We start from the raw sequence: 55,294 nt of genomic DNA, 5'->3' as shown, positions 1-55,294 counted from the left end.
GGCGACGATCTGCGCGAACAGGTCCATGTAAGTGTCAGCCTGGAAAAGCACCGTTTCCGGCAGGCTGCCGACCACCACCCACTCACCCAGCGGGATCGGGAAGGTTTCGTCGTAGTTGATGTCCGGATTGGCCGTCAGAAAAGCCTCGGGATCGGCGTAGGCCTGGGCCGCTTCGTCCGCGACCTTGACGATTTCGTCTTCGCCCATGCACCCGGAGCTGATTTTGCTGATGAGTTCGACGAGTGCGGCTTTCATGGGGAGGGTCCTGTAGCGAGGTGAATTTTGAGGGCGCGAAGGATAGCGCATTAATGAGGGAAATGCGGACCTGTGGCGAGGGGGCTTGCCCCCGTTGGGTCGCGAAGCGGCCCCAAAACATTCAATTGGGGTACATCAGAAAGACCGCATTTGCTGACTTTACGGCTGCTCCGCAGCCGAACGGGACGGTGCGGCGATCCGACAAGCCCCCTCGCCACAAAAGCCCCCTCGCCACAGGGTACGGCGTCAGCTCAAGAGCTTTTGCAGTTGCGCAACGGTATCGGAAGCCCCCATGGTCCTGGCAGCCTCCAGCGCGGTGATGCCATTGGCGTCCTTGGCTTTCGGGTCGGCGCCCTTGCTGATCAGGTAATCGACCACTTCGACGCGGTTGAACATCGCCGCCATCATCAGCGCCGTGCGGCCATCGAAGGACGAGCCTTCAACCTGGGCGCCGCCATCGACCAAGGCCTTGATCACCGCCAGGTCGCCCTTGAAGGCGGCACCGGCAATCGGGCTCTGGCCGTTGTCGTTGCGGATCTCCGGGTCGGCCTTGTGCTCCAGCAGGACTTTTACCGTGTCCACATGCCCGTGATACGCGGCCAGCATCAGCAAGGTATCGCCCTTGTGGTTACGCAGGTTCGGCGGCAACCCCTTGGTCAGCAGCGCGGCCATCATCGCCGCATCGCCCTCCCGTGCCTTGTTGAATACCTGTTCGGTAAATTCGGCGGCTTCTTCGGGGGTCATCTGGCGGCTTTTGTCTGACATTGGGCACTCCCTTTTCTGTCATTCGTAAAAGCCGACAGTTTCCCGAGCGCCCCCGGCACTGTCACTTGTTTTTTCTCATGGGCGGCCATAGCCAGATTCAATAGCGGTACTTGCCGCCGTGAATGTCGGACAACAACTGCTCCGTGACCTGTACATAAGTCTGCGTCCCCGGCAGCCAGGCATAGATCGGGTCATCGCCGGTTTTACCCGGGTCGAAGGCCTCGTCCTTGAGTCGGGTCTTCTGATATTTGAACGTCCCGGTGGTTTCCATTTTCACTTTCACCCGCAGGAACAACGGCACTGCATAGGCCGGCATCTGCTCGCGGGCGAAGGCCAGCAGCTCACTGAAGTCCAGAGTTGCCAAGGATTCGGCGGGAGTGATCGCCGCCATCCCGGCCCGGCCATTGGTGTTGCGGATTTCCACGCCATAGGCCACGGCTTCGGAAATAAGCGGGTGTTGCAGGAGGATGTTTTCGACCTCCGTGGTCGAAACGTTTTCGCCCTTCCAGCGGTAGGTGTCGCCCAGGCGGTCGACAAACTGTGCATGCCCAAAGCCGATGTTGCGCAACAGGTCGCCGGTGTTGAAGTAGCGGTCTCCCTTTTCGAACACATCCTCAAGCACGACCTTGGCGGTTTTCTGCGGATCGGTGTAGCCGTCCAGGGGGGCCTTGTCGTCGATTTTTGCCAGCAACAACCCCTGCTCACCCTTGGCGACCTTGCGCACCAGGCCATTGACCTGTCGAATCGGCGCGCCGCTGTCATGGTCGTACGCGACCAACTCCCAGGACATCAGGGAAAAACCGATGGTGTTGTCGAAATTGAGAATGTTGGTGAAACCGATATTGCCGTCGCTGGCGGCGTACAGCTCACAGATGTGATTCACCGCAAAGCGGGTCTTGAACTCGCTCCAGGCGCCGGGGCGCAAGCCGTTGCCGATCATTTTCTTCACATCGTGCCGGCTGTCCTCGGAGCCGGGCGGTTGATCGACTAGGTAGCGGCACAGTTCGCCGACATAACCGATGGTGGTCGCCCGGTACTTGCGCGCATCGTTCCAGAACTGACTGGCGCTGAATTTGCGGCGGATGGCGAACCCGCTGGCCCCACTGACGGCCGAACCCCAGCACACGCAAAGGCCCGTGGCGTGGTACAGCGGCAAGGTGCAATAGACGACATCCTCGGGGCGCATGTCCAGGGCGATCACGCCGAAGCTCGCAGAGCTGCGCATCCAGCGACCGTGCTTGAACACGCCGGCCTTGGGCAGCCCCGTGGTGCCCGAGGTGTAGATATAAAAGCAGGGATCGTCGAAGAAAATCTGCTGGCTGCTGGCCGGGTTGTCGCTGGCGTCGTCGAGGCTGACGGTCATCAGGTTGATGAAACCTTCAGGTGCGATACCGGGTTGGCGAGAGGTGTCCTGATCGGCAACGAACCAGGTTCGCGCAGCCTTGATCGACACCCGCTCACGCACCGCCAGGTACGCCGGGACCAACTCCTCACCGACAATGATCGCCACCGGCGCCACCAGGTTCACACTGTGTACCAGAGTGTCGCGGGTCTGCGAGGTATTGAGCAGCGCACTGATCGCGCCGACCTTGGCCACCGCCAGAATCGTCACCAGCAATTCCGGGCGGTTCTCGATGAAGACCGCCACCACATCACCCTTGCCGATGCCTTGGCCGATCAGGTGATGGGCGATGCGATTGGCCCATTGGTTGACCTCGGAGTAACTGAGCGTTACGTCACCTTGCAACAGCGCCGGGCCATCCGGGTTGCGCAACGTGGCTTGCTCGAAACTCCAGCCCAAACCACACGCCTGGGTCGGGTCCTTGACGTTGGCGGCCTTCATGCCCCTCACCACCCGGGGGATGGCCTTGGCGATGGAAGGCAGCTTGCGGAGCATCATGCTCCAGGTAATCGTGTCGTTCGACGTGCGACTCATGATGCTCCCGTTCGATCTTTTTATTGTCGGGCTGCGATGACTGAACCCGAAAATACGTCAACGGTTCTTGAGCTGTACACGCGGTTTTTGAAATGTTTTGTATCCGCGATCTTGATCTGCGATTGATACAAGGCCAATCGTGAACCCCCGCACACGCAATGGTTCCATCGAATCGCCGAGCGACCTCGCAAAATGCAGGATGCACGATGGCCGTTCATGCAGAATGCACGAAAGCAAAAATCACCACAGATACTAACTTGTTGTTTTATAAGATATTTTACAAACAACCCAGGCTGGCACAATCACTGCAACCCTCTCCGTATGCTTGCCATTCAAGAGCCAACGGAGCTGAAAGAAATGAACCTGATTCAGGAAAAATTTTCGTCCCTGTTCTCCAACTTCGAAGTCACCACCCATGCCCGGCCTGACGGTGGGATCCTGCTGACCCTGAGCGGCGGCGAAGGCAAGGTGTTCAAGCGCTCGATTTCCTATCAGCAATTGCACAATGGCGACCAACTGACGTGGGTCATCAGTGCGATTCGCCGCGACCTCGCCGAACAAGCCAGTGAACTGCCGCAGATTTCCATGCTGCAGAGCCAGCAACGGTTTGCCCTGCCGACCTATCACTCGCTGTAAACAGTTGTGGGAAAAACACTGTGGGAGCGAGCTTGCTCGCGATAGCGGAGTGTCAGTCAACATCAATGTTGGATGACATATCGCTATCGCGAGCAAGCTCGCTCCCACAGGTTTTGCGGCGTTTAGAAATTGGCGGGATTTATCCGCGCAAAGCTGTCCACAGTGACATGCCCCGCCAGTTCCCCACCCTCGCGGGCCAGCCCGCAAGTGGCCATCCCCGCCGTGCGCGCTGCGTCGAGTTCTTCGACGATGTCCGACAGAAACAGAATCTGCCCCGCCTCAAGGTTGATCGCCTGGGTGATGTTGGCGTAGGACTGCGCCTCGCGCTTGGGGCCCGAAGTGGTATCGAAATAGCCGCTGAACAGTGGCGTCAGATCCCCCGCCTCTGAGCAGCCGAAGATCAACCGCTGGGCCTGGATCGAACCGGACGAATAAACAAACAGTTGAAAGCCGTCCCGATGCCAGCGCTTGAGCGCTTCAACGGCGTCCGGGTACACATGTCCCTTCAACTGCCCGGCCTGATAGCCCTGCTCCCAGACCATGCCCTGCAATGCTTTCAGCGGCGTGGCCTTGCGGTCTTCAGCGATCCAGCCCAACAGGATCTCGACGACCCGCTCGACGTCGGCGTCCGGTTCGTTGCTGTCGCGGCGCACGGCAGCCAGTTGCTCCGCCACATCGGCGCGTTCGGCATGCTGACGGACAAACGCCGGCAAGTGTTTGGCGGCATAGGGGAACAGCACGTCGAACACAAAACTCACCGCGCTGGTGGTGCCTTCGATGTCGGTGAGAATCGCTTTGATCGGCATCGACTCAGTCCTCCAGGCGCGGGAATCGGCTGGCGATGTCTTCGCCGGTGAAATTGGCCACCCAACCTTCCGGGTTGTTGAACAGACGGATCGCGACGAAGTGCGGATGCTCGCCCATGTCGAACCAGTGTTTGGTTCCGGCCGGTACCGAGATCAGGTCGTTTTTCTCGCACAGCACCGCGTAGACGTAATCGTCGATGTGCAGGGTAAACAGGCCACGGCCGGCAACGAAAAATCGTACTTCATCTTCGCCATGGCGATGTTCGTCGAGGAACTTGGCACGCAGTTCGGCTTTTTGCGGGTGATCGCTGTTGAGGCTGATCACGTCGACGGTAACGTAACCGCGCTCGGTCATCAGCTTGTCGATTTGCTCCCGGTAGGCGGCAATCACTTCGTCCTGAGTGGCGCCCGGCTGGATCTTCGCCGCAGCTTGCCAGCGGTCGAAGCGTACGCCCTGCTCGGCCAGGGTCGAGGCGATGTCTTCGAAATGGGTCAGCACCTTGTTGGGAATTTCAGGGCTGGAGACGTGATAGACGGACAGGCTGCTCATCAGGGCAACTCCTTAACGGTTCATGCTTTAAAGAGCGAGCGCATCTTCAACTCGCACTCGAACAAAAATTCAAAGGCCTCGATCTGCCGCAGGGCATCGCTCATGCGCGCGCCCCAGGTGTACAGGCCATGGCCACGGATCAGGTAGCCGACGCAATCGGGATGGGCGTCGAGCCAAGGCTGCACCTTGGCGGCCAGTCGCGCAATGTCCTGGTCGTTGTCGAAAATCGGCACCCGCACCCGGGATTCGTGGGTCGTCACACCGCTGAAGGCCTTTTGCAGTTCGTAGTCTTCGAACTCGATGAAGTCTTGCGGCGTCAGGCGCGACAGCACGGTGGCGTTCACGGAATGGGTGTGCAACACGGCACCGATCTCCGGGCGCCAGCTGTAGAGCTGGGTGTGCAACAGGGTTTCGGCGGACGGTTTCTTGCCCGGTTCCAGGCTGTTGCCGGACAGGTCGGTGGCCAACACGTCGTCCATGCCCAGTTGCCCCTTGTGCTTGCCGGACACGGTCAGCAAGGCTTCGCTCGGCGACAGGCGGGTCGAGTAATTACTGCTGGTGGCCGGCGACCAGCCGCGGCCATACAGAAAACGCCCGGCGTCGATGATTTCCTGGGCGAGTTGTTCACGGGTAAGGCTCATGGCCTGTCCTCTTGCATACGTGTGGCAATGATAACGGCAGCCGCGACGGCTGCGAGACTGGCAATACTAAATGTCCATGCCGCGCCGAGGGCATTCCAGCTGTAGCCGGAATACAACGCGCCCAACGCACCGCCAGTGCCGGCCAATGCGGCGTACAGCGCCTGGCCCTGGCCTTGCTGGCGCGCACCGAAGCTACGTTGCACGAATGAAATGGCAGCGGCGTGAAAGCTGCCGAACGTCGCCGCGTGCAGGATCTGGGCAAACAACAGTACCCAAAGAAACTCTGCCAGCGAACCCAGCAACAGCCAACGCAACGCCGCCAGCAGAAAGCTGGCCATCAGCACCCGGCGCAGTGAAAAGCGCGCGAAGATCCGGCTCATGGCCAAAAACATCAGGACTTCGGCGACCACGCCGACCGCCCAGAGCATGCCGATCACACCCCGGCTGTAACCCAGGCGCTCAAGGTGCAGGGTCAAGAACGTGTAATACGGTCCGTGGCTCATCTGCATCAGCGCCACGCAGCCGTAAAACGCCAAAACACCGGGGTTGCGCAGTTGCTTGAGGAATCCCTCCCCCGCCACCCGGTTGCCCGGGGCCGGTTGGGCATTGGGCACCCACAGACTGCTGAGCACGATGCCCACCATGATCAGCACCAGCGCCGCCGGATAGATGTCCAGACTCAGCCATTCAAACAAACGGCCCAGCGCGACCACGGTGATGATGAAACCGATCGAGCCCCACAGGCGAATCTGGCTGTAGCGCGAGGTCTGGCTCTGCAAATGCGCCAGGGTGATGACTTCGAACTGTGGCAACACCGCGTGCCAGAAGAACGCATGCAAGGCCATGACCATCGCCAGCCAGGCGTAGGTCTTGCTGACGAAAATCAGCGAAAAGGTCAGCAGCGTGCACATCGCGCCGAAGCGCACGATGGCCAGTCGCCGACCGGTGTAGTCGCCCAGCCAGCCCCAGATGTTCGGCGCCACACAGCGCATCAGCATCGGGATCGCCACCAGCTCGCCGATCCGCGCTGCGCTGAACCCCAGGTGATCGAAGTACAGCGCCAGAAACGGCGCTGTCGAACCGAGCAAGGCGAAATAGAACAGATAGAAACTGGAGAGCCGCCAGTACGGGAGCGCCGCAGTCGCCATCAGACGGCTGCGACCATGATGTCAGCCATTTACAGCTGACCCAGCACCGGCGTGCTCACACGCACGTCGGCGTTTTGCCCACGATGGCGCAGCAGGTGATCCATCAGCACGATAGCCATCATCGCCTCGGCAATCGGCGTAGCGCGGATGCCCACGCACGGGTCGTGACGACCCTTGGTGATCACTTCCACCGGGTTGCCATGGATGTCGATGGAACGGCCCGGCGTTGTGATGCTCGATGTCGGCTTCAGCGCCAGGTGCGCAACGATGGGTTGACCGGAGGAAATACCGCCGAGAATGCCGCCCGCGTTGTTGCTGAGGAAACCTTCCGGGGTCATTTCATCGCGATGCTCGGTGCCACGCTGGGCGACGCTGGCAAAACCGGCGCCGATTTCCACGCCCTTGACCGCGTTGATGCTCATCAGCGCATGGGCCAGCTCCGCGTCGAGGCGGTCGAAGATCGGCTCGCCCAGGCCCGGCATCACGCCTTCGGCGACCACGGTGATTTTCGCACCGACCGAATCCTGGTCGCGACGCAACTGGTCCATATAGGCCTCCAGCTCAGGCACTTTGTCCGGGTCCGGGCTGAAGAAGGCGTTCTGCTCGACCGAATCCCAGGTCTTGAACGGGATTTCAATCGGCCCCAACTGGCTCATGTAGCCGCGAATGACGATGCCCTGGCTGGCCAGGTATTTTTTTGCAATCGCACCGGCCGCGACGCGCATCGCGGTTTCACGGGCCGAGCTGCGACCGCCGCCGCGATAATCGCGCTCGCCGTACTTGTGGTGGTAGGTGTAATCGGCGTGGGCCGGGCGGAACAGGTCCTTGATCGCCGAGTAGTCCTTGGACTTCTGGTCGGTGTTGCGGATCAACAGGCCGATGGCGCAACCGGTGGTGCGGCCTTCGAACACGCCAGAGAGGATTTCGACTTCGTCGGCTTCCTGGCGCTGGGTGGTGTGGCGGCTGGTGCCGGGCTTGCGGCGGTCCAGGTCACGCTGCAGATCCTCCAGGGATATCTCCAGCCCCGGCGGGCAGCCATCGACAATGGCGACCAACGCCGGGCCATGGCTTTCGCCCGCGGTGGTGACAGTGAACAGCTTGCCGTAGGTATTGCCGGACATGCAGGACGCTCCGTGAAATGAACCTGAATACGTAATGCGCGCCAGTATACGCAGGCTACCCAAGTAGTTCATCCTCGAACCTTATGGGTGCCCGTGAGTCCAACCGGCATCTTCTTGATAATGGCGCGATGATGCTGCGAGTTCTAGCCTTGAGCCTTACCCTGATTTCCGGCTTCGCCCAGGCGACTGTCCTGCAACGACCGATCACATTGGATACGGGCACCGGCGAGCTTTTCGGCTCGCTGTTGCTGCCAAAATCCGACAATCGAGTGCCGGTTGTCCTGATCATTTCAGGCTCCGGCCCTACGGATCGTGACGGAAACAACGCCGACGGCGGGCGCAATGACAGCCTCAAGCGCCTGGCCTGGGTGCTGGCCAAACACAACATCGCCAGCGTGCGTTACGACAAGCGTGGCGTGGCCGCGAGCCTGGCGGCGACCCCGGATGAACGCAATCTGACGGTGGAAGCTTATGTGGCCGATGCCCAAGCCTGGGGCCGGAAACTCAAGACCGATCCGCGTTTTGGCCAGTTGATCGTGCTGGGTCACAGCGAAGGCGCCCTGATCGCCAGCCTCGCTGCACCGGATATCGATGCCGACGCGGTGATTTCTGTCTCCGGCAGCGCAAGACCGGTGGATCAGGTCATTCGCGAGCAACTGGGCAATCGCCTGCCTCAACCGCTGATGCTGCGCAGCAATCAATTGCTCGACAGCCTCAAGGCCGGAAAAACCGACGACAATGTGCCGCCACCCTTGCAGGTGATTTTCCGTCCGAGCGTGCAGCCTTACCTGATTTCCCTGTTCCGCCAGGACCCGGCCGCGGCATTTGCGAAGTTGAAGATGCCAGCACTGATCATCCAGGGCAGCAACGACATCCAGGTCGGCGTCAATGACGCAAGGCTGCTCAAGGCTGCCAAACCGGACGCCGAACTGGCGCTGATCGAGGGCATGAACCACGTCATGCGCATCGTGCCCAACGACGTCAAACGCCAACTGGCCTCCTATAAGGACCCGCAGCTGCCCCTGGCGGCGGAACTGGGTACGCGAATCCTCGGTTTTATTGACGGACTTCGCGCCAGTTAACCTCCAGTCTTGAAAAAAACGGCCGATAAGCCTTTGTCGCCAACACATTGGTTGGCGACAAGCTGAGCTTGGACAGGATCTCGCCGTTATGACTGACACCCAGACTTCACCCGACACCAGCGCTGAAAAAGACGCACCGCCAGCGGTCGAGCTGCCCTGGGCGGACGTCCACGTCGAGCACCACAAGATGCTCCGTCTGGCGCCGCTGCAGACTGACCGCAACACAGGAGGACGCCCATTGCGCTTTGTCGAGTTCGGCTATGCCGAACGCAATGACAAGACGCACAGCCTGATGCGCATGAGCATCACCCTGCCCGGCCAGCGCGTACGCAAGGAACAGAATCATCTGGACGTGTGGGTCGATCACGCCGAAAAACGCGTGCATTTCGGACCGGAAAGCGGACTGCAGATTGAACCGCTGAACCGTGGCATTGGTCGCTACATGGCGGCCCAGGGCATCAATTGGGCGAAAAAGCGCTGGCCGACCTACACCGTCGACGGCTTTGACCTGAACAACAAGGATGCACTGAACGAAGACACCCGCCTGCGCCGCGATCATTTTTTGCGCGTGCACGGTTTCGACGTGGTGTATGCCGATGCCCAGCATTTGAAAGGCAGCGTCAAGCCGGTCAAGGTCGGCGACCTCTCTGGCGACTGGAACAACGAAAAACTGCAGGTCGTGGAAATCCTCGAGGCGGCGCAGATGCTCCAGCAAGCCGAACAGAACCTGGCCGAGCAGGAAGTCAAACTCAAGAAACACGAAGAAAAAGTCAGCAAGTACAAACGCGAAGACGCCGGGCTGCGATTCACCATCACCTGCCTGGTGGCGTTTGCGGTGTTTCAGGCGGGGTTGTTGATCTGGATTGCCACGCATCGTTGAAGGCTTGAGACCGCGGCGCATTCATTGTAGGGGCGAGCTTGCTCGCGATGGACGTTAACGATGACGCGTGTATTCCGAATAAACACGTCGCCCTTACGTCCATCGCGAGCGAGCTCGCTCCTACAAGGTCAGACGCGAGAAGCGAACAACGCCTGATGCTCACGACACTGCTGCGCGCTGAGCATGAACACACCATGGCCGCCACGCTCGAACTCCAGCCAGGCGAAGTCGACTTCCGGGTACAACGCCTCGACGTGCACCTGGCTGTTGCCCACTTCGACAATCAGCAAGCCCTTCTCGGTCAGGTGATCCGCCGCCTCGGCAAGCATGCGCCGCACCAGATTCAAACCATCATCACCGCAGGCCAGGCCCAGTTCCGGTTCGTGCTGGTACTCGTCCGGCATGTCGGCGAAATCTTCCGCATCGACGTAGGGCGGGTTCGACACGATCAGGTCGAAACGTTGACCCGGCAAGCCCTCGAAACCGTCGCCCTGCACCGTGTACACACGCTCATCGACACCATGGCGCTCGATGTTCTGATTGGCCACTTCCAGCGCTTCGAACGACAGGTCCCCCAACACCACCTCGGCATGCTGGAACTCGTAGGCGCAGGCGATGCCGATGCAACCGGAACCGGTGCACAGGTCGAGAATCCGCGCCGGCTCGGTAGCCAGCCACGGGGTAAAACGGTTTTCGATCAACTCGCCGATGGGGGAGCGCGGGATCAGCACACGCTCATCGACGATGAACGACATGCCACAGAACCAGGCCTCGCCCAGCAGATACGCGGTAGGCACCCGATCTTCGATGCGGCGCTTGAGCAAAAGCTGCAGGTGAACCACTTCGTCTTCTTCCAGATTGCAGTCGAGGTAGCTGTCGGATATTTCCCATGGCAGGTGCAACGCGCCCAACACCAATTGCCGGGCTTCGTCCCAGGCGTTGTCAGTGCCATGGCCGAAAAAAAGATCCTCCCCATGGAAGCGGCTGACGGCCCAACGGATATGGTCACGCAGGGTACGAAGGCGGGAAGTGATCACGACGGCAAACTCCAGAAAAATCGACGGGGGATTCTACCAGTCAAACGACTTCACGACGACGCGGGAAAGTACCGATTCAAATGTAGGAGTTATCCATTTTTTCGCTAGGCTATTGAACAAAACGTGACTATTGACAAGGCTACAGGCCAGCAACGACGGCACCTACGATCGTAGCGATTCACAGAACCGCTCAGCCAGAGGACAATGGCGCAAAAGCCCCACTCCAAGGAGCCCCAGAATGTCTGTTCCAAAAACGATGTTTCAACTCAGCGGCCGCGGTTATGCAGCGGCCAATCTGAGCCATGCCACCCTGGTCATCATCGATGCCCAGAAAGAATACCTCAGCGGTCCCCTGGCCCTGAGCGGCATGGATGAAGCTGTCGCGAACATCAAGCAATTGCTCGCCGCTGCCCGCGCCGCCGGCCGGCCGATCGTGCATGTCCGCCACCTCGGCACCCTCGGCGGGCTGTTCAACCCACAGGGCGTAGGTGGTGAGTTCATTCCGGGCCTGGAGCCACAGAGCGATGAAACCGTCATCGGCAAATTGTTGCCAAGCGCTTTTCACGGCACCGAACTGGCACAACGCCTGGAAGACCTCGGCGCCCTTGACCTGATCGTCTGCGGCTTCATGAGCCACTCTAGCGTCAGCACCACGGTGCGTGCCGCCAAGAACCTGGGCTTCCGCTGCACCCTGGTGGAAGACGCCTGCGCCACCCGCGACCTGCCTTACAAGGGCGGCGTACTCAGTGCCGCACACGTCCATCAGACGGAAATGGCGATCATGGGCGACAACTTCGCCACCCTCGCGCTGACCCGTGAACTGATCTGATCGACGCTCAATGAGCGGCCTGGAACGCCGCTCATCCGCAAAAGCCTCCCATTTGCCGTAATTGTCTTAGCCTCAGGAACATCCCGGTCAACTCCCGGTCGAAGGGCCGATACCCATTGAGGAAGGTCGGAATGAAGTTATCCGATGGTTTTGACGCTCGCCGCTTGCGGCCCAAAGGCCAAAGCAACTGGCGTTTTCGAATCGGCGCGACGTTCGCGGCGTTGCTGGCGATGTGCGGCGTGTTGCTCGCCATGGCCGGTGCCGCCAGCCTGCTCGGCCACGCACCCGCCCTGGGTGAATTGAACACAAGCCGCACCGGTGCTGCCGTGATCCTGGCCATCGGCCTGTTCGTGCTGTACCTCGGTGTTTGGCTATGGCGCCGTTGCCGTCGTCGCTCGCGGCAGTCGCGGGAGCTGGCCATGTCCCCGCACCTGATGAAAAAACACGACTGAGCCTGGCATCGCGCGCGTTTTTGTCGCGCCCGATTCGCTTCGAGTTGGGTAAACTGGCCGCCCTTCGCGGAGGCTGACATGCAAGACGACGATTTTTCCCTGTTCAAAAGCGCGATCCAAGGCGTCAAGCCGATCAAGCACGATCGCGCCGAAACCGGCAAACCCAAGGCTGACCGCGCGCAGATTGCCAAACTGCGTCAAGCGGCCACCGTGCGCACCGAATCCACCACCGTCGACGGGCTGTCCGATCAGTTCGTCATCGACGTCGGCCCAGAGGACGAGCTGATGTGGGCCCGCGATGGCGTGCAGGAAAGCCAGATGCGCAAGCTCAAGGTCGGGCAGATTCCTTTCGAAGGCAGCCTCGACCTGCACGGCATGAGCGTGGAAAAGGCCAGGGAAACCCTCTGGGCATTTTTGGCTGAAGCCACCAAATTCGAAATCCGCTGCGTGCGCGTCACCCATGGCAAGGCTGTTCGCCTGGACGGCAAGCGGCCGATGATCAAAAGCCACGTCAACACCTGGCTGCGCCAGCATCCACAGGTACTCGGCTTCACCTCGTGCCAGGCGAAACATGGTGGTGCCGGCGCGGTTTATGTGATGCTCAAACGCACCATGATGGAAGGTCGTGACGAGTAAAGCTGACGCGTCACGCTTGCAGCGTCGTGTCCGTCACCGTACCCTTGCCCTTTGCGTAAAATCCCACAGGTAGTTTCATGTCCCTGGAACAGAATTACACGGCGATCCTCGGCCAGCTCGGCGAGGACGTTTCCCGCGAAGGCCTGCTCGACACGCCAAAACGTGCCGCCAAAGCCATGCAGTACCTCTGCCGCGGCTATGAACAGACACTGGAAGAGGTCACCAACGGTGCCCTGTTCAGCTCCGACAACAGCGAAATGGTGCTGGTCAAGGACATCGAGTTGTACTCGTTGTGCGAACACCACTTGCTGCCGTTCATCGGCAAGGCTCACGTCGCCTACATCCCGAGCGGCAAGGTCCTGGGCCTGTCGAAAGTCGCGCGGATCGTCGACATGTACGCCCGCCGCCTGCAGATCCAGGAAAACCTCAGCCGCCAGATCGCCGATGCGGTCCAGCAGGTCACCGGCGCCCTGGGCGTTGCGGTGGTGATCGAGGCCAAGCACATGTGCATGATGATGCGCGGCGTGGAAAAGCAGAATTCGACGATGATCACCTCGGTGATGCTCGGTGAGTTCCGCGAGAACGCCGCCACCCGCAGCGAATTCCTCAGCCTCATCAAGTAATTTGCGGCACGAAGAAAACCGGCGTTCATCGCCGGTTTTTTTTCGCCCGCAAAAAATCAGGTAAGCTGCGCGCCCTTATTCGTTTGCACCGTGAGGCTTTCAACGTGTTCGTAAAAGCGCTTCGTGTCGGCCTTGGCCAACTGATCATCTTCATCGACTTCATCACCCGCCCAGGCAAGAAGCAGCGCCCGGCGGAAGTTCAGGCACAGGTCAATTCGGCTGCCAAGGGCCTGACGCTGTATCAATTCCACGCCTGCCCGTTCTGCGTGAAGACTCGCCGTACCCTGCGCCGCCTGAATGTGCCGGTGGCCCTTCGCGACGCGAAGAACAACGAACAGGATCGCCAGACCTTGCTGGAGCAAGGCGGCAAGATCAAGGTGCCGTGCCTGCGCATTGAAGAGAATGGCCAGACCACCTGGATGTACGAGTCCAAGGTGATCATTGATTATCTGGACAAGCGTTTTGCGGCAGCCTGAAAAATTTGGGCGGGGCTGATGCCCCATCGCGAGCAAGCTCGCTCCCACAGTGGACTTGTGGTGTACACAAAACCTGTGGGAGCGAGCTTGCTCGCGATGAGGCCGGCACAGGCACCATAAATTTCAGACAAAAATAAACCGGCCCATTGGCCGGTTTATTTGTTTCTAGGCTGCTTTTGCGGCCTGGGCAGCACGCACCACCGCCGCCAACCGCTTGAGCCCCTCATCCAGCCGCGCCGGATCAATGTGGCTGAAGTTCAATCGCAGATACCCCGGATGGTTGTCCGGCTCGGGGAAGAACGGCTCCCCCGGCATGAACGCCACGTCGTTGGCCAGCGCGGCATTCAGCAAGGTGCGGGTGTCGTGCGGTTGCTTGAGTTTCAACCAGAAGAACAGCCCGCCCTGCGGCACGTTCCAGTCCGCCAGATCGGAGAAGTGCGTTTCCAGCGCAGCCTGAAACGCATCCCGACGCCCCCGATAAAAATCGCGCAACTCACTACGGTGTTGCTGATATTTCTCGGTGCCGATCCATTGCAGCGCCTGCCACTGGCCGACCCGATTGGTGTGCAAATCCGCCGACTGCTTGAGTTTCAACAGATGTGGAAACAGGTCCGGGCTGGCGATCAAGTAGCCGACACGCAAACCCGGCAACAGGGTTTTCGACACGGTCCCGGTATAGATCCAGCTGGCCTTCTTCAAGCGACTGACAATCGGCGTGGCGCTGCCACCGTCGAAGGTCAGCTCGCGATAAGGCTCGTCCTCAATCAGCGTCACGCCAAACTCATCGAGCAATGCCGCCACCGCGTTGCGTTTGGCTTCGCTGTAACGCACCGCCGATGGATTCTGGAAGGTCGGGATCAGGTAGATGAAAGCCGGGCGGTGTTGTTCCAGGCGAGCGCGTAGCGCCGTCAAGTTCGGTCCGTCAGCCTCCAGCGGCACGGTCAGGCAGTCGGCGCCGAACAGCTGGAAAATCTGCAATGCCGCCAGATAAGTCGGCGCTTCGAGCAGGATTTCGGTGCCCTTGTCGATATACAGCTTGGCGGCCAGGTCGAGGGTCTGCTGTGAGCCGCTGACCACCAGTACCTGACTTGCCTCACATGGCACTCCCAGCGCTCGCGCCTCGGCGGCCAGCGCTTCGCGCAGCGCCGGTTCGCCCTCGCTCATGCCGTATTGGCCCATGGAAACCGGCATCTCGGCCCACTCGACCTTCGGCAACATGGTTTCGGCCGGCAAGCCGCCGGCAAACGACATCACCTGCGGACGTTGGGCCGCAGCGAGGATTTCACGGATCAAAGAACTTTTAAGGCGTGAGACACGTTCGGAAAAAGCCATGGGGATCACCGGTAGCGAGGCATGTGAAAAATGAGTCAAACTTATTGACCGAAATTACGCCTCCACGAACGGATACGTCAATATGCTTGACCTTAAAAACCCGCTTTCCCAGCAGCAAGCCATGGAAGCGTTTTTCTTCGGCTACCAGGCCTTCACCGCCAAGGCCGATGAAATGCTCGAACGTCGCGGCCTGAGTCGGGTGCATCAGCGCATCGTGTTTTTCATCGCCCGCTATCCGAACCTCAGCGTCAAGGAGTTGCTGGCCTTGCTCGGGGTGAGCAAGCAGGCGTTGAACATGCCGTTGCGTCAGTTGGTCGAGATGCATCTGGTGAACAGCGTCGCGTCCGAGACTGACAAGCGTAAGCGGCTGCTGGAACTGACCGATGACGGCGCTCGTTTCGAACAGTCGTTGCGCTGTGAGCAGGTGAAATTGCTGGAGCGGGTGTTTGCCGAGGCTGGGGAGACGGCGGTGAATGGCTGGCTGGCGGTGAATCTGGCGCTTGGGGAGAATCAACAAAAAACCTGAGCCCGAAAGTCCTTCGCGAGCAGGCTCGCTCCTACAGGGGTATGCGATCAACTGTGGGAGCGAGCTTGCCCGCGATGGCATCGGAACAGGCGATATATCCCTATTGCCAAACTTTTCGTCTACAAAATCAAAAACATTATTTGCATTCTTTGTATACAAAAGCATAATCCACTTCGTGCGAGTTCCTGACCAAGAGGTCAACAAATTCGCAAGTACCTCAAAGGGCCGCTGCCACCCCTCTCGGATCCGGCCCTGGAAATAACAATAAAACTCTTGAGGAGTACTCGCTGTGGAAAGCCGCAAATCCGAAGCATCGACGCTGGAAATCTCGCCGCCATTACGCAATGGCTTGCTGGAACGTCTGTTCAAACTCAGCTTGCACGGCACCACGGTGAAGACCGAGCTGATTGCCGGTCTGACAACCTTCATCACCATGGCTTACATCATTTTCGTCAACCCCAACATCATGGCCGACGCCGGGATTGATCACGGGGCGGCGTTCGTCGCCACCTGTATCGCCGCGGCACTCGGTTGCCTGTTGATGGGCCTGTACGCCAACTGGCCGGTCGGCCTGGCACCAGGCATGGGGCTGAACGCCTTCTTCACCTACACCGTGGTCGGTACCATGGGCTACAACTGGGAAACCGCCCTCGGCGCGGTGTTTGTGTCCGGTGTGTTGTTCATGATCCTGACCTTCTCGCGGATCCGCGAATGGCTGCTCAACAGCATCCCGGTCAGCCTGCGCTTCGCCATGGGCGCCGGCGTGGGTCTGTTCCTGGGGCTGATCGGCCTGAAAACCGCAGGTATCGTCGTCGATAGCCCGGCGACCCTGATCAAGCTCGGCTCCCTGCGCGAACCCGGTCCGCTGCTCGCCGCCGTGTGCTTCCTGATGATCGCCATCCTCAGCTATCACAAGGTGTTCGGCGCGATCCTCATCAGCATCATCACCGTGACCCTCGCCGGTTGGGGCCTTGGGCTGGTGCACTACGAGGGCATCATGTCCGCCCCACCGAGCCTGGCTCCGACCTGGATGGCCATGAACGTTGTAGGTGTATTCAACATCAGCATGGTCAGCGTGGTCCTGGCCTTCCTCTTCGTGCACATGTTCGACACCGCAGGCACCCTGATGGGCGTTGCCCAGCGTGCCAACCTGGTGGGCGCTGATGGCAGGATTGAAAACCTCTCCCGCGCCATGAAAGCCGACAGTGCTTCCAGCGTATTCGGTGCGGTAGTCGGCGTTCCTCCGGTCACCAGCTACGTGGAAAGTGCTGCCGGTGTTGCAGCGGGTGGTCGGACTGGTCTTACCGCAGTGACCGTAGGTGTGCTATTTATTGCAGCCATGTTCTTCGCACCGCTGGCCGGGATGATTCCTGCCTATGCAACCGCGGGCGCGCTGATTTATGTAGCGATGCTGATGATGGGCGGCATGGCCCACATCGAATGGGACGAAGCCACCGACAGCATTCCGGCAATTGTCACCGCCATCATGATGCCGCTGACTTTCTCGGTCGCCGACGGCATCGCACTGGGCTTCATCACCTACGTGGCGATGAAGGCCGGTACCGGCAAGTACAAGGAAATTTCGGTGAGCCTGTGGGTGCTCTGCGCGATCTTCATCGCCAAGTTCATCTTCTTGTAAACCACACGCGGTACACGCTTGAAAACAGCCTCACCCCGTCGGGTGGGGCTTTTGTGCAAATGGAGGAAAGTGATGAGTCTGGAAACCTGGCTGCTGTTCAGCGGCGCTGCGCTGATAGTGATCCTGATCCCGGGGCCGCTGTCGTTGCTGATGATCAGCAACAGTCTGAATTACGGCCTGCGCCGCTCTTACCCGGCCTTTCTCGGCGGCGTGTCGGCATCGATCTGCCTGCTGAGTGCTTCGGCGCTGGGTCTGGGGGCGTTGTTGCTGGCGTCGGAACAGCTGTTCAGTGCCCTGAAGATTCTTGGCGCCCTCTACCTGTTCTACCTCGCCTGGCAGAGCTGGCAGCAATCGCGCCTGCCTTCCCATGGCGCTGAAGTGCCACAGGCCGCGCCGGTGCCACGCTTTCGCGCACTGTTCGGGCGTGCGTTCATGCTGGGCGCAAGCAACCCGAAAGATATCCTGTTCTTCGCCGCTTTCCTGCCGCAGTTCTTGAGTGCCGAACAGCCGTTCCTGCCACAACTGCTGGTGATGATCGTGACCTGGACCGTGCTCGACCTGCTGTGCAAATTGGCCTACGGCCTCGGCGCCCATGGTGCGGCACGGTATCTGCGCAGCGGCAAGGGACAGAGCTGGTTCAACAGGATCAGTGCGGGGTTGTTCAGTGGCGCGGGGGCTGCATCGTTGTTGAGCCGATAACAGTTGTAGGAGCGAGCTTGCTCGCGATGGACGTTAACGATGACGCGGGCCATCTGAATGCCCGCGTTGTCTGGGCCTCCATCGCGAGCAATCGAGCGTCGACCGGCTGCTCCTACAGAAGACGAAAAAAAGCCCGCAGTGTGAGCGGGCGAAAGACCAAAGAAGCTATATGCGCAGTCGCTTCCAGGTTGCAGCAGCTGCCTGGGGGATCAGCTGCCGCGGTAGGTGGAGTAGCTGTAAGGCGAAATCAACAACGGCACATGGTAGTGATCCTGCTCGGCGGAGATGCCAAAACGCAGCACCACGACATCCAGGAATGCAGGCTCCGGCAGCTGAACGCCACGGGCGCGGTAGTAATCGCCGGCATGAAACTGAACCTGATAGACCCCGGTGCGGTAGTCATCGCCTTGCAGCAGCGGTGCATCGACACGGCCATCGCTGTTGGTTATCGCGCTGGCGACCAATTCCAGGTGCGATCCTTCAACGCGGTACAACTCGACCTTGATCGAGCTGCCCGGGCAACCGTGTGCTGCGTCCAAAACGTGTGTAGTCAAACGTCCCATTGATTCTGCGCGCCTGCCTGCGTGGAGCAGTCAGACTTCGCGCCTCCCGAAGTCAGTTGAAAAGGAGACCGCACCGATTCGGAGCACGAAAAGCTGCGGCGAGCGACTGATTAAGACACTTTTCAAAAAAATTGTACACAATAAAAACGACATTTTTCGCATGACACCCGCCATCTGCATGTTTACCGCCGATTTCCCGCCAAACCGCACCGCCTATGAACCCTTCAATCAATAATTGACCAGTCAGGCAGATTTCTTGCAGGCTCACGCCAATAGCAGTAAAAGATGACAGTCGGTGAAAAATGCGAAAAATCAGGCTTACAAAGTGAATATAAAGTTGTATACAATCAGCCCATCGCTGTGACGCAAGCCCGCCATCCCATTTTCAGCTGCGTCACACCAACCGTCATCATCGAATAAGAAGGAAGCCTGCAGTGAGCGCTGACTACCCACGCGACCTGGTCGGTTACGGCAGTAACCCTCCTCACCCCCACTGGCCGGGCAATGCCCGTATTGCCCTGTCGTTCGTACTCAATTACGAAGAAGGCGGCGAGCGCAACATCCTGCACGGCGACAAAGAATCCGAAGCGTTCCTCTCGGAAATGGTTTCAGCCCAGCCGCTGCAAGGCGCGCGCAACATGAGCATGGAATCCCTCTACGAGTATGGCAGCCGTGCCGGCGTGTGGCGGATCCTGAAGCTGTTCAAGGAATTCGACATTCCACTGACCATCTTCGCCGTGGCCATGGCCGCCCAGCGTCACCCGGACGTGATCCGCGCCATGGTCGATGCCGGCCACGAGATCTGCAGCCATGGCTATCGCTGGATCGACTACCAGTACATGGACGAAGCCCAGGAACGCGAGCACATGCTCGAAGCGATCCGCATCCTTACCGAAATCACAGGCACTCGCCCGTTGGGCTGGTACACCGGCCGCACGGGTCCGAACACCCGTCGCCTGGTGATGGAGGAAGGTGGTTTCCTCTACGACTGCGACACCTACGACGACGACCTGCCCTACTGGGAACCGAACAACCCGACCGGCAAGCCGCACCTGGTGATCCCGTATACCCTGGACACCAACGACATGCGCTTCACCCAGGTCCAGGGTTTCAACAAGGGCGACGACTTCTTCGAATACCTGAAAGATGCGTTCGACGTGCTCTACGCCGAAGGCGCCGAGGCTCCGAAGATGCTGTCGATCGGCCTGCACTGCCGCCTGATCGGCCGTCCGGCGCGTCTGGCTTCACTCAAGCGCTTTATCGAATACGCTAAAAGTCATGAACAGGTGTGGTTCAGCCGTCGCGTCGACATCGCGCGTCACTGGCAAGAAACCCACCCGTACACAGGGGCTGCCAAATGAGCACCTTTCAAACCGTCAAACCTTCGGCCCTGAGCCGCGACGCCTTCGTCGCCGCTTTCGCCGACATCTACGAACATTCGCCATGGGTGGCCGAGAAGGCCTACGACCTGGGCCAGGATGCCTCGATCGATGAGATCGAAACCCTGCACCAGCGCATGAGCGACATCCTGTTGAGCGCCGATCACACCAGTCAGCTGGCATTGATCAACGCTCACCCGGACCTGGCCGGCAAAGCCGCCGTCCAGGGCCAACTTACCGAAGCCAGCACCAATGAACAGGCTGGCGCCGGTATTCACCAATGCACGGCCGAAGAGTTTTCTCGCTTCACCGAGCTGAACGACGCCTACAAAGCCAAGTTCAAGTTTCCCTTCATCATGGCGGTAAAAGGCAGCAACCGGCATCAGATCCTCGCAGCGTTCGAAACGCGCATCCACAACCCGGTCGACACCGAGTTCAAGTGCGCGCTGGCGGAGATCAACAAGATCGCCCTGTTCCGATTACTGACCCTATAGCAAGCCTGGCCCCAGCGGATTCAAGAACGCCGAAACCGCCCGGGGCCTGGCAAGTATCCCAAGCCACTTATTTAAAGGCAGACAAGAAGAATGAAAGCTTACGCCGTACCTTTCGAGAAGTTCGTCAACCTGGCCGATGCCCGCCTGGGCACCAAAATCATCTCGGTCACCGATGACTGGTTCGCAGACGCCAACCGTCTGTTTCAACCGACCCCGGCCGTATGGAAGGAGGGCGTGTTCGATGACAACGGCAAGTGGATGGACGGCTGGGAATCGCGCCGCAAGCGCTTCGAAGGCTTCGACAGCGCAGTGATCCGCCTGGGCGTACCGGGTTCGATCAAGGGCGTCGACATCGACACTTCATTCTTCACCGGCAACTTCCCGCCATCGGCGTCCCTGGAAGCCTGCTTCCTGACCGAAGGCGAGCCGAACGAAAACACCCAGTGGGTTGAAGTGCTGTCGGCCGTCGAGCTGCAAGGCAACAGCCACCACTACCACGAAATCAATAACGACCAGGCCTTCAGCCACCTGCGCTTCAACATCTACCCGGATGGCGGTGTGGCCCGTCTGCGCGTGTACGGCGTGCCGTTCCGTGACTGGTCGGCTACCGGCGACAACGAGCAAGTCGACCTGGCCGCCGCCCTTAACGGTGGTCGCGCCCTCGCCTGCTCCGATGAACACTTCGGTCGCATGAGCAACATCCTCAACCCGGGCCGTGGCATCAACATGGGCGATGGCTGGGAAACCGCGCGTCGTCGTACCCCGGGCAATGACTGGGTCATCGTCGCGCTGGGTCATGCCGGCGAAGTCGAAAAAGTCATCGTCGACACCCTGCACTTCAAGGGCAACTACCCGGACAGCTGCTCGATCCAGGGCGCGTTCGTGAAGGGCGGTACCGACAGCCAGATCGAAACCCAGTCGCTGTTCTGGCGCGAACTGCTGCCAAGCCAGAAGCTGGAAATGCACGCCGAGCACACCTTCGCCGAGCAGATCAAGGCACTGGGCCCGATCACCCACATCCGCCTGAACGTGTTCCCGGATGGTGGTGTGAGCCGCCTGCGCGTTTTGGGCAAGGTCGCTAAATAAGCGGTGGGACCAATCGCGAGCAAGCTCGCTCCCACAGGTTTTGTGAACGCCACAGTCCACTGTGGGAGCGAGCTTGCTCGCGATGGCGATAGAACTAACAACACAGAATTCGGATAAGAACAGCATGCGCACACTGACGATTGAACCGCTGACCAAAGAAGCCTTCGCCCCTTTCGGTGACGTGATCGAAACCGACGGCAGCGATCACTTCATGATCAACAACGGTTCGACCATGCGCTTCCATAAACTGGCTGTGGTCGAAACCGCCACGCCAGAGGACAACGCGATCATCAGCATCTTCCGCGCCGATGCGCAGGACATGCCGCTGACCGTCAGCATGCTGGAGCGCCATCCGCTGGGCAGCCAGGCTTTCATTCCGCTGCTCGGCAACCCCTTTCTGATCGTGGTCGCGCCACTTGGCGATGAACCTGTATCAGGCTTGGTCCGCGCCTTCGTCACCAACGGCAGGCAGGGCATTAATTACCATCGCGGCGTCTGGCACCACCCGGTGCTGACGATCGAAAAGCGGGATGACTTCCTGGTGGTTGATCGCAGTGGCACAGGCAATAACTGCGATGAGCATTTTTTCAAAGAGGATGAGCGTTTGATCCTCGCCCCCCACCAATAAGAGAAGGTCTGATCACTCGACAACAGAGTGACAGGCGAGAGGTAAAGACTGTGGAAGCACATCTGTTGGAATGGCTGAACCTGAGCGTGCGCTGGGTTCACATGATTACTGGCGTGGCCTGGATCGGTGCGTCGTTCTACTTCGTCTGGCTGGAAAACAACCTCAATCGGGTCAATCCGAAAAGCGGTCTGGCCGGTGATTTGTGGGCGATCCACGGCGGCGGTATCTATCACCTGGAAAAATACAAACTGGCTCCACCGACCATGCCGGACAACCTGCACTGGTTCAAATGGGAAGCCTACTTCACCTGGATGTCGGGTATCGCGCTGCTGTGCGTGGTGTTCTACTCCAACCCGACGCTCTACCTGCTGGCTCCGGGCAGCACCCTGAGCGGTCCTGAAGGCGTGGCCATCGGCCTCGGCTCGCTATTCATCGGTTGGTTCATCTACTCCTTCCTGTGCGACTCGGCCCTGGGCAAACGCCCTGCCCTGTTGGGTTTCATCCTGTTCGTCCTGATCATCGGCGCAGCCTACGGCTTCAGCAAAGTGTTCAGCGGTCGGGGTGCGTACCTTCACGTCGGCGCGATCATCGGCACCATCATGGTCGGCAACGTGTTCCGCATCATCATGCCGGCACAGCGCGCACTGGTTGCGGCGATTGCCGAGAACCGCACGCCGGATCCGGCGCTGCCGGCCAAAGGCCTGTTGCGTTCGCGTCACAACAACTACTTCACCTTGCCGGTGCTGTTCATCATGATCAGCAACCACTTCCCGAGCACCTACGGCAGCCAGTACAACTGGTTGATCCTGGCCGGGATCGCGGTACTGGCGGTGTTGGTACGTCACTACTTCAACACCCGTCACGACAGCCACAAGTTTGCCTGGACCCTGCCAGTGGCAGCGGTGGGCATGATCTGCCTGGCTTATGTGTCTGGTCCGAAGCCGATGTCCAGCGCCCCAGAAGTGGCCAACGCTCCAGCGAAAATCGAATACCAGCCGCTGCCGGAAACCGCAGTGGGCGGTGGTTTGAAACCTGCTGAAGCCAAACCCGCAGAAGCACCTGCTGCCGCTCCGGCTCAGGCATCCAATGCCGGCCCGGGTTTCGACAAGGTGCACAGCGTGATTCAGGAACGTTGCACGGTCTGCCACTCGGCCAAACCAACCAGCCCGTTGTTCAGCGCAGCCCCGGCCGGGGTGATGCTGGACACTCCCGAGCAAATCCGCCAGAACGCACCGCGGATTCAGGCGCAAGCCGTCACCAGCCAGATCATGCCACTGGGCAACATCACGCAGATGACCCAGCAGGAACGTGACCTGATCGGTGCCTGGATTGTGCAGGGAGCCCAGACCAATTAATCGCTAAAAGCATCGCGGGCAAGCTCGCTCCCACAGGTTTTGCATGGCCTGTGTGGGAGCTGGTTTGCCTGCGATTGGCCGCAATGCGGTCCACCTGATTCGAATACAGCTGCCAGCAGCACTGCAGCTGTAAATCACAAGAATAAAAAGATCCGAGGTGTTGCATGTCCGAGCTATCCGAAGCGCGCATCCCCGACGCACCCGCCATTCAGCGTTTGCCCCTCTTGCAACTGATCCTGGTCGGTTTGCAACATGTTCTGCTGATGTACGGTGGTGCCATCGCGGTACCGCTGATCATCGGACAGGCCGCTGGCCTGAGTCGTGAAGAAATCGCCTTCCTGATCAACGCCGACCTGCTGGTGGCGGGTATCGCCACCATCGTCCAGTCCCTCGGCATCGGCCCCATGGGCATTCGCATGCCGGTGATGATGGGCGCCAGTTTCGCCGCCGTCGGCAGCATGGTCGCCATGGCCGGCATGCCCGGTATCGGCCTGCAAGGGATCTTCGGCGCGACCATCGCCGCCGGGTTCTTCGGCATGATCATCGCCCCGTTCATGTCCAAAGTCGTACGCTTCTTCCCGCCGCTGGTGACCGGCACAGTCATCACCTCGATCGGTTTGTCGCTGTTCCCCGTGGCTGTGAACTGGGCCGGCGGCGGTGCCAGCGCCACTCAATTCGGTTCGCCGATTTACCTGACCATTGCCGCGCTGGTGCTGGGTACCATTTTGCTGGTGCATCGCTTCATGCGCGGTTTCTGGGTCAATATTTCCGTGCTGATCGGCATGTGCCTGGGCTATGTGCTCTGCGGCCTGCTCGGCATGGTCGACCTCAGTGGCATGGCTCAGGCTCCATGGCTGCAATTCGTCACTCCGCTGCACTTCGGCATGCCCAAATTCGAACTCGCGCCGATCCTCTCGATGTGCCTGGTGGTAGTGATCATCTTCGTCGAGTCCACCGGGATGTTTCTTGCGCTGGGCAAGATCACCGGTCAGGAAGTCTGTCCACGGATGCTGCGTCGAGGCTTGTTGTGCGATGCCGGCGCTTCGTTCTTCGCCGGCTTCTTCAACACCTTCACCCACTCCTCCTTCGCCCAGAATATCGGCCTGGTACAGATGACCGGCGTGCGTTGCCGTTCGGTGACCATCGTTGCCGGCGGGTTGCTGATCGTCTTGAGCCTGCTGCCCAAAGCCGCGTTTTTGGTGGCGTCGATTCCTCCGGCAGTACTGGGCGGCGCAGCGATTGCGATGTTCGGCATGGTCGCCGCCACCGGAATCAAGATTCTCCAGGAGGCCGACATCGGTGACCGTCGCAACCAGTTGCTGGTGGCGGTGAGCATCGGCATGGGCCTGATCCCGGTTGTACGCCCGGAGTTTTTCGCCCACCTGCCCGTGTGGATGAGCCCGAGCACCCACAGCGGCATCGCCATGGCCACCCTCAGCGCGCTGACGCTGAACCTGCTGTTCAACATCCTTGGTGGCGCCGAACGCGCGGCCATCAACGACTGCCACGCTCACACGCATTAACCCGGAAACACACGCCCCCTGTAGGAGCGAGCCTGCTCGCGATGAACCCGAGAACACCGCGTTTATCCAGATAACACGCGTAATCGTTGACGACCATCGCGAGCAGGCTCGCTCCTACAGGGTAAGGGTTTCCTGCGCCTTAAAATAAAAACAAGAGGGAGCAACAGATGATTCGGACACAAACCAACCTGCTGTTGGGTGCTGGCCTGCTGGCCGCGAGTCAGGCCATGGCCGGCGATCTACTGCTGTGGCAGACCAACAGCCTGAGCTATCTGTATGGCAAGAACTTCGCGATCAACCCGGCGATCCAGCAGACGATAACCTTCGAACACGCCGACCGCTGGAAGTACGGCGACAACTTCATGTTTATCGACAGCACCTACTACAACGGCGAGAAAGACCGAAACAAAGGCGTTCATGCCTATTACGGCGAGTTCAGCCCACGCCTCTCCTTCGGCAAGATCCTCGACCGCCGTTTCGAATTCGGCCCGATCAAGGACGTGCTGCTGGCCATGACCTACGAGAACGGCGAAGACGACACCGAGGCCTACCTGATCGGTCCCGGTTTCGACCTGGCGGTACCGGGTTTCAACTTTTTTACCCTGAACTTCTATTACCGCCAGACCGAAGGCTCGCGCCCTGGCGATGATGTCTGGCAAATCAGCCCGGCCTGGTCCTACACCCTGCCACTGGGCAACTCGAACCTGTTGATCGACGGCTACATCGACTGGGTGGTGGATAACGACCAGAACGCCCGCGGCACCTATCACGCCAACCTGCACTTCAACCCGCAGATCAAATACGACCTGGGCAAAGCCCTGGGCTGGCGCGAGAAACAGGTGTATGTCGGCACCGAATACAGCTACTGGAAAGACAAATACGGCGTCCAGGACAGCTCCCGTTTCAACACCAATGAAAACACCGCCAGCCTGCTGGTAAAGGTGCACTTCTGATGCTGCTCCGCAACCGTGCCCAAAACCTGCCGTCGGTGCGCCGTTGCGGAGCACTTGAGACCTGGCCGAGGAGTCAGTATTCTCCGCGGCCGCCCGAATCCGGTTTAAAAAAAAGCCCGGATGTAAAACCTGACCAGAAAGCCAACTTATCCCGGCTCTGGCAGGCACCAAGGCACTCCAAAACCCCTCTCAATCGACCGCTCTTGAGCCGTCGAACGGGAGTTTTTTTGCTTTTTGAAAGCCTTGGCTCAGCTCTTGCTAACAGCATTAAAGCTGACCGAATGGATGATTTTTTACCGCTACAGAAAAAGGCGCCACACCAGAGCGCCGACCTTAAAAAAATAACGTGGAACCACCTACTTTTTGGGAGCAACCGAATGAAACGTACGTGTACTAGCCTGATGCTGGCGGGATCGATGCTGGCCGGGGGCCAGGCCATGGCCGGCGATTTGCTGCAGTGGCAAAACAACAGCCTGACCTATCTGTATGGCAAGGACTTCCAGGTCAACCCGCGCATCCAGCAGACGGTGACCTTCGAACACGCCGATGCCTGGAAGTACGGCGACAACTTCTTCTTCATCGACAAAATCTTCTACAACGGCAAGGAAGACCATTTCGCGGGTGAAAACACTCACTACGGCGAATTCCAGCCACGCCTGTCGTTCGGCAAGATCTTTGACCAGAAGCTGGAGTTCGGCCCGATCAAGGACGTGCTGCTGGCCATGACGTATGAGTTCGGCGAAGACGACACCGAGTCGTACCTGGTCGGTCCTGGTTTCGACCTGGCCATTCCTGGTTTCGATTACTTCCAGTTGAACTTCTATAATCGTCACACCGAGGGTGGCCGTCCGGGTGACGATGTCTGGCAGATCACTCCGGTCTGGTCCTACACCATTCCGGTGGGTGGCTCGGACGTCCTGATCGACGGCTTCATGGACTGGGTGGTAGACAACGACGTCAACAGCAAAGGCGAGTACCACGCCAACCTGCACTTCAACCCGCAGGTCAAATACGACCTGGGCAAGGCGTTGAATCTGGGTGCCAAGCAGCTGTACGTCGGTGTCGAGTATGACTACTGGAAAAACAAATACGGTATCGAAGACAGCGAGGGCTTCAAGACCGATCAGAGCGTGACCAGCTTCCTGGTCAAGGTTCACTTCTGATCTGAACACCTCCTGTAGGAGCGAGCCCGCTCGCGATGGTCGTGAACGATAACGCTGGGGTCCTGATACCCCGCGGTGTCCTTTCGTCCATCGCGAGCGGGCTCGCTCCTACATCTCAAGCCGAAACCAAAGACTCCCCAATTCCAAGAAACCGGCACAACTCCCCGCGCTTGGCCAACGCATCCCGCCGCCCCAGTTCAATCAACTCGCTGCAATACCCCGCCTCGAACAGCAGGTAGCTCAAAACCCCCGCCCCGCTGGTCTTGGTCGCCCCCGGCCCGCGCAGAAACAGGCGCAATGCCGCCGGCAATTCCTGGCGATGACGCGCGGCAATCTCATCGATCGGCTGGCTCGGTGAAATCACCAACACGTCCACCGGCGCCACGCCCAAAGCGCGGGTGGGTGTACCGTCGGGCATCAGGTGACTGAACTGGTTCAGGCGCTGCAACAGTTCGATGTCGCTTTCCAGGCTGTCAATGAACGTACTGTTGAGCATGTGCCCGCCGATCTGCGCCAGTGACGGCTGCTGACCGGTGTAGCTACGCAACAAGGGTTGTCGCGGGTCAATCCCGCGGGGGTTGCCACTGACGCCCACCACCAGCACCCGACTGGCACCCAGATGCAACGCCGGACTGATCGGCGCCGACTGACGCACCGCGCCATCCCCGAAATACTCTTCGCCGATTTTCACCGGGGCGAACAGCAGCGGAATGGCCGAACTGGCGAGCAGGTGTTCAACGGATAAACGGGTGGGAACACCGATACGCCGATGGCGCAACCAGGCATCGATCTTGCCGCCGCCCTCATAGAAGGTGACGGCCTGGCCGGACTCATAGCCGAACGCGGTGACCGCCACCGCATGCAATTGCTTCTGTGCGATCGCTTCGGCGATGCCACCCATATGCAGCTTGTCGTTGAGCAAATCCCGCAGCGGAGAACTGTTGAGCAGCGCCACCGGAACCTGGGCACCGATGCCGAGCAAACTGTGGCTGACAAAGCGGCTGGCCTGGCGGATCACCCCGGGCCAGTCGCTGCGCAACACCAGATGACTGCGAAAGCCCTGCCAGAATGCCGTCAGGCGTTCGATGGCGTTACGAAAGTCCATCGCCCCGCTGGCGAGGCTGACGGCGTTGATCGCGCCCGCCGAGGTGCCGACGATCACCGGGAACGGATTGCGGGCCCCCGGCGGCAGCAATTCGGCAATCGCCGCCAGCACCCCGACCTGATAGGCCGCCCGAGCCCCGCCACCGGAAAGAATCAACCCTGTAACCGGTTCGCCTGGACTCATGCACAACTCTCCATGGTGCTTGATGGGATTTCGTTGTTTCAACCTGTTCCCTTGCTCGCGATGGTTGTGAAAACGCCGCGGGGGTGTCAGGTGCCCCGCGTTATCGTTGGCCACCATCGCGAGCGAGCTCGCTCCTACACGCGTTTGGCGTACAGCTTGGGCTCGCCCGGTGGGCGGCTCTTGAAGCGGCGATGGGCCCACAGGTATTGCTCGGGATGCTCGCGCAGAACGCTTTCGATCCATTGGTTGATGCGCAGGCAGTCGGCCTCCTCGGTTTCGCCGGGGAAGCCTTCGAGCGGCGCATGGATCACCAGGCGATATCCGCTGCCGTCCGCCAGACGTTCCTGGGTGAACGGCACCACCAGCGCCTTGCCCAGTCGCGCAAACTTGCTCGTGGCGGTGACGGTCGCGGCCTGAATGCCGAACAGCGGCACGAAAATGCTTTGCTTGGCGCCGTAGTCCTGATCCGGTGCGTACCAGATCGCCCGGCCCGAGCGCAGCAGTTTGAGCATGCCGCGCACGTCTTCGCGTTCCACCGCCAGCGAATCGAGGTTGTGCCGCTCGCGGCCCTGGCGCTGGATGTAGTCGAACAGCGGATTCTTGTGCTCGCGGTACATGCCGTCGATGGTGTGCTGTTGACCGAGCAACGCTGCGCCGATTTCCAGCGTCGTGAAGTGCAGGGCCATCAGGATCACGCCCTTGCCCTCACGCTGAGCCTGCTGCAAATGCTCCAGCCCTTCGATATGAGCAAGATTTGCCAGGCGCTTGCGCGACCACCACCAGCTCATCGCCATCTCAAAGAACGCGATGCCGGTGGAGGCGAAGTTTTCCTTGAGCAGGCGTTTGCGTTCGGCGGCGATTTTTTCAGGAAAACACAGTTCCAGATTGCGCTTGGCAATGCGCCGTCTGTCGCCGGCCACGCGATACATCAATGCGCCCAGTGCGCGACCGATCCACAGCAGTGCCGGGTACGGCAGCTGGACGATCAGCCACAACAGCCCCAGGCCACACCACAGTGGCCAGAAACGTGGAGATAGAAATGCTTTTCGAAAACGCGGGCGGTCCATTAATGCTTCCGGAATGACAATGGCCGCGCATTCTACATCGTTCGACCCGGCTTGCGGCCCGCGGGCGTTCTCGTTATAAGTCTCGGCACTTTTAGTGACAAGTCGTTGTATGCCGACCATGAGCCAAACCGAACCGCTAGACCAAGATCCCGTGTTCCAGTTGAAGGGCAGCATGCTGGCCATTACGGTGCTGGAACTGGCCCGTAACGACCTCGAAAGCCTTGATCGGCAACTGGCCGCCAAGGTCGCCCAGGCGCCCAACTTCTTCAGCAACGCGCCACTGGTACTGGCCCTGGACAAACTCCCGGCCAACGGAGGCGCGGTCGATCTGCCAGGGCTCATGCGCGTCTGCCGCCAGCATGGCCTGCGTACCCTGGCGATCCGCGCCAGCCGCATCGAAGACATTGCCGCCGCCATCGCGGTCGACCTGCCGGTACTGCCACCGTCCGGTGCCCGGGAGCGTCCACTGGACCTGACCGAAGGCGAACCGAAGAAAAAACCGGAAAAACCGCCCGAGCCGACCATCAAGCCGACGAAAATCATCACCTCGCCGGTACGCGGTGGCCAGCAGATTTATGCCCAGGGCAGCGATCTGGTGGTGATCTCCTCGGTAAGCCCGGGAGCGGAACTTCTCGCCGATGGCAACATCCATGTATACGGCCCGATGCGTGGTCGCGTGTTGGCCGGCGTCAAGGGCGACACCAAGGCGCGGATTTTCTGTCAGCAAATGAGTGCTGAACTGATTTCCATCGCCGGGCATTACAAGGTTTCCGAAGATCTGCGCCGCGACCCGCTATGGGGTTCGGGTGTGCAGGTCAGCCTGTCCGGCGACGTGTTGAACATCATTCGGCTTTAACGGATACTGCCGCATTTTCCAAGCATCTCTAAAACGTAGCGAAAACGGCTCAAACGAAGTAGGAAAAAGGCCGAAAGCAGTGTTTACCGGGGGTAAACGCCGCTCAAAACCGGATTCCAGCCAAGGCTGTCCGACTGCAGTAGTTTTTCAGGAGATGTTTTTCAGGGACTGAAAAGTCCTTTTTCCTTAGGGGTGAAACACCTTGGCCAAGATTCTCGTGGTTACATCCGGCAAGGGTGGTGTGGGTAAGACCACCACCAGCGCCGCTATCGGTACCGGCCTCGCTCTGCGCGGCCACAAAACAGTGATCGTCGACTTCGACGTGGGCTTGCGCAACCTCGACCTGATCATGGGTTGCGAGCGCCGCGTGGTGTATGACTTCGTCAACGTGGTCAACGGCGAAGCCAACCTGCAACAGGCTCTGATCAAAGACAAGCGCCTGGAAAACCTCTACGTGCTGGCCGCCAGCCAGACCCGCGACAAAGACGCGCTGACCGTCGAAGGCGTGGAAAAGGTCCTGATGCAACTCAAGGAAGACTTTGAGTTCGTGGTCTGCGACTCCCCGGCAGGCATCGAGAAAGGCGCCCACCTGGCCATGTACTTCGCCGATGAAGCGATCGTCGTGACCAACCCGGAAGTCTCCTCGGTACGTGACTCCGACCGCATGCTCGGCCTGCTGGCCAGCAAGTCCCGTCGTGCCGAACGCGGCGAAGACCCGATCAAGGAACACCTGCTGATTACCCGTTATCACCCGGAACGTGTGAGCAAAGGCGAAATGCTCGGCGTAGAAGACGTCAAGGACATCCTTTCGGTGACCCTACTCGGCGTGATCCCTGAATCCCAGGCGGTGCTCAAGGCATCCAACCAGGGTGTTCCGGTGATTCTCGACGACCAGAGCGATGCCGGCCAGGCCTACAGCGATACCGTTGACCGCCTGCTGGGCAAGACCGTGGATCATCGATTCCTTGATGTACAGAAGAAGGGATTCTTCGAGCGCCTGTTTGGAGGCAACTAAGCAATGAACCTTTTTGACTTCTTTCGTGCCAACAAAAAGCAAAGCACCGCGTCGGTAGCGAAAGAGCGTCTACAGATCATCGTGGCGCACGAACGCGGCCAACGCAGTACCCCGGACTACCTGCCAGCCTTGCAGAAGGAACTGGTCGAGGTGATCCGCAAGTACGTCAATATCGGGTCCGATGACGTGCACGTCGCACTGGAAAGCCAGGGCAGTTGCTCGATTCTGGAACTCAATATCACCCTGCCAGATCGCTGAGTCGATCCGGCTGGAGCCACGGCGGCTCAGGCCCCTTGCGCGACTGCAAGGGACCTGAGCCGCCGTTGGCGTTTGTTACGAGGCTGTTTTAATGCCGCTGTCCAACATCCACATCATCCATCAGGATGCCGCCGTACTGGTGGTGAACAAACCGACCCTGTTGCTTTCTGTCCCTGGCCGGGCCGATGACAACAAGGACTGCCTGATTACCCGCCTGCAGGAAAACGGCTACCCGGAAGCGCGAATTGTCCATCGCCTGGACTGGGAGACTTCCGGCATCATCCTGCTGGCCCGCGACCCGGACACCCATCGCGAACTGTCCCGGCAATTTCACGACCGCGAAACCGAAAAGGCCTACACCGCCCTGTGCTGGGGTCAGCCGGAACTGGACAGCGGCAGCATCGACCTGCCCTTGCGCTACGACCCACCGACCAAGCCGCGCCACGTGGTCGACCATGAATTCGGCAAACACGCGCTGACCTTCTGGCGAGTGCTGGAGCGTTGCGACGACTGGTGCCGCGTTGAGCTGACACCGATCACCGGCCGCTCCCACCAGTTGCGCGTGCACATGCTCTCGATTGGTCATCCGCTGCTGGGTGACGGGCTCTATGCCCATGAGCAGGCGCTGGCGGCCTGGCCGCGCCTGTGTCTGCACGCGAGCATGCTCAGCTTCACCCATCCGCAAAGTGGCGAACGCCTGCGCTTCGAGTGCCCGGCACCGTTCTGAACGCAACGCACTCCCCCCTGTAGGAGCGAGCTTGCTCGCGATGGTCGTCAACGATAACGCGGGAAGCCTGGCGCCCCGCGGCGTTCTTGGGATCATCGCGAGCAAGCTCGCTCCTACAGGGGGGGGCGCCACTCCACCCGCACGCCACCGCCAATTCCCTGACCAATACGTTAAACTGGCGCCACTGCTGTCTGGAGCTACTTTATGCGCGAAGAGTTGAACCAAGGCCTGATCGATTTCCTCAAGGCCTCCCCTACCCCGTTCCATGCCACCGCCAGCCTTGTTCAGCGTCTGGAAGCGGCGGGCTACCAACGCCTCGACGAGCGCGAGCCGTGGAATACCGAAGCCAACGGTCGCTACTACGTCACCCGCAACGACTCTTCGATTGTCGCGATCAAGATGGGCCGCCATTCGCCGCTGCACGGCGGCATTCGCCTGGTCGGCGCCCACACCGACAGCCCGTGCCTGCGTGTCAAACCGCAACCGGAACTGCAACGCCAGGGCTTCTGGCAACTGGGCGTTGAAGTCTATGGCGGCGCGCTGCTGGCGCCGTGGTTCGACCGCGACCTCTCCCTGGCGGGCCGCGTAACCTTCCGTCGTGATGGCAAGGTCGAGAGCCAGTTGATCGACTTCAAGGCACCGGTCGCGATCATTCCGAACCTGGCGATTCACCTCAACCGTGAAGCCAACATGGGTTGGGCAATCAACGCCCAGACCGAACTGCCGCCGATCCTCGCGCAATTTGCCGGTGACGAGCGCGTGGACTTCCGCGCGGTGCTCACCGACCAGCTCGCCCGCGAACACGGCCTGAATGCCGACGTGGTGCTCGATTACGAGTTGAGTTTCTACGACACCCAAAGCGCTGCGGTCATTGGCCTGCATGGCGACTTCATCGCCGGCGCGCGCCTGGACAACCTGCTGTCGTGCTACGCCGGCCTGCAAGCGCTGTTGACGGCCGACACCGACGAAACCTGCGTGCTGGTCTGCAACGACCACGAAGAAGTCGGTTCCTGCTCGGCCTGCGGTGCCGACGGCCCGATGCTTGAGCAGACCTTGCGTCGCTTGCTGCCTGAAGGTGATGAATTCGTACGCACCATTCAGAAATCCCTGCTGGTTTCGGCTGACAACGCCCACGGCGTGCATCCGAACTACGCCGACAAGCACGATGCCAACCACGGCCCGAAACTCAACGCCGGCCCGGTGATCAAGGTCAACAGCAATCAGCGCTACGCCACCAACAGCGAAACCGCCGGGTTCTTCCGTCACCTGTGCATGGCTGAAGAAGTGCCGGTGCAAAGCTTCGTAGTGCGCAGCGACATGGGCTGTGGTTCGACCATCGGCCCGATCACCGCCAGCCACCTGGGCGTGCGCACCGTGGATATCGGCTTGCCGACGTTCGCCATGCACTCGATCCGCGAACTGTGCGGCAGCCATGACCTGGCGCACCTGGTCAAGGTGCTGAACGCGTTCTACGCCTGCCGCGAATTGCCGTAAACCCCGCAATACCCTGTAGGAGCGAGCCTGCTCGCGATGGACGTGAACGATTACGCGTGTTTTCTGGATAAACACGGCGCCCTGAAGTTCATCGCGAGCAAGCTCGCTCCTACAGACAACACGGTGCAAAAAAGCCGCCTAGACTTCCAGTATCCCTTCGACAAGGCCGTCTCCATGATTTCGATGTCTACCTTTCACGCCATGCTGATTCCGATTCTTGCCGGGATGCTCCTGCTGGCCGTCGGCTTCAACTTTCGCGATAAGAATGCCGGTGTGTTTGCCATGTGGATCGGCATGCTGACCATTCTCGCGACCGTTGTTCTCAAAATCCTCGCCAAACTCAACGAATAATTCCTCGCCCTTGGCTCGCATTGATTTTGACGGGCTCGTACACTCGGTCGATCCGCTCCCTGCGAGGTTGACCGCCTAGTGTTCGCTCGTCTTTTTTCCCTCCCGTGTATTGTCCTTGTCTGCCTGATGACGCTGCTGTCAGTGGCGCCTGCCCAGGCGGCCGGCCTGCCGGGCCTGCTCAACAATCAGGCCAAGGCGCAGCCCGAAGCACAGGAACCGCTGGGGCAATCTCTGGACGAAGTGATCAAGTCACTGGAGAACGACCAGCAACGCTCCAAGCTGCTGGCCGACCTGAAAAAGCTCCGCGACACCACCAAACAGGCCCAGCCGATTACCGAAGAAGGCGTACTGGGTCTGATTGGCGGAACCCTGGCCAATTTCGAGAAGAAATTTTCCGGCGTCGACAGTCCGCTCACGCTCTGGTCCAGTGAATTCGATCAGGCCAGGGAAGAACTGGTGGCGCTGGCGCTGCCGGCCAATGAATGGCTGCCCATGCTGTTCGCCTTTGCCATGATCCTGATGATCTGGAGCCTGCTGGCCGCCGCCCTGATCTGGATCAGCCACCGCGTGCGGATGCGTTTCGGCCTGACCGAAGAACTGCCGCAGCATCCCAGGGCCCTGGACATGTTGCGTTTTGCGCTGCGCAAACTCGGGCCATGGCTGATCGCCCTGGTGATCACGGTCTACATGAGCTACGCCCTGCCCTCGTCCCTGGGCAAAAGCCTGGCGATGGTGCTGGCCTATGCACTGGTGGTCGGCACCTGCTTCTCGGCCATCTGCGTGATTGCCTTTTCCCTGCTCGACGGCCCACACCGCCACCGCGCCTTGTACATCCTGCGGCACCAGGCGTTTCGGCCGCTATGGCTGATCGGCAGCTTCGCCGCGTTTGGCGAAGCGCTGAGCGATCCGCAACTGGTCAACAGCCTCGGCAGCCATCTGGCCCATACCGCCGCGACTGCCGCCAACGTCCTGGCCGCGCTCTCCACGGGGCGCTTCATTCTGCGTTTCCGCCGGCCGATCGCCCACCTGATCCGCAACCAGCCGCTGTCCCGGCGCCTGACCCGCCGCGCCCTCAACGACACCCTGTCGATTCTCGGCACCTTCTGGTACGTGCCGGCGCTGGTGCTGGTGGCCATTTCCCTGTTCGCGACGTTCATTTCCGCCGGCGACACCAGCACCGCCCTGCGCCAGTCGCTGATCTGCACCGTTTTGCTGGTGTTGTGCATGGTCATCAACGGCCTGGTACGCCGCCACGCCCTCAAACCGCAGCGCGGCATCCGGCGCTACGCGGTGTATTCGGAACGGCTGAAAAACTTCTTCTACACCATCGTTCACCTGTTGGTGTGGCTAGCCTTTATCGAACTCGGCCTGCGGGTCTGGGGCATGTCGTTAATCCGCTTTACCGAAGGCGACGGCCATGAAGTCAGCGTCAAACTGTTCAGCCTCGCCGGCACGCTGCTGTTTGCCTGGCTGATCTGGATTCTCAGCGATACCGCCGTGCATCACGCGCTGACCCGCTCGCGCAAAGGCCTGGCCAATGCCCGCGCACAGACGATGATGCCGCTGATCCGCAATGTGTTGTTCATAGCGATTTTCATCATCGCGCTGATCGTTGCCCTGGCGAACATGGGCATGAACGTCACGCCCCTGCTGGCTGGTGCCGGTGTGATCGGTCTGGCCATCGGTTTTGGTGCGCAGTCGCTGGTAGCCGACCTGATTACCGGGTTGTTCATCATCATCGAAGACTCCCTGGCCATTGACGACTACGTGGATGTCGGCGGCCACCTCGGCACGGTCGAAGGCCTGACCATCCGTACCGTGCGTCTGCGGGACATCGACGGCATCGTCCACACCATTCCGTTCAGCGAAATCAAAAGCATCAAGAACTACTCCCGGGAATTCGGCTACGCGATCTTCCGGGTAGCGGTGCCGGCCAACATGGACATCGACAACGCAATCAAACTGATGCGCGAAGTCGGCCAGAAAATGCGCACCGACCCGCTGCAGCGGCGCAATATCTGGTCGCCGCTGGAGTTCCAGGGGGTGGAAAGTTTCGAGTCGGGCAACGCGATCCTTCGCGCCCGGTTCAAGACGGCGCCGATCAAGCAGTGGGAGGTTTCGCGGGCGTTCAACCTGTCGCTCAAGCGGCACATGGATGAAGCCGGACTGGATCTGGCGACACCGCGGATGAGTGTGCACATAATGACGCCGGGCGTAGCGCAAGAATAATCATGAAAAGGCAGCTTCAAATTATCCAAAGCTGCCTTGAACTGAAAAAATTCACGACTTGATCAAACTATAGAACCTGACTCAAGCAGCTGGTACTCCGACACTTCCTATAGTCAGTTCAATCGATGCAGGTTTTGCCGAGTACGGTTTTTTTTCAGGGTACTCAATCCAACTGTCGTCACCTGTTGGAACTAAATATTTGGTTGTACCTCTGATTGAATCCACCTTTATTTTTTGCGCTGCTATCAAGAAGTTATAGAGCGTATCCGCATCTTCAAAACCATCATCACCTCCAAACTGCAGAACCGGGGCGCCACAGGCCGTAACCAGATTAACCATTTTACTCCCCTGACTGGCGCCGCCCCACACCGAACCAGAAGCACTATCAAATAGTTGAAACATGGCCGGATCAGCGTTAAGCGTTAGAAACCCCTTTTCATTACAACCAATCCAACCATTCTGTTCGCCAGCCACCTGAATTTTGCAAAAAGGCCCCGTATAAATAAAATAAAACTGCGCTGGCTCCCCATTATTCCATCGAGTCCCAACTGTTCCATTTTCCAGCACCATGATCGGACGACCTGAAACCCTCAAAGTAGCACCAAATATTGAAAGCATAATAATTCCTTATAAAATTTAACTCCATAAGCTGCCTTAAAAGCAGCCATATCAACCTACACAAATAACCACTAAACAAGCCAACTAAATCACGCACCATTAATTTCAAAGTTTAACAACACCAAACACTCCCCAAACAAATAACAATCAACCAACATCGTCCATCTCACACCAATACACCGATGTTCACCCTAAAAAATATCAAACTACATCAACTCCAACATGAATCGCATCATGCCGCCAGAACTCCAGGTCGCAGTCGATCAAGCGTTCATGCTGGTCATAGTTAACCCGGGCAATCTGCAAGCCCGGGCTACCCACCGACACCTTCAACGCCGCCGCCGCATCCACCGACAACGCCGTAGGTACAATCTCGAAGCGCACCCGCCCGTAGTGCAAATCGTAATGCCGCGCATACAACTCGGTAATCGACTGATTCAGATCGAACTCAAGAATCCCCGGGAAATACTGTGGGTTCAGATAGTGCTCCACATACAACACCAGTCGCCCGTCAATCCGCCGTGAACGGCAGATCTGAATCACGCTCGACAGCGCCGGCAATTGCAGCCAGGCACACACCGCCGCCGACGCCGGCTGCAATCGCGCCGAAATCACCTCGGTCGACGGCACCCGCCCCTGGGCGCTGACCATCGCGTGAAAGTGGCTACGCTGCATGAGGTTGTAGGCCAGGCGTGGCGGCGAGACGAACCAGCCGCGACGCTCCTCGCGATAAATCTGCCCCTGGGACTCCAACTGCAACAACGCTTCACGCAAAGTGATCCGTGTGGTGCCAAACAATTCACTGAGCTTGCGCTCGGCCGGCAATTTGCTGCCGGGGGTCAACAGTCCATGGTCGATCTGCTCCTGAAGCACCTGGCCGATGGCTGTTACCGCTTTTGTTGCCTCTTCACGCATCAACGTTTCCTTTCTGGACTAGACCAGCACCATTTCAGGGCAGAACCGCAGTGTAAACCGGCTCATTCAATAGTCTGCAAGCGTAGGCAGCGCAGATGAACCAGATGTGACAAAGCCGCCCAACGGTCGCCATTCCCTGCCTTCAACAACTTGCAATTCATCGGCCAAGTCCCTTGTCTTCCGGGGCCTTGACCATGGTCTACGCTTAGCAGGCCAGTCGCGATACCGATGAACAAAAAGTCATTCCGGGCGACGAACGACATCAAAGTGTCATCCAGCCTCCTTAAATTGGCTCAGGTATTGCTGACCTAGACCAACAAACCGTAATCGCAGCGTTGAACACGACCCAAGGAGCTTCGGAATGAAAAAGCTTTTCCTGGCATCACTGTTAGGCTCGACCATCGCAATGTGCACCGCCGCCATCGCGGCCGATGATCTGAAAACCCTGGAAGCCGCTGCGAAAGCGGAAGGCGCCGTCAACAGCGTTGGCATGCCCAATGACTGGGCCAACTGGGCCGGCACCTGGAAAGACCTGAGCGACAAGTACGGCCTCAAGCACATCGACACCGACATGAGCTCGGCCCAGGAGATCGCCAAGTTCGCCGCGGAGAAAGACAACGCCAGCGCCGACATCGGCGACGTCGGTGCAGCGTTCGGCCCGATCGCGGTCAAGCAAGGCGTGGTCCAGCCTTACAAGCCTTCGACCTGGGATCAGATTCCGGCCTGGGCCAAGGACAAAGATGGCAACTGGGCACTGGCCTACACCGGCACCATCGCTTTCATCGTCAACAAGAAGTTGCTGCATGGCTCCGAGGCGCCAACCAAATGGGCTGACCTCAAGGGCGGTAAATACAAGGTCTCCATCGGCGACGTGAGCACCGCGGCCCAGGCAGCCAACGGCGTATTGGCCGCGGCACTGGCCAACGGTGGCGACGAGAAAAACCTCAAGCCTGCCCTGGATCTGTTCGCCGACATCGCCAAGCAAGGTCGCCTGTCGATGTCCAACCCGACGATTGCCACCATGGAAAAAGGCGAAATCGAAGTCGGCGTGGTCTGGGACTTCAACGGCCTGAGCTACAAGGCCAAGATGGCCAACCCGGATGACTACGTGGTGCTGATCCCGTCCGACGGCTCGGTGATCTCCGGCTACACCACCATCATCAACAAATACGCGAAAAACCCGAATGCGGCCAAGCTGACCCGCGAATACATCTTCAGTGACGCCGGCCAGATCAACCTGGCCAAGGGCAACGCCCGTCCGATCCGTGCCGAACACCTGACCCTGCCAGCCGAGGTGCAGGCCAAGCTGCTGCCTAACGAGCAGTACAAGAAGGTCACGCCGATCAAGGACGCGGACGCCTGGGAGAAGACTTCCAAGGCCCTTCCTCAGAAGTGGCAGGAAGAAGTCATCATCAATATGCAGTAAGCGGGTAGCCCACCAACGGGAGGCCTGATGGAGATCCCTGTGGGAGCGAGCTTGCTCGCGATAGCGACCTGACATTCAGCATTGATGTTGAATGGAAGTCCCTCATCGCGAGCAAGCTCGCTCCCACTAGGGATTGGTTGCGTACTTGAATCATCTGTTTCACGGAGTCATCGCCCCTATGAAGCACAACGTCATCCTTGTCGTGCTCGACGGCCTCAACTACGAGGTCGCCCGCCACGCCATGGGGCACCTGCAGGCCTACGTCGGCGCAGGACGCGCGGCACTCTACAAACTGCAGTGCGAGTTGCCGGCCCTGTCCCGCCCCCTGTACGAATGCATCCTGACCGGCGTCGCGCCCATCGACAGCGGCATCGTCCACAACAACGTCTCGCGCCTGTCCAACCAGCGCAGCATCTATCACTACGCCACTGACGCAGGTCTTGTCACCGCGGCGGCGGCCTATCACTGGGTCAGCGAGCTGTACAACCGTTCGCCCTTCGTGGCGGCCCGGGATCGTCACACCGATGACCCGCAACTGCCGATCCAGCATGGGCATTTTTACTGGAACGATCACTACCCGGATTCGCACCTGTTCGCCGATGCCGAAAACCTGCGCCTGCGCCATGCACCGAATTTTCTGCTGATCCACCCGATGAACATCGACGACGCCGGGCACAAGCACGGCCTCGACACCCCACAGTACCGCAACAGTGCCCGCTCGGCCGACATCATCCTGGCCGACTACCTGCAAGGCTGGCTCGATGCCGGTTACCAAGTGCTGGTCACCGCCGACCACGGCATGAACAACGACCGCTCCCACAATGGGCTGCTTGCCGAAGAACGCGAAGTACCGCTGTTCGTCCTCGGCGACGCTTTCAGTTTCGATTCGGGCGCTGCGCCCGAACAGACTGACATTTGCGGCACCGTCTGCGAACTGCTGGGCGTGCCTCACGACAAGCCGGTGTGCCGGGAGCTTCTGAAGTGAATTCCATGACTCGCGGCAAATGGCTCGCGGCCTTGTGCCTGGTGCCATTTGCGCTGTTCTTCATCGTGTTCGAAATCGCACCGCTGACCTGGGTGATGATCAACAGCCTGCAATCGGAAGAGTTCGGCTGGGGCCTGGCCAACTTCACCAAGATCTTCAATTCGAAGTTCTACTTGCAGGCGATCCAGTACAGTCTCGAGATCAGTTTCTGGTCCAGCTTGTTCGGCATCATCATCGCGGTACTCGGCGCCTATTCCCTGCGCCGGGTGGACTCGAAACTGCGCAACTTCGTCAACGCCTTTGCCAACATGACCAGTAACTTCGCCGGCGTGCCCCTGGCCTTCGCGTTCATCATTCTGCTCGGCTTCAACGGCAGCTTCACCATCCTGCTCAAGCAGGCCGGGATCATTCAGGACTTCAACCTGTACTCGAAAACCGGGCTGATCCTTCTCTACACCTATTTCCAGATTCCTCTTGGCGTGCTGCTGCTCTATCCGGCCTTCGATGCCCTGCGTGAAGACTGGCGCGAGTCCGCTGCGCTGCTCGGCGCCGACGGTTGGCAGTACTGGCGCCACATCGGCTTGCCTGTTTTGACGCCGGCACTGCTGGGCACCTTCGTGATCCTGCTGGCAAACGCCCTCGGTGCCTACGCCACGGTGTACGCCCTGACCACCGGCAACTTCAACGTGCTGCCGATCCGCATCGCGGCGATGGTGTCCGGTGACATTTCCCTGGACCCGAACCTGGCCAGCGCCCTGGCCGTGGTGCTTGTGGCCTTGATGACCCTGGTGACCATCGTGCATCAGTTGCTGTTGAAGAGGAGCTACCATGTCTCGCGCTGAACTGGGGCCCGCCGGTGTCTACCACCGCGTCGTGGTGTATCTGCTGTTTGCCATCCTGCTGTTGCCGCTGCTCGGCACGCTGATCTATTCGATCTCCAGCAGTTGGTCGGCGACCATTCTGCCCAGTGGCTTCACCCTCAAGTGGTACATCCAGCTGTGGAGCGATCCGCGCTTCCTGGATGCGTTCGGGCAGTCGCTGCTGGTCTGCGTCGGTTCGCTGATTCTTTCGGTAGTGCTGATTCTGCCGTTGCTGTTCGTGGTGCATTACCACTTCCCGAAACTCGACGCACTGATGAACATCCTGATCCTGCTGCCCTTCGCCGTGCCGCCGGTGGTGTCGTCGGTGGGGCTGTTGCAGCTTTATGGTTCCGGACCATTCGCCATGGTCGGCACGCCGTGGATCCTGATCGGTTGCTACTTCACCGTGGCGCTGCCGTTCATGTACCGGGCGATCACCAACAACCTGCAGGCGATCAACCTGCGCGACCTGATGGATGCCGCCCAGTTGCTCGGCGCCAGCACCTTTCAAGCCGCCTTCCTGGTGGTGCTGCCGAACTTGCGCAAGGGCCTGATGGTGGCGTTGCTGCTGTCGTTCTCGTTCCTGTTCGGTGAGTTCGTGTTCGCCAACATCCTTGTCGGTACCCGCTACGAAACCCTGCAGGTCTACCTCAACAACATGCGCAACAGCAGCGGTCATTTCACCAGTGCGCTGGTGATTTCCTACTTCTTCTTTGTGCTGGTTCTGACCTGGATCGCCAATATCTTGAACAGGGACAAAAGCGAATGAGCTATGTCAGCGTCCAACATCTTCAGAAAAGCTTCGCCGGCACCACGGTGTTCAGCGACATCAATTGCGAAATCCAGAAAGGTGAATTCGTCACCCTGCTCGGTCCGTCCGGTTGCGGCAAATCCACCCTGCTGCGCTGCATCGCCGGCCTGACTTCGGTGGATGGCGGCAAAATCCTGCTCGATGGGGCCGATATCGTGCCGGTGAGCCCGCAGAAACGCGGGATCGGCATGGTGTTCCAAAGCTATGCGCTGTTCCCCAACATGACCGTGGAGCAAAACGTCGCCTTCGGCCTGCGCATGCAAAAGGTCAATGCCGATGACAGCCGCAAACGCGTCGCAGAAGTGCTCAAACTGGTGGAACTCAATGACTTTGCCGCGCGTTACCCGCACCAACTGTCGGGCGGTCAGTGCCAGCGCGTGGCCCTCGCCCGCTCCCTGGTGACCCGGCCACGCCTGTTGTTGCTGGATGAACCGTTGTCGGCCCTGGACGCGCGGATTCGCAAACACCTGCGCGAACAGATCCGTCAGATCCAGCGCGAACTGGGCTTGACCACGATTTTCGTCACACACGATCAGGAAGAAGCCCTGACCATGTCTGACCGGATTTTCCTGATGAATCAGGGAAAGATAGTACAAAGTGGCGACGCCGAAACCCTCTACACTGCGCCAGTCGATGTGTTCGCCGCCGGGTTCATCGGCAACTACAACCTGCTGGACGCCGACAGCGCCTCGAAGCTGTTGCAGCGACCGATCAACAAGCGCATTGCCATTCGCCCGGAAGCCATCGAACTGAGCCTCGACGGTGAACTGGACGCGCAAGTGCGCAGCCACAGCCTGCTGGGCAACGTGATTCGCTACCGGGTCGAAGCCCGGGGCGTGGAATTGGTGGTGGATGTGCTGAACCGCTCGGCGGCCGACCTGCATCCCGATGGTCAGCGCCTGGCGCTTTCCATCGATCCGACGGCCCTGTGTGAGGTAGCCTGATGCCTTTGCTGACGCTGAAGAGAGAACTGCACTGATGGCCCTGGCAATTTTTGATCTGGACGAAACCCTGATCCACGGCGACTGCGCCTCACTGTGGAGCGAGCAAATGGTCCGCCTCGGCTGGGTCGATGGCGAGTCGTTCCTGCGTCGCGACAAGGAATTGATGGATGCCTACGGCAGGGGCCATCTGGCCATGGAGGACTACATGGCCTTCAGCCTGGAACCGTTGATTGGTCGTACGCCTGAAGAAGTCGCGCACCTGGTTGGTCCGTGGGTAGAGGACTTCATCGAGCCGATCATTTTCAGCGATGCCACCAAAGCCATCGCCGCGCACCGCAAGGCCGGCGACCGGATCCTGGTGATCTCGGCCTCGGGCACGCACCTGGTCGGCCCCATCGCCGAGCGCCTGGGCATCGACGAGATTCTGGGCATCGAACTGGAAGTGGCCCATGGCGTCTACACCGGCCACACCGTTGGCACCTTGACCTACCGCGAAGGCAAGATCACCCGCTTGCTGGAGTGGCTGGATGCAGAGGAGGAAAACCTCGAAGGCGCGAGTTTCTATTCCGACTCCCGCAATGACCTGCCGCTGTTGCTGAAGGTGGATTTCCCCCACGTGGTCAACCCGGATCCGGTGTTGCGCGAGCAGGCTGAAAAGGCTGGCTGGCCGATCCATATCTGGAAGTAACCCGGATCCCCTGTGGGAGCGAGCTTGCTCGCGATAGCAGTGTGTCAGTCAACGTTAATGCCGACAGACAGACCGCCATCGCGAGCAAGCTCGCTCCCACAGTTTTTTGTGTTGTCAGGTGAGGCTTTCGTCAATCACCAGAACCACCTTCCCCGCCACGGTATTACTCGCCAACTCGGCAAACGCCGCCTCGGCATCCTTGATCGGGAATGTCCTGGCCAGTTGCGAGCTCAAGCGCCCTTCAGCAAACAACGGCCACACATGCTGGCCCAAATCACTGAACAGATCGGCCTTGAACTGATCGTCGCGACTGCGCAAAGTCGAACCCAGCAACTGCACACGCTTGGCCAGCACCTGGGCCAGATCCAGCTTGGCCTCGCGGCCGCCCATCAGACCGATCAACACCCAGCGGCCATCCTGCGCCAGCAGCTTGAGGTTCAGGGCCGCGTAATTGCCGCCCACCGGATCGAGAATCACATCGAACGGCCCCAGATCCCGCAGGCTCTCCAGATCGCCATTACGCACCACGCCGCCCTGGGCGCCCAGCGCTTCGCAGTACGCCAATCGCTCTGCGGAGCCGACGCTGACCCAGCACGGGTTACCGAAAGCTTTGCACAGCTGAATGGCAGCTGAACCGATTCCACTTGCCCCGGCATGCAGAAGAACTTTCTGACCCGGTTTGAGCGCGGCCAGTTGAAACAAATTCAACCAGACTGTTGCATAAACTTCGGGCAATGCAGCCGCTTCGAACAGTGACATTCCATCGGGAACCGGCAGCACATGCCGCCCGTCGACAACCACCTCTTCGGCCATCCCGCCCCCGGCCAGCAAGGCGCAAACCCGATCGCCAACCTGCCAGGAGGACCCGGCGCCCACCTCGCTGATGACCCCCGAGCACTCTAGACCGAGCACTTGACTGGCCCCTGGCGGGGGCGGGTAAAGGCCGGCCTTCTGCAACAAATCGGCACGATTGAGGCCCGCTGCCGCCACTCGTATACGAACTTGTCCTACATCGCATGCAGGACTCGGCTCATCTACCCATACCACTTGACCGTCAACGCCTTGCAATGCTTTCACAGTGCCTCCATAGTGAGTCTGGACTGAGCCCGAAGCTATAGCGTCGGGTTTTTTGCATTATGCGACCGGCTCCCAAAGAACCGGCGACTTCAAAGACGGCCTAATATGCGTTATCAATTGTCCCCGCGTCGAATCAGCATGAAGCATCTGTTCCCCAGCACTGCCCTCGCTTTATTCATCGGTATCGGCTTGCTGCCGATGTCGAGCAATACATTCGCAGCCAATAGCTGGGACAAGCTTCAACCCGATCGTGACGAAGTGATCGCCAGTCTGAACGTCGTGGAGTTGCTCAAGCGCCACCACTACAGCAAGCCGCCGCTCGATGACGCACGCTCGGTAATCATCTACGACAGCTACCTCAAGCTGCTGGATCCGTCGCGCAGCTACTTCATGGCCAGCGACATTGCCGAATTCGACAAGTGGAAGACGCAGTTCGACGATTTCCTCAAGAGCGGCGACCTGAACGCCGGGTTCACCATCTACAAGCGCTACCTGGACCGCGTCAAAGCGCGTCTGGACTTCGCTATTGCCGAGCTGAACAAAGGCGTCGACAAGATCGACTTCACCACCAGGGAAACCTTGCTGATCGACCGCAAGGACGCCCCTTGGCTCAAATCCACCGCAGAACTCGACGACCTGTGGCGCAAACGCGTCAAGGACGAAGTCCTGCGTCAGAAGATCGCCGGCAAGGATTCCAAGCAGATCCAGGAAACCCTGACCAAGCGCTACAAGAACCAGTTGGCGCGCCTGGACCAGACCCGCGCGGAAGACATCTTCCAGGCGTACATCAACACCTTCGCCATGTCCTACGACCCGCACACCAACTATCTGTCGCCGGATAACGCGGAGAACTTCGACATCAACATGAGCCTGTCCCTCGAGGGCATCGGTGCCGTGTTGCAAAGCGATAACGACCAGGTGAAAGTCGTGCGCCTGGTGCCGGCAGGTCCGGCGGACAAGACCAAACAGGTTGCACCGGCCGACAAGATCATCGGCGTTGCCCAGGGCAACAAGGAAATGGTCGACGTCGTGGGCTGGCGCCTGGACGAAGTGGTCAAGCTGATCCGTGGTCCGAAGGGCACCGTGGTGCGCCTGGAAGTTATCCCGGCCAGCAATGCGCCGAACGACCAGACCACCAAGATCGTGCCGATCACCCGTGAAGCGGTGAAACTCGAAGATCAGGCCGTGAAGAAGTCGGTCCTGAATCTGAAGCAGGACGGCAAGGACTACAAGCTCGGCGTCATCGAGATCCCGGCGTTCTATCTGGACTTCAAGGCCTTCCGTGCCGGCGATCCGGATTACAAGAGCACCACCCGCGACGTCAAGAAACTGCTGACCGAATTGCAGAAAGAGAAAGTCGACGGCGTGGTCATCGACCTGCGCAACAACGGCGGCGGTTCCTTGCAAGAGGCCACCGAGCTGACCAGCCTGTTCATCGACAAAGGCCCGACCGTGCTCGTGCGTAACGCCGATGGCCGGGTCGATGTCCTGGAGGATGAAAATCCGGGCGCGTTCTACAAAGGCCCGATGGCGTTGCTCGTCAACCGCCTGTCCGCCTCGGCTTCGGAGATTTTTGCCGGCGCCATGCAGGACTACCACCGCGCGCTGATCATCGGCGGCCAGACCTTCGGCAAAGGCACCGTGCAGACCATTCAGCCGCTCAACCATGGCGAACTGAAACTGACCCTGGCCAAGTTCTACCGGGTTTCCGGGCAGAGCACCCAGCATCAGGGCGTCTTGCCGGACATCGATTACCCGTCGATCATCGACACCAAGGAAATCGGTGAAAGTGCCCTGCCGGAAGCCATGCCATGGGACACCATCAAGGCGGCGATCAAGCCTGCGGTCGACCCGTTCAAGCCGTACATTTCGCAGCTCCAGTCCGAGCATGACGTGCGTACGGCCAAAGATGCGGAGTTCGTGTTCATCCGTGACAAGCTGGCCCTGGCGCAGAAACTGATGGCCGAGAAAACCGTCAGCCTCAATGAAGTCGAGCGTCGTGCCCAGCACGCCGACATCGAAGCCAAACAGCTGGCCATGGAAAACATCCGTCGCAAGGCCAAGGGCGAAGAGCCGCTCAAAGAGCTGAAGAAAGAAGACGAGGACGCCATCGCGGCCGAGGATGACAAGACCAAACCGGAAGACGACGCCTACCTCAGCGAAACAGGGCGGATTCTGCTGGACTACCTGAAACTCAACACGGCAGTGGCCAAGCACTGAGTTTGTACAAACAACTGATGGCAATTTAATGCTGACGCCCCTGTAGCGTCATCAAACAGTCATCATTCTGTCGTGAAATAAAGGACCGGGCGTGCTCTTTTTACCAAGGGCACGCCCGGTCCTTTTTTATTGACAGAGATCGCCATGACCACAACCGAACAGCTGAGTGCCTTGAGCTCGATCCTGAGTCAAAGCGGTCTACACAGTCTGTTCCAACCGATCATCAGCCTCTCTGAACGACGCATCCTCGGTTACGAAGCCCTCAGTCGTGGCCCCTCCAACAGCCCTCTGCACTCCCCTGTCGCCCTGTTCGCCGTCGCCCGCCAGGCCGGACGCCTGAGCGAACTGGAAATTGCCTGCCGCAAAAGCGCTTGCCGACGCTTCAATGAGCAACAACTGCCTGGCCTGCTGTTCCTTAACGTGTCCCCGGAGTCCCTGCTCGAAGCGGCCCATCAACCGGGGCGCACCCTGCAATTGCTGCAGGATTTCGGCATTGCGCCAAGCCAGGTGGTCATCGAGCTCACGGAACAGACGCCGACGGATGATTTCCAGCTGCTGCAAACCGCCCTGCATCACTATCGGGCGATGGGGTTTTCGATTGCGCTGGATGATCTGGGGGCGGGCTATTCGAGTTTGCGCTTGTGGTCCGAGCTACGGCCGGATTACGTGAAAATCGACCGGCATTTCATTGATGGCATCCATCAGGATGCGCTCAAGCGCGAGTTCGTCGGCTCGATCCTGCAAATCGCCAAGGCCTCGCGGGCGCAAGTCATCGCCGAAGGTATCGAGCTCCCCGAAGAACTCACGGTGCTGACCGAAATGGGCGTGGACCTGGTGCAGGGCTATCTGCTCTGCCGCCCCCAGGAACACCCGCCACGGGATGCCCGGGCATTGATGCCCCGACAGGACAGCACCGCCGTTGCACTGAGCGAAGACGGCAGCGACCTCAGCGCCCTGCTCAACGAGCTGCCCGCGGTAAACCGCGACACGCCGACCGCCACGGTGCTCGAAGCCTTTCGCCGCCAGGCCAACCTGAACTCGCTGGCAGTCCTGGATGAACAGGGTCAACCCTGCGGCATTGTCCATCGTCATTCGCTCTCCGACGCCCTGCTCAAGCCCTTTGCCACTGACCTGTTCGCCCGCAAGCCCATCAGCCGCCTGATGAACGATGACTTCCTCGCCGTCGAGCTGAGCCAGTCACTGCAACAAGTCAGCCGCCTGATCACCAGCCGTGCCCGCCAGCGCATCGAAGAAGATTTCATCATTACCCTCAACGGCGGTTACCTGGGGTTGGGCCGGGTGATCGACGTGCTCAAGCTGATCACGGAACTGAAGATCCAGCAGGCCCGCTACGCCAACCCGTTGACCTTGCTTCCGGGCAACGTGCCGATTCAGCAATGCCTGACGCGACTGCTGCAACAGCGAAGGGAATCGGTGATCTGCTACGTGGACATTGATAGCTTCAAACCTTTCAACGACATCTACGGCTATGGCCGCGGCGACGAAGTCCTGCTGTGCCTGGCGCAATGCCTGAACGATCGCGTCGACCCGTCCCGCGACTTTGTCGGCCATATCGGCGGCGATGATTTCCTGCTGGTGCTAGGCCCGGAAGACTGGCGCAAACGTTTGAACCAGTTGCTCGACGACTTCCAGAGCCAGTGCCGGCGCTTCTACCGCAGCGAGCACCTGGAAGCCGGTTGCTTCATCGCACCCAATCGCCAGGGGCAACGCCAGGAGTTTGCGTTGTTGTCGCTGTCGATCGGCGTGGTGCATTTGCATCCACAGGCCTGTGGACAACTCGATGCGAGCCAGTTGGCCGAGATGGCATCACAGGCCAAGCACCATGCGAAGAATGTGCAGGGCTATAGCGTGCATGTGATTGATAGCCGGGTGGTTTTGACTGTTGCAGAGGTGCTCGTTTCCGGGCATCGATAAGGGCGCCTTCCGGCTTCACTCCCATCAACGAGGCGCCGAGGAAGACTTCAGCTCTTCGAGCTTGATCGGCGCCAATGGATGCCCGGCCTTCGCCGCCATCTCCCAGAATCGCGCCGCTTCGACCGGATCCGGAGCCTTGCTCGCCGTCCCGGCCAGTGTGATCACGCCCACCTGATACGCCGCCTTGCCATCGCCCGCCAACGCCGCCAGGCGCAACAAACGCACGCCCTCCTCACGAGCACCGAGGCCGACGCCTCGAAACGCCAGGATGTGCCCATAGAAGCTCTGGGCGCCGACATTGCCCAGGTTGGCCATGCGTGCGAACTGGCCTTCGAGCCAGCGCCAGCCACGTGGCTGACGGACAAACCATGACCAGTGAAACAATCGGCGCGCGAGCCAGTAACCAGCCCGCGCCTTGAGTTGTAAAAACACTCAGGCCTCGGCCGATTCCGGGTATTCGTACTCGAACACCCGCACCACTTCCGAAGCATGCCAGGACGCGGCGGCAACGCCGTCAGACGGCCCGGAAAAACGCCCGAGACGCTCGACACATTCAAAAAATCCAGTGCGCGGCAAGCGGCTGGCGCCCTGACTGATCACCAGTGAACTGCGCAATGGCTGCTCCGCCCTGGCGTCCAAGGCCGCCAGATGCTCAAGGGCCGCCGTCAGGGTCTGCATGGCCGGGGTCGGCAGCTGCAAACGCTCCAGCAATGCCCGATACGTCAACAGATGGCGCTGGCGACGCGCCTGATCCAGTTCGCCGAGCAATCCGTCCCAATGTTGACGACTGATGCGTACGCTCACGATTCATCCCTCCACCCTGGCACCGTCAATTCCCAGGCCAGGCTACGGCGAATCGCGGCGTCGGGCAGACGCTCGCCACTTTCGATCATGGCCAGGTAAGACGGGCTGATGCCTACCGTGCGGGCCAACGCCTCGATGGCGATGCCCTTCCCCTCGCGCAAACTGCGTAGTTGATCCAGACCCGGAAGTATCGCGTCTGGTGTCGCCGCCTGAGGCTTCGTGGCTTGAGGCGACGCTTGCTCTTTGATGCCCGCTGCTTTCAATAACGCCTGATACTGAGCCCATGGCAGAACCGCATATTCGGGCTCGCCTTCGCGTGTAATTATCTGAATATCCATCACTACCCCGTAGGACAACAACACTTAGCGAGTCGGCACTTTTCCCTAGAAGTGTAATCCTAACAGCGGCCAAGGTCGCGGGGGGCATCAATCTATGAACTCATCAAAATCGAATCAGTGTTTTTTCGGGCCTTGAAGTTGAAGTTGCTCGGGGGTATCAGGCAGACGCTCAACCACCGCGAGCTTCTCCGGCACCTGCCGTTTGCGCCAGGCACGGAAGGCATTGAGCTCGTCGTCGAGCACTTTCATCAGCCATGCCAGTACCGCGATGTCATCGAGCATGCCAAACACTGGAATGAAATCCAGGATCGCATCCACCGGACTGAGGAAATACATCAGGCCCGCGACAACCGATACCAGCGCCTTGGGGCTGATGGCGCGATACTCACCACGCCAATAGGCCAGGCAGAGTGCCTGCAACAGCTTCAAGTCGTCCTTGATCTTGCCCAATCGATTACCCTGGCTTGCGCCTTTACTGGCGACCGCGAACAACAGGGTTGGCAATCGACCGCGTGCCAGCAGACGTCCGGCCAGTGGCAGGAAACGAGCGAAACTCCAGGGCGTTTTCATCATTCCTCCCGTTGAAATGTTATCCACACAAATTGTGGATAACCTTGTGAACAGAGCTGCTTTTCATCGCTGTAAGCCCCGTTTTACAAGGCCCGCGTTCAGATCGGGCGTTTTTTACTCATCAAAAAAAACCCATAATTTCATTGACTTGGCGGCCTTGTGCGTCTACCGCCAACACTACTATGCCTAAGACTCCAGCCTAGAGCGTCTGTTCGTTTTGTTTACCCGTGCCGAACGCCAGATGCAACAACGCCCCGCATGAGCGAGGCGTTGTTATCGAAGCAGGCGCTGGTTACTTGGCAGCGGCGTCTTCTTTTCCCGGATCCTTGATGGCCAGGAGTTCCAGGTCGAATACCAGCACCGAGTTGGCTGGAATCGCCGGGCTTGGGCTTTGAGCGCCGTAAGCCAGGTCAGCAGGGATGTACAGCTTGTACTTCTCGCCAACGTGCATCAGTTGCAGGCCTTCGACCCAACCCGGGATCACACCGCTGACCGGCAGATCAATCGGGCTGCCGCGCTCGACGGAGCTGTCGAATACGGTGCCATTGGTCAGCTTGCCGGTGTAGTGAACGGTCACTACGTCAGTCGGCTTTGGCTGAGCACCATCGGCTTTCTGCACGACTTCGTACTGCAAGCCCGAAGCGGTGGTGGTCACGCCAGCTTTCTTGGCGTTGTCTTCGAGGAATTTCTTGCCGGCAGCCGCCGACTCTTCGCTCATCTTGGCCATGCGCTCTTCGGCACGCTTTTGCAGTGCGGCGAACGCCTCGACCAGTTCTTCGTCTTTGAGCTTCTGCTCTTTCTTGCCGACGGCGTCTTCGATGCCCTGGGCTACAGCCTTGGAATCCAGGTCATCCATGCCTTCCTGAGCCAGGCTCTTGCCCATGTTCAGGCCAATGCCGTAGGAAGCTTTTTGCGCCGGAGTTTTCAGCTCTACGCTGGTCTGCGAATCACAACCCGCGAGTACCAGGCCAACCAGGGCTACCGCCGCCGCCAACCGATGCTGTTTCATGCTATTTCCTTGTTCATGCGCCTAAAGGGCAATCGAGTAAAGCCGCGAGCTTATCAGGCCGCCACGACCAATGGCTACCGGCATGAGAGCCGGAAACAATTGATAAGTTCAGGTGTTTAAACGCATTTCACAATTCGTGTCGATGAAGCTTCTTTCATCTTGTTCCGACGCAGGCTGATTCCTGAACCTACAATATCTGGCGTAATGGCCTCTTGCCCCACGCTGAGTGCTCGGGCATAACGGCATGATAATTCGACATGGAAGTTTATTTTGCGCCTCTTCTTTCGTTTGCTGATTCTCATCGCACTACTGCTCGGGCTGGTCATCGCCGTGGTTCTTTATTACGTCGCCAACCCGAAATTGCCGGCCTGGTCGCCTGCACAACAGGTGCATTACCTGGAGCAATGGAGCGCCGCCGATCGAGATACTTATTACTTCACGCCCCAGGGCACTCAGGTCAAAGGCTTGCGCTATGACTGGTTCACTGCCCTCGAACTGCCCTTCTCGCAACAACGCTTCGCCACCCCCGAATACCTCGCCCGCTTCGGTTTCTTGGTGGACCCCGGCCAGGCACCAACACCGAACAACCCCGGCAACCTCCCGGCAGGCTTTACCCGGCACCAGAACGCGGGTAGCCCGGATGTGTTTCTGGATATCACCTGCGCGGCCTGCCACACCGGTGAACTGCGTTTCAAGGGTCAAGCCCTGCGTATCGACGGCGGCTCGGCGCAGCATGTGCTGCCGTCCAGTGTTCCTACGCTCAAAGGCGGCAGTTTCGGACAGGCCCTGGTGGCCAGCCTCGCCTCCACTTACTACAACCCCTGGAAATTCGAACGCTTCGCACGCAACGTGCTTGACCAGGACTACGAGACGCGCCACCAACAGTTGCGCAAAGATTTCAAATCTTCACTGGATACATTCCTCAAAGTGGCCTGGAACGACACCCATCGCGGGCTCTATCCGACCGAGGAAGGCCCGGGGCGCACAGACGCCTTCGGGCGCATCGCCAACGCCAGCTTCGGTGATGCGATTTCCCCCGACAACTACCGCGTGGCCAATGCCCCGGTCGATTATCCACAGCTGTGGGACATGTGGACGTTCGAATGGGTGCAGTGGAATGGTTCGGCGAAACAACCCATGGCCCGCAACATCGGCGAGGCGTTGGGCGTCGGCGCCACGCTGAACTTCTTCGACAAGAACGGCCAGCCGCTGATGGGCGATGCCCGCTATCCGTCGAGTGTTCGCGTACGCGATCTGCACCTGATCGAAGAAACCCTGCAACGACTCTCGCCTCCGGCCTGGCCGGAAGACCTGTTGGGCGCGGTCGACAAGCCTCTGGCAGCCCAGGGACGCACCTTGTTCGCCGAAAACTGCGCGGGTTGCCATGTACCGCGCACCACCCAGGGCGAGGGACGATACGTCCAGCACCTGAAAATGCTCCCGGTGGATTACATCGGCACAGACCCCGGCGCGGCCAACAACATCGCCGACCACCGCTTCGACCTGACAGCGCTGCAATGGAAGCAGGCCGAACTGGAAAAACTCGATGTCGAGCCAAAACCCGACGAGCCTCTGGACCTGAGCAAGATGTCCGTGGCCAAGGGACTGGCCTATGTCACCGCCTATGTCCAGGACCGTGCGTATCAAGACGCCAATGTCACCCCTGCCGAGCGCCCTGAAATGGACGGTTTCGGTCTGCCAATCGGAGTGCGCGAATTGCGTTCGTACAAGGCCAGGCCATTGGCGGGTGTATGGGCGACACCGCCGTTTCTGCACAACGGTTCGGTACCGAGTATTTATCAGCTGCTGTCGCCTCAGGATGAGCGTGCGGCCACGTTCTATAAAGGCACTTTCGAATACGACCCGGGACACCTGGGTTACCGCACCGAAGCCTTTGCCAATGGCTTCCTGTTCGACACGCGTATCACCGGCAACCACAACAGTGGCCATGAATTCCGTGCCGGCAAACTTGGCAATGGCGTGATCGGCCGCGGGTTGCAACCGCAAGAACGCTGGGCATTGCTGGAGTATCTGAAAGTGCTGGGCGGCCCGCTGGAGGCGCAATTGCCATGACCACTGCCTCAGTCAGGAGAACGTTCCCATGCTGATAACGCTCTGGCTGCGCCTGGGCGCCTTCCTCGCCAGGCTGTTGCTGTGGTCACTGATTCTCGGCGTGCTGGGCTGGGCCCTGGCCAGCGCCTGGTTTGCCTGGCAGCATCGCGGGCCGGTCTCGGCGCAGGAATTGATTGCGGACGACGAAGCGGCGATGACCCAGGACATCATCCAGACCGCCGTGCGCATCGTCGATCAGCACCGTGAAAGCACCCGCTACCTGCGCGACGCCCATGCCAAGGCCCATGGCTGTGTGAAGGCCGAGGTTCAGGTGCTGCCGGAACTGCCAGGCGAACTGCGCCAGGGTGTGTTCAGCGAGCCGGGCAAAACTTGGCAAGCGACAATGCGCCTGTCCAACGGTAATGCCTACCCGCAGTTCGACAGCATCCGCGATGCCCGGGGCATGGCGATCAAACTGTTCGATGTGCCGGGCAAGCAACTGTTGAGCGACCGGCAGGGCCGAGGCGAACAGGACTTTGTGATGTTCAACCACCCGAACTTCTTTGTCAGTAATGTCGCCGAATACCGTCAGAACATCGCCGCCCAGGCCGACGGTAAAAAGATGATGGCCTTCTTCCCCGGCCGGGATCCTCGCACCTGGCAGGTTCGTCACCTGTTCATTGCCCTGGCGACACTGGCCCCTGCCCCGTCGAGCCCGACCCAGACGACGTACTTTTCGGTTTCACCCTACAAATTCGGTGAAGCCAATGCGAAGTTCCGGGTCATGCCCGATCCCGATGGCTGCCCGGCCTACAACCTGCCGGAACAGAATCGCAAGCTGCCGAACTTTCTGCGCAATGCGCTGAACCAACAGCTGTCGACCGACCGGGTGCCTGCGTGTTTCGCTTTGCAAATCCAGCGACAGGACGCCAACAAGTACATGCCGATTGAAGACACCAGCATTGAGTGGCGCGAGAGCGATGCGCCCTTCGAGACGGTGGCGCGGATCAAGGTTCCGGCGCAGGACTTCGATACACCGGCGCTGAACCTGCAATGCGACAACCAGTCGTTCAATCCCTGGTTCGGCATCGAGGCGCACCGACCGATTGGCGGGATCAATCGCCTGCGCAAGGCCGTGTATGAAGCCGTCAGCGACTACCGGCACAGCCGTAACGCCGGACTGTAGGAGCGAGCTTGCTCGCGAAAAACCCATGGGCGCCGCTGGCTATCTGAATCTACACGTTATCGTTAACAACCATCGCGAGCGAGCTCGCTCCTACGGGAGCGAGAAAAGCCAAATCCCGGACAGCAAAAAGCCCGCACAAGGCGGGCTTTCTGTGGTGACCTGGCGTTCAGTGTTCCAGGTTACCGAATATGGCGCAGCGGACGGGACTCGAACCCGCGACCCCCGGCGTGACAGGCCGGTATTCTAACCGACTGAACTACCGCTGCGCGTAGCGTTGAAAGTGGTGGGTGATGACGGGATCGAACCGCCGACATTCTGCTTGTAAGGCAGACGCTCTCCCAGCTGAGCTAATCACCCT

Annotated in this window: 57 protein-coding genes and 2 tRNA genes (1 of these 59 cut by a window edge); 36 read left to right on the top strand and 23 right to left on the bottom strand. The window is 59.5% G+C overall.

The genetic code is table 11. The features are described from left to right. The 3 genes from AC1RS8_RS11265 to AC1RS8_RS11255 all read right to left on the bottom strand — a co-directional run. Positions 1-255, bottom strand: the beginning of a protein-coding gene (locus AC1RS8_RS11265) for a hypothetical protein (protein ID WP_489340064.1). It extends 276 nt beyond the left edge of the window; only the first 255 of its 531 coding nucleotides appear in the window; its start codon is at positions 253-255; the stop codon falls past the left edge of the window. A gap of 246 nt (positions 256-501) precedes the next feature. Further along, complete coding sequence (locus AC1RS8_RS11260; RefSeq protein WP_218496822.1) at positions 502-1,020, bottom strand: ankyrin repeat domain-containing protein; 519 nt, start codon at positions 1,018-1,020, stop codon at positions 502-504. A 97-nt stretch (positions 1,021-1,117) separates the two neighbouring features. Continuing rightward, complete coding sequence (locus AC1RS8_RS11255; protein WP_489340063.1) at positions 1,118-2,956, bottom strand: long-chain-acyl-CoA synthetase; 1,839 nt, start codon at positions 2,954-2,956, stop codon at positions 1,118-1,120. A gap of 357 nt (positions 2,957-3,313) precedes the next feature. On the opposite strand from AC1RS8_RS11255, the gene AC1RS8_RS11250 reads away from it, so the two are divergent. Continuing rightward, positions 3,314-3,592: a DUF3509 domain-containing protein gene (locus tag AC1RS8_RS11250; RefSeq protein ID WP_057715744.1), complete on the top strand. Its 279-nt coding sequence runs from the start codon at positions 3,314-3,316 to the stop codon at positions 3,590-3,592. A gap of 122 nt (positions 3,593-3,714) precedes the next feature. Here AC1RS8_RS11250 and mtnC read toward each other — a convergent pair whose 3' ends face one another. The 5 genes from mtnC to aroC are packed head-to-tail and all read right to left on the bottom strand — an operon-like array spanning position 3,715 to position 7,858. Continuing rightward, a complete protein-coding gene (gene mtnC, locus AC1RS8_RS11245; RefSeq protein ID WP_489340062.1) occupies positions 3,715-4,398 on the bottom strand; it encodes an acireductone synthase in 684 nt (227 codons plus the stop codon). A gap of 4 nt (positions 4,399-4,402) precedes the next feature. Next, the gene (locus tag AC1RS8_RS11240) at positions 4,403-4,948 is read right to left on the bottom strand and encodes a 1,2-dihydroxy-3-keto-5-methylthiopentene dioxygenase (protein ID WP_159389551.1); all 546 of its coding nucleotides are present in this window, start codon (positions 4,946-4,948) and stop codon (positions 4,403-4,405) included. A gap of 20 nt (positions 4,949-4,968) precedes the next feature. Beyond that, on the bottom strand, positions 4,969-5,589 hold the full coding sequence (locus AC1RS8_RS11235) for a methylthioribulose 1-phosphate dehydratase (protein ID WP_057715747.1): 621 nt from the start codon (positions 5,587-5,589) through the stop codon (positions 4,969-4,971). Continuing rightward, positions 5,586-6,737 (bottom strand): MFS transporter, encoded by a 1,152-nt coding sequence (locus tag AC1RS8_RS11230; protein WP_489340061.1) that lies wholly within the window; start codon positions 6,735-6,737, stop codon positions 5,586-5,588. The genes AC1RS8_RS11235 and AC1RS8_RS11230 overlap by 4 nt, the downstream gene beginning before the upstream one ends. A gap of 29 nt (positions 6,738-6,766) precedes the next feature. Next, positions 6,767-7,858, bottom strand: coding sequence for a chorismate synthase (gene aroC / locus AC1RS8_RS11225; protein ID WP_057715749.1), 1,092 nt, complete (start codon positions 7,856-7,858; stop codon positions 6,767-6,769). Positions 7,859-7,941: 83 nt separating this feature from the next. On the opposite strand from aroC, the gene AC1RS8_RS11220 reads away from it, so the two are divergent. Next, on the top strand, positions 7,942-8,940 hold the full coding sequence (locus AC1RS8_RS11220) for an alpha/beta hydrolase (RefSeq protein WP_057715750.1): 999 nt from the start codon (positions 7,942-7,944) through the stop codon (positions 8,938-8,940). Positions 8,941-9,028: 88 nt separating this feature from the next. Beyond that, complete coding sequence (locus AC1RS8_RS11215; protein ID WP_489340060.1) at positions 9,029-9,820, top strand: hypothetical protein; 792 nt, start codon at positions 9,029-9,031, stop codon at positions 9,818-9,820. A gap of 128 nt (positions 9,821-9,948) precedes the next feature. Here the strand turns inward: AC1RS8_RS11215 and prmB are convergent, their stop codons facing one another. Further along, positions 9,949-10,857, bottom strand: coding sequence for a 50S ribosomal protein L3 N(5)-glutamine methyltransferase (gene prmB / locus AC1RS8_RS11210; protein ID WP_218496843.1), 909 nt, complete (start codon positions 10,855-10,857; stop codon positions 9,949-9,951). A 238-nt stretch (positions 10,858-11,095) separates the two neighbouring features. On the opposite strand from prmB, the gene AC1RS8_RS11205 reads away from it, so the two are divergent. The 5 genes from AC1RS8_RS11205 (at position 11,096) to AC1RS8_RS11185 (ending at position 13,873) form a co-directional block, all read left to right on the top strand. After that, positions 11,096-11,686, top strand: coding sequence for a cysteine hydrolase family protein (locus AC1RS8_RS11205; RefSeq protein ID WP_056721821.1), 591 nt, complete (start codon positions 11,096-11,098; stop codon positions 11,684-11,686). Between the two features lie 131 nt (positions 11,687-11,817). Next, positions 11,818-12,138, top strand: coding sequence for a hypothetical protein (locus AC1RS8_RS11200; protein WP_008048404.1), 321 nt, complete (start codon positions 11,818-11,820; stop codon positions 12,136-12,138). Positions 12,139-12,216: 78 nt separating this feature from the next. Next, positions 12,217-12,774 (top strand): Smr/MutS family protein, encoded by a 558-nt coding sequence (locus AC1RS8_RS11195; RefSeq protein ID WP_057715753.1) that lies wholly within the window; start codon positions 12,217-12,219, stop codon positions 12,772-12,774. A gap of 77 nt (positions 12,775-12,851) precedes the next feature. Next, entirely contained in the window at positions 12,852-13,397 is a 546-nt protein-coding gene (folE, locus tag AC1RS8_RS11190; protein WP_007988130.1) for a GTP cyclohydrolase I FolE, read from the top strand. A 104-nt stretch (positions 13,398-13,501) separates the two neighbouring features. Further along, positions 13,502-13,873 carry a glutathione S-transferase N-terminal domain-containing protein gene (locus AC1RS8_RS11185; protein ID WP_046042961.1) on the top strand — a complete coding sequence of 124 codons (372 nt, stop codon included), beginning with the start codon at positions 13,502-13,504 and terminating at the stop codon, positions 13,871-13,873. Positions 13,874-14,038: 165 nt separating this feature from the next. Here the strand turns inward: AC1RS8_RS11185 and AC1RS8_RS11180 are convergent, their stop codons facing one another. Further along, on the bottom strand, positions 14,039-15,205 hold the full coding sequence (locus tag AC1RS8_RS11180; protein ID WP_489340059.1) for an aminotransferase-like domain-containing protein: 1,167 nt from the start codon (positions 15,203-15,205) through the stop codon (positions 14,039-14,041). 82 nt (positions 15,206-15,287) lie between these two features. Here AC1RS8_RS11180 and AC1RS8_RS11175 point away from each other — a divergent pair, with 82 nt between their 5' ends. The 3 genes from AC1RS8_RS11175 to AC1RS8_RS11165 all read left to right on the top strand — a co-directional run bounded on the left by AC1RS8_RS11175 (position 15,288) and on the right by AC1RS8_RS11165 (position 18,069). Next, on the top strand, positions 15,288-15,731 hold the full coding sequence (locus tag AC1RS8_RS11175) for a MarR family winged helix-turn-helix transcriptional regulator (protein ID WP_407515248.1): 444 nt from the start codon (positions 15,288-15,290) through the stop codon (positions 15,729-15,731). A 289-nt stretch (positions 15,732-16,020) separates the two neighbouring features. Next, positions 16,021-17,370 carry an NCS2 family permease gene (locus tag AC1RS8_RS11170; RefSeq protein ID WP_090453980.1) on the top strand — a complete coding sequence of 450 codons (1,350 nt, stop codon included), beginning with the start codon at positions 16,021-16,023 and terminating at the stop codon, positions 17,368-17,370. 72 nt (positions 17,371-17,442) lie between these two features. Then, a complete protein-coding gene (locus AC1RS8_RS11165) occupies positions 17,443-18,069 on the top strand; it encodes a LysE family translocator (protein WP_150812347.1) in 627 nt (208 codons plus the stop codon). 209 nt (positions 18,070-18,278) lie between these two features. Here the strand turns inward: AC1RS8_RS11165 and uraH are convergent, their stop codons facing one another. Beyond that, entirely contained in the window at positions 18,279-18,632 is a 354-nt protein-coding gene (gene uraH, locus AC1RS8_RS11160) for a hydroxyisourate hydrolase (RefSeq protein WP_003223171.1), read from the bottom strand. Positions 18,633-19,066: 434 nt separating this feature from the next. Here uraH and puuE point away from each other — a divergent pair, with 434 nt between their 5' ends. From puuE to AC1RS8_RS11120, 8 genes are all read left to right on the top strand, one after another. After that, entirely contained in the window at positions 19,067-19,993 is a 927-nt protein-coding gene (gene puuE / locus AC1RS8_RS11155; protein WP_057715758.1) for an allantoinase PuuE, read from the top strand. Next, positions 19,990-20,505, top strand: coding sequence for a 2-oxo-4-hydroxy-4-carboxy-5-ureidoimidazoline decarboxylase (gene uraD / locus AC1RS8_RS11150; protein ID WP_057715759.1), 516 nt, complete (start codon positions 19,990-19,992; stop codon positions 20,503-20,505). Before puuE ends, uraD begins: the two co-directional genes overlap by 4 nt. A 90-nt stretch (positions 20,506-20,595) precedes the next feature. After that, the gene (alc, locus tag AC1RS8_RS11145; protein WP_057715760.1) at positions 20,596-21,591 is read left to right on the top strand and encodes an allantoicase; all 996 of its coding nucleotides are present in this window, start codon (positions 20,596-20,598) and stop codon (positions 21,589-21,591) included. Between the two features lie 124 nt (positions 21,592-21,715). Further along, positions 21,716-22,219 carry an ureidoglycolate lyase gene (locus tag AC1RS8_RS11140; RefSeq protein WP_085723223.1) on the top strand — a complete coding sequence of 168 codons (504 nt, stop codon included), beginning with the start codon at positions 21,716-21,718 and terminating at the stop codon, positions 22,217-22,219. 50 nt (positions 22,220-22,269) lie between these two features. Next, entirely contained in the window at positions 22,270-23,574 is a 1,305-nt protein-coding gene (locus AC1RS8_RS11135; protein ID WP_340314462.1) for a urate hydroxylase PuuD, read from the top strand. Positions 23,575-23,738: 164 nt separating this feature from the next. Then, the gene (locus AC1RS8_RS11130) at positions 23,739-25,097 is read left to right on the top strand and encodes a nucleobase:cation symporter-2 family protein (protein ID WP_489340058.1); all 1,359 of its coding nucleotides are present in this window, start codon (positions 23,739-23,741) and stop codon (positions 25,095-25,097) included. 167 nt (positions 25,098-25,264) lie between these two features. Continuing rightward, positions 25,265-26,050 carry an outer membrane protein OmpK gene (locus AC1RS8_RS11125; protein WP_057715763.1) on the top strand — a complete coding sequence of 262 codons (786 nt, stop codon included), beginning with the start codon at positions 25,265-25,267 and terminating at the stop codon, positions 26,048-26,050. 377 nt (positions 26,051-26,427) lie between these two features. Continuing rightward, positions 26,428-27,213, top strand: a complete 786-nt coding sequence (locus tag AC1RS8_RS11120) for an outer membrane protein OmpK (RefSeq protein ID WP_057715764.1) — start codon at positions 26,428-26,430, stop codon at positions 27,211-27,213. A 115-nt stretch (positions 27,214-27,328) separates the two neighbouring features. Here AC1RS8_RS11120 and AC1RS8_RS11115 read toward each other — a convergent pair whose 3' ends face one another. Then, on the bottom strand, positions 27,329-28,501 hold the full coding sequence (locus AC1RS8_RS11115) for a patatin-like phospholipase family protein (protein WP_090453970.1): 1,173 nt from the start codon (positions 28,499-28,501) through the stop codon (positions 27,329-27,331). A gap of 134 nt (positions 28,502-28,635) precedes the next feature. Beyond that, positions 28,636-29,568 (bottom strand): lipid A biosynthesis lauroyl acyltransferase, encoded by a 933-nt coding sequence (locus AC1RS8_RS11110; protein ID WP_489340057.1) that lies wholly within the window; start codon positions 29,566-29,568, stop codon positions 28,636-28,638. Positions 29,569-29,686: 118 nt separating this feature from the next. Between AC1RS8_RS11110 and minC the strand changes: the two genes are divergently transcribed. The 7 genes from minC (at position 29,687) to AC1RS8_RS11075 (ending at position 36,498) form a co-directional block, all read left to right on the top strand. After that, positions 29,687-30,424: a septum site-determining protein MinC gene (gene minC / locus AC1RS8_RS11105; RefSeq protein WP_090457784.1), complete on the top strand. Its 738-nt coding sequence runs from the start codon at positions 29,687-29,689 to the stop codon at positions 30,422-30,424. Positions 30,425-30,626: 202 nt separating this feature from the next. Further along, positions 30,627-31,439 carry a septum site-determining protein MinD gene (minD, locus tag AC1RS8_RS11100; RefSeq protein ID WP_090453967.1) on the top strand — a complete coding sequence of 271 codons (813 nt, stop codon included), beginning with the start codon at positions 30,627-30,629 and terminating at the stop codon, positions 31,437-31,439. Between the two features lie 3 nt (positions 31,440-31,442). Further along, positions 31,443-31,697, top strand: coding sequence for a cell division topological specificity factor MinE (gene minE, locus AC1RS8_RS11095; RefSeq protein ID WP_007974947.1), 255 nt, complete (start codon positions 31,443-31,445; stop codon positions 31,695-31,697). A 91-nt stretch (positions 31,698-31,788) separates the two neighbouring features. Continuing rightward, complete coding sequence (locus AC1RS8_RS11090; RefSeq protein ID WP_489340056.1) at positions 31,789-32,424, top strand: RluA family pseudouridine synthase; 636 nt, start codon at positions 31,789-31,791, stop codon at positions 32,422-32,424. Between the two features lie 204 nt (positions 32,425-32,628). Further along, positions 32,629-33,918 carry a M18 family aminopeptidase gene (locus tag AC1RS8_RS11085; RefSeq protein ID WP_057715768.1) on the top strand — a complete coding sequence of 430 codons (1,290 nt, stop codon included), beginning with the start codon at positions 32,629-32,631 and terminating at the stop codon, positions 33,916-33,918. Between the two features lie 36 nt (positions 33,919-33,954). Next, positions 33,955-34,269: a hypothetical protein gene (locus AC1RS8_RS11080; protein ID WP_489340657.1), complete on the top strand. Its 315-nt coding sequence runs from the start codon at positions 33,955-33,957 to the stop codon at positions 34,267-34,269. Between the two features lie 126 nt (positions 34,270-34,395). Beyond that, on the top strand, positions 34,396-36,498 hold the full coding sequence (locus AC1RS8_RS11075) for a mechanosensitive ion channel family protein (protein ID WP_489340055.1): 2,103 nt from the start codon (positions 34,396-34,398) through the stop codon (positions 36,496-36,498). 81 nt (positions 36,499-36,579) lie between these two features. Here the strand turns inward: AC1RS8_RS11075 and AC1RS8_RS11070 are convergent, their stop codons facing one another. Then, on the bottom strand, positions 36,580-37,116 hold the full coding sequence (locus AC1RS8_RS11070; protein WP_131726885.1) for a hypothetical protein: 537 nt from the start codon (positions 37,114-37,116) through the stop codon (positions 36,580-36,582). A 201-nt stretch (positions 37,117-37,317) separates the two neighbouring features. Then, a complete protein-coding gene (locus AC1RS8_RS11065; protein WP_057715771.1) occupies positions 37,318-38,031 on the bottom strand; it encodes a UTRA domain-containing protein in 714 nt (237 codons plus the stop codon). A 361-nt stretch (positions 38,032-38,392) separates the two neighbouring features. Here AC1RS8_RS11065 and AC1RS8_RS11060 point away from each other — a divergent pair, with 361 nt between their 5' ends. From AC1RS8_RS11060 to AC1RS8_RS11035, 6 genes are all read left to right on the top strand, one after another. Further along, on the top strand, positions 38,393-39,457 hold the full coding sequence (locus AC1RS8_RS11060) for an ABC transporter substrate-binding protein (protein ID WP_218497232.1): 1,065 nt from the start codon (positions 38,393-38,395) through the stop codon (positions 39,455-39,457). A gap of 178 nt (positions 39,458-39,635) precedes the next feature. Next, positions 39,636-40,442 (top strand): alkaline phosphatase family protein, encoded by an 807-nt coding sequence (locus AC1RS8_RS11055; RefSeq protein ID WP_057715773.1) that lies wholly within the window; start codon positions 39,636-39,638, stop codon positions 40,440-40,442. Positions 40,443-40,447: 5 nt separating this feature from the next. Then, a complete protein-coding gene (locus AC1RS8_RS11050) occupies positions 40,448-41,284 on the top strand; it encodes an ABC transporter permease (protein WP_198530268.1) in 837 nt (278 codons plus the stop codon). After that, the gene (locus AC1RS8_RS11045) at positions 41,271-42,071 is read left to right on the top strand and encodes an ABC transporter permease (RefSeq protein ID WP_489340054.1); all 801 of its coding nucleotides are present in this window, start codon (positions 41,271-41,273) and stop codon (positions 42,069-42,071) included. The genes AC1RS8_RS11050 and AC1RS8_RS11045 overlap by 14 nt, the downstream gene beginning before the upstream one ends. Then, positions 42,068-43,057 (top strand): ABC transporter ATP-binding protein, encoded by a 990-nt coding sequence (locus tag AC1RS8_RS11040; RefSeq protein WP_057715776.1) that lies wholly within the window; start codon positions 42,068-42,070, stop codon positions 43,055-43,057. Before AC1RS8_RS11045 ends, AC1RS8_RS11040 begins: the two co-directional genes overlap by 4 nt. 34 nt (positions 43,058-43,091) lie before the next feature. Continuing rightward, positions 43,092-43,745: an HAD family hydrolase gene (locus AC1RS8_RS11035; protein WP_150814121.1), complete on the top strand. Its 654-nt coding sequence runs from the start codon at positions 43,092-43,094 to the stop codon at positions 43,743-43,745. Positions 43,746-43,859: 114 nt separating this feature from the next. Here AC1RS8_RS11035 and AC1RS8_RS11030 read toward each other — a convergent pair whose 3' ends face one another. Beyond that, positions 43,860-44,822 carry a zinc-binding dehydrogenase gene (locus AC1RS8_RS11030; RefSeq protein ID WP_489340053.1) on the bottom strand — a complete coding sequence of 321 codons (963 nt, stop codon included), beginning with the start codon at positions 44,820-44,822 and terminating at the stop codon, positions 43,860-43,862. A 138-nt stretch (positions 44,823-44,960) separates the two neighbouring features. Between AC1RS8_RS11030 and AC1RS8_RS11025 the strand changes: the two genes are divergently transcribed. Together AC1RS8_RS11025 and AC1RS8_RS11020 are read left to right on the top strand one after the other, a co-directional pair. Continuing rightward, entirely contained in the window at positions 44,961-47,042 is a 2,082-nt protein-coding gene (locus tag AC1RS8_RS11025; RefSeq protein WP_191626119.1) for a carboxy terminal-processing peptidase, read from the top strand. A gap of 144 nt (positions 47,043-47,186) precedes the next feature. Continuing rightward, on the top strand, positions 47,187-48,977 hold the full coding sequence (locus AC1RS8_RS11020) for a bifunctional diguanylate cyclase/phosphodiesterase (RefSeq protein ID WP_489340052.1): 1,791 nt from the start codon (positions 47,187-47,189) through the stop codon (positions 48,975-48,977). A 24-nt stretch (positions 48,978-49,001) separates the two neighbouring features. Here the strand turns inward: AC1RS8_RS11020 and AC1RS8_RS11015 are convergent, their stop codons facing one another. The 5 genes from AC1RS8_RS11015 to bamJ all read right to left on the bottom strand — a co-directional run bounded on the left by AC1RS8_RS11015 (position 49,002) and on the right by bamJ (position 51,698). Then, positions 49,002-49,409, bottom strand: a complete 408-nt coding sequence (locus tag AC1RS8_RS11015; RefSeq protein ID WP_154947266.1) for an SEL1-like repeat protein — start codon at positions 49,407-49,409, stop codon at positions 49,002-49,004. Next, positions 49,410-49,781 (bottom strand): hypothetical protein, encoded by a 372-nt coding sequence (locus AC1RS8_RS11010; RefSeq protein WP_007898892.1) that lies wholly within the window; start codon positions 49,779-49,781, stop codon positions 49,410-49,412. It abuts the gene before it with no gap. After that, positions 49,778-50,119, bottom strand: coding sequence for a helix-turn-helix domain-containing protein (locus AC1RS8_RS11005; protein WP_007974980.1), 342 nt, complete (start codon positions 50,117-50,119; stop codon positions 49,778-49,780). The genes AC1RS8_RS11010 and AC1RS8_RS11005 overlap by 4 nt, the downstream gene beginning before the upstream one ends. Before the next feature lie 114 nt (positions 50,120-50,233). Then, on the bottom strand, positions 50,234-50,689 hold the full coding sequence (locus tag AC1RS8_RS11000) for a YkvA family protein (RefSeq protein WP_057715782.1): 456 nt from the start codon (positions 50,687-50,689) through the stop codon (positions 50,234-50,236). Between the two features lie 292 nt (positions 50,690-50,981). Further along, complete coding sequence (gene bamJ, locus AC1RS8_RS10995) at positions 50,982-51,698, bottom strand: BamJ family beta-barrel-assembly machinery protein (RefSeq protein WP_489340051.1); 717 nt, start codon at positions 51,696-51,698, stop codon at positions 50,982-50,984. 270 nt (positions 51,699-51,968) lie between these two features. Here bamJ and AC1RS8_RS10990 point away from each other — a divergent pair, with 270 nt between their 5' ends. Both AC1RS8_RS10990 and AC1RS8_RS10985 read left to right on the top strand, forming a co-directional pair. Then, positions 51,969-53,771, top strand: a complete 1,803-nt coding sequence (locus AC1RS8_RS10990) for a di-heme-cytochrome C peroxidase (RefSeq protein ID WP_489340050.1) — start codon at positions 51,969-51,971, stop codon at positions 53,769-53,771. A 28-nt stretch (positions 53,772-53,799) separates the two neighbouring features. Further along, entirely contained in the window at positions 53,800-54,936 is a 1,137-nt protein-coding gene (locus tag AC1RS8_RS10985) for a catalase family protein (protein ID WP_349735959.1), read from the top strand. Positions 54,937-55,125: 189 nt separating this feature from the next. Here AC1RS8_RS10985 and AC1RS8_RS10980 read toward each other — a convergent pair. Together AC1RS8_RS10980 and AC1RS8_RS10975 are read right to left on the bottom strand one after the other, a co-directional pair. Next, a tRNA-Asp gene (locus AC1RS8_RS10980) sits at positions 55,126-55,202 on the bottom strand. A 15-nt stretch (positions 55,203-55,217) separates the two neighbouring features. Continuing rightward, positions 55,218-55,293 (bottom strand) — tRNA-Val (locus AC1RS8_RS10975). Position 55,294: the final 1 nt, after the last annotated feature.

The organism is Pseudomonas sp. GW821-FHT12A04, from assembly GCF_058807755.1.
Note: the sequence above shows the minus strand (reverse complement) of the source record. Positions and strands in the feature narration are given on the sequence as shown.

What these genes read in the sequence shown, in the direction of transcription:
- AC1RS8_RS11195 (WP_057715753.1), top strand. Translation starts at nt 12,217, where the DNA reads ATGCAAGACGACGATTTTTCCCTGTTCAAAAGCGCGATCCAAGGCGTC.
- AC1RS8_RS11230 (WP_489340061.1), bottom strand. Translation starts at nt 6,737, where the DNA reads ATGGCGACTGCGGCGCTCCCGTACTGGCGGCTCTCCAGTTTCTATCTG.
- AC1RS8_RS11055 (WP_057715773.1), top strand. Translation starts at nt 39,636, where the DNA reads ATGAAGCACAACGTCATCCTTGTCGTGCTCGACGGCCTCAACTACGAG.
- AC1RS8_RS11020 (WP_489340052.1), top strand. Translation starts at nt 47,187, where the DNA reads ATGACCACAACCGAACAGCTGAGTGCCTTGAGCTCGATCCTGAGTCAA.
- bamJ (WP_489340051.1), bottom strand. Translation starts at nt 51,698, where the DNA reads ATGAAACAGCATCGGTTGGCGGCGGCGGTAGCCCTGGTTGGCCTGGTA.
- minC (WP_090457784.1), top strand. Translation starts at nt 29,687, where the DNA reads ATGAGCCAAACCGAACCGCTAGACCAAGATCCCGTGTTCCAGTTGAAG.
- AC1RS8_RS11025 (WP_191626119.1), top strand. Translation starts at nt 44,961, where the DNA reads ATGAAGCATCTGTTCCCCAGCACTGCCCTCGCTTTATTCATCGGTATC.
- AC1RS8_RS11200 (WP_008048404.1), top strand. Translation starts at nt 11,818, where the DNA reads ATGAAGTTATCCGATGGTTTTGACGCTCGCCGCTTGCGGCCCAAAGGC.
- AC1RS8_RS11175 (WP_407515248.1), top strand. Translation starts at nt 15,288, where the DNA reads ATGCTTGACCTTAAAAACCCGCTTTCCCAGCAGCAAGCCATGGAAGCG.
- AC1RS8_RS11070 (WP_131726885.1), bottom strand. Translation starts at nt 37,116, where the DNA reads ATGCTTTCAATATTTGGTGCTACTTTGAGGGTTTCAGGTCGTCCGATC.
- AC1RS8_RS11085 (WP_057715768.1), top strand. Translation starts at nt 32,629, where the DNA reads ATGCGCGAAGAGTTGAACCAAGGCCTGATCGATTTCCTCAAGGCCTCC.
- uraH (WP_003223171.1), bottom strand. Translation starts at nt 18,632, where the DNA reads ATGGGACGTTTGACTACACACGTTTTGGACGCAGCACACGGTTGCCCG.
- AC1RS8_RS11065 (WP_057715771.1), bottom strand. Translation starts at nt 38,031, where the DNA reads ATGCGTGAAGAGGCAACAAAAGCGGTAACAGCCATCGGCCAGGTGCTT.
- AC1RS8_RS11130 (WP_489340058.1), top strand. Translation starts at nt 23,739, where the DNA reads ATGTCCGAGCTATCCGAAGCGCGCATCCCCGACGCACCCGCCATTCAG.
- AC1RS8_RS11035 (WP_150814121.1), top strand. Translation starts at nt 43,092, where the DNA reads ATGGCCCTGGCAATTTTTGATCTGGACGAAACCCTGATCCACGGCGAC.
- uraD (WP_057715759.1), top strand. Translation starts at nt 19,990, where the DNA reads ATGAGCACCTTTCAAACCGTCAAACCTTCGGCCCTGAGCCGCGACGCC.
- AC1RS8_RS11040 (WP_057715776.1), top strand. Translation starts at nt 42,068, where the DNA reads ATGAGCTATGTCAGCGTCCAACATCTTCAGAAAAGCTTCGCCGGCACC.
- AC1RS8_RS10985 (WP_349735959.1), top strand. Translation starts at nt 53,800, where the DNA reads ATGCTGATAACGCTCTGGCTGCGCCTGGGCGCCTTCCTCGCCAGGCTG.
- AC1RS8_RS11005 (WP_007974980.1), bottom strand. Translation starts at nt 50,119, where the DNA reads ATGGATATTCAGATAATTACACGCGAAGGCGAGCCCGAATATGCGGTT.
- AC1RS8_RS11125 (WP_057715763.1), top strand. Translation starts at nt 25,265, where the DNA reads ATGATTCGGACACAAACCAACCTGCTGTTGGGTGCTGGCCTGCTGGCC.
- aroC (WP_057715749.1), bottom strand. Translation starts at nt 7,858, where the DNA reads ATGTCCGGCAATACCTACGGCAAGCTGTTCACTGTCACCACCGCGGGC.
- AC1RS8_RS11075 (WP_489340055.1), top strand. Translation starts at nt 34,396, where the DNA reads ATGACGCTGCTGTCAGTGGCGCCTGCCCAGGCGGCCGGCCTGCCGGGC.
- AC1RS8_RS11115 (WP_090453970.1), bottom strand. Translation starts at nt 28,501, where the DNA reads ATGAGTCCAGGCGAACCGGTTACAGGGTTGATTCTTTCCGGTGGCGGG.
- AC1RS8_RS11090 (WP_489340056.1), top strand. Translation starts at nt 31,789, where the DNA reads ATGCCGCTGTCCAACATCCACATCATCCATCAGGATGCCGCCGTACTG.
- AC1RS8_RS11120 (WP_057715764.1), top strand. Translation starts at nt 26,428, where the DNA reads ATGAAACGTACGTGTACTAGCCTGATGCTGGCGGGATCGATGCTGGCC.
- AC1RS8_RS11165 (WP_150812347.1), top strand. Translation starts at nt 17,443, where the DNA reads ATGAGTCTGGAAACCTGGCTGCTGTTCAGCGGCGCTGCGCTGATAGTG.
- AC1RS8_RS11110 (WP_489340057.1), bottom strand. Translation starts at nt 29,568, where the DNA reads ATGGACCGCCCGCGTTTTCGAAAAGCATTTCTATCTCCACGTTTCTGG.
- AC1RS8_RS11060 (WP_218497232.1), top strand. Translation starts at nt 38,393, where the DNA reads ATGAAAAAGCTTTTCCTGGCATCACTGTTAGGCTCGACCATCGCAATG.
- AC1RS8_RS11080 (WP_489340657.1), top strand. Translation starts at nt 33,955, where the DNA reads ATGGACGTGAACGATTACGCGTGTTTTCTGGATAAACACGGCGCCCTG.
- mtnC (WP_489340062.1), bottom strand. Translation starts at nt 4,398, where the DNA reads ATGCCGATCAAAGCGATTCTCACCGACATCGAAGGCACCACCAGCGCG.
- AC1RS8_RS11140 (WP_085723223.1), top strand. Translation starts at nt 21,716, where the DNA reads ATGCGCACACTGACGATTGAACCGCTGACCAAAGAAGCCTTCGCCCCT.
- folE (WP_007988130.1), top strand. Translation starts at nt 12,852, where the DNA reads ATGTCCCTGGAACAGAATTACACGGCGATCCTCGGCCAGCTCGGCGAG.
- AC1RS8_RS11045 (WP_489340054.1), top strand. Translation starts at nt 41,271, where the DNA reads ATGTCTCGCGCTGAACTGGGGCCCGCCGGTGTCTACCACCGCGTCGTG.
- AC1RS8_RS11260 (WP_218496822.1), bottom strand. Translation starts at nt 1,020, where the DNA reads ATGTCAGACAAAAGCCGCCAGATGACCCCCGAAGAAGCCGCCGAATTT.
- alc (WP_057715760.1), top strand. Translation starts at nt 20,596, where the DNA reads ATGAAAGCTTACGCCGTACCTTTCGAGAAGTTCGTCAACCTGGCCGAT.
- AC1RS8_RS11235 (WP_057715747.1), bottom strand. Translation starts at nt 5,589, where the DNA reads ATGAGCCTTACCCGTGAACAACTCGCCCAGGAAATCATCGACGCCGGG.
- AC1RS8_RS11205 (WP_056721821.1), top strand. Translation starts at nt 11,096, where the DNA reads ATGTCTGTTCCAAAAACGATGTTTCAACTCAGCGGCCGCGGTTATGCA.
- AC1RS8_RS11255 (WP_489340063.1), bottom strand. Translation starts at nt 2,956, where the DNA reads ATGAGTCGCACGTCGAACGACACGATTACCTGGAGCATGATGCTCCGC.
- AC1RS8_RS11050 (WP_198530268.1), top strand. Translation starts at nt 40,448, where the DNA reads ATGACTCGCGGCAAATGGCTCGCGGCCTTGTGCCTGGTGCCATTTGCG.
- AC1RS8_RS11000 (WP_057715782.1), bottom strand. Translation starts at nt 50,689, where the DNA reads ATGAAAACGCCCTGGAGTTTCGCTCGTTTCCTGCCACTGGCCGGACGT.
- AC1RS8_RS11220 (WP_057715750.1), top strand. Translation starts at nt 7,942, where the DNA reads ATGGGTGCCCGTGAGTCCAACCGGCATCTTCTTGATAATGGCGCGATG.
- AC1RS8_RS11240 (WP_159389551.1), bottom strand. Translation starts at nt 4,948, where the DNA reads ATGAGCAGCCTGTCCGTCTATCACGTCTCCAGCCCTGAAATTCCCAAC.
- AC1RS8_RS11250 (WP_057715744.1), top strand. Translation starts at nt 3,314, where the DNA reads ATGAACCTGATTCAGGAAAAATTTTCGTCCCTGTTCTCCAACTTCGAA.
- minE (WP_007974947.1), top strand. Translation starts at nt 31,443, where the DNA reads ATGAACCTTTTTGACTTCTTTCGTGCCAACAAAAAGCAAAGCACCGCG.
- AC1RS8_RS11215 (WP_489340060.1), top strand. Translation starts at nt 9,029, where the DNA reads ATGACTGACACCCAGACTTCACCCGACACCAGCGCTGAAAAAGACGCA.
- AC1RS8_RS11180 (WP_489340059.1), bottom strand. Translation starts at nt 15,205, where the DNA reads ATGGCTTTTTCCGAACGTGTCTCACGCCTTAAAAGTTCTTTGATCCGT.